Below are 57,243 nucleotides of genomic sequence, written 5' to 3'. Positions count from 1 at the left end.
GGCGCCGTCACTAGGCCCGACCGCGCCCTCGAGCGCGATCTCGGCGTCGGTTTCGACGCGACTCCGGCTGAAGGGCAGGATCGCCTCGAGCTGCTGCCGGTAGGTGCCGACATTGGCGCCGGCGAGACCGAGAATAGCCGGCGTTTGGGGAATCAGCTCCGGATCCGCGCCAGCGGCCAAGAAAGCCTGCCTCGCCGCTTCGACGATGTTGGCACGGGCGCCGGTGAGATCGGTGCGGATGTTGGCGGCGCCGCTCTTGGCGCGGCCGACGACAGCGCCTTCGACGGTCGCAAGGGCCGCCCTGCAGCTGGTGCCGCCGCCATCGATGCCAAGCACGAATTTCACGCGATTTCTCCTCAGGCCGGAATAATACCAATAAAATACCAATAGCCAAGAGTTAATTTCTGTTCCAAAAAACATTAAGGCGCATTTTATTGAAAAGGCAGGTTAATTTGCCGGCAAGCTTGGTCCATCGCCTGAAATTCGTTAATCCGTGTGGACAAGTGGTATTTTTTTGGTATTGTTGCTTCAGTTGGAGGAAAATGGATGGCCGAGACGCGCACCGAAGCGCTCCACCAGAATGCCGCGGGGCTGGATGTCCAGGCCCCCGAAACCATTCTGGCGTTCCTGGCCAATGCCCAGATCGAGGCCGGCGAGGCCGTGCACGGAGCCATTCCGGCGATTGCCGTTGCCGCCGAACTCATCGCGAAGCAATTGAAGAGCGGCGGCAAGCTCGCCTATGCGGCGGCCGGCAGCTCCGGCTTGATGGCGGTGGCCGACGCGCTGGAGTTGCCGGGCACCTTCGGCATTGCGCGCGACCGCATCGCCATCCTGATCGCCGGCGGCGAGGAAGCCTTCCGCACGCTGGCCGGAGGACCGGAGGACGATACCGAGGAAGCGTCGGCGGCGGTTGCCGCGGCTGCCATCGGCAAGGGCGACTGCCTGATCGCCATTTCGGCCAGCGGTTCCACGCCCTATGCCGTGCGGGCGCTCGAAGACGCGCGCAGCCGGGGCGCCGCCACCATCGCCATCGCCAACAACCGGGGCGCCGTCCTGTTCGAGCAGGCCGACGTCGCCGTCCTGCTTGAAACGCCGCCTGAGCTGATCGCCGGCTCGACGCGTATGGGCGCTGGCACCGCGCAGAAGATCGCGCTTAACATGCTGTCGACGCTCACCGCCGTCCATCTCGGCCATGTCCATGACGGCTACATGGTCAACCTGACCGCCGACAACATCAAGCTGCGCGACCGCGCCGTGCGCATGGTCGCCGCCATCAGCGGCAAGAGCCGCGACGACGCCGCCCGCCTGCTCGAAGAGAGCCGCGGCGGCGTGAAAACTGCCATTCTGCTCGCCGCGGGCGCCGCCAGCGCCGACGCGGCCGAGAAGATACTGGAAGGAACCGGCCAGAAGCTCAGGCCGGCGCTTTCCGCGCTGGGGCATGATCCCGAAAAGTAGAACCCGCTTTTCGGAAAAGATCATGCCCTAACAAAGAAGTAGGGCCTGTTTCTCCCGATTTCCATCGGGTGAAACGGGCTTGCGAGGGGAGCAAGGGGCGCTGAGCCTCTGTTCTCAAAACCGAACCTGAAAAAGGTCAACAGGGAGACTGAAGATGAAGACCAAACTACTGACGGCCCTTCTGCTCGGCACAAGCATCCTCGGCACGACCGGGATGGCTCTGGCCGAGGACGTGACGCTCAACATCGAAAGCTGGCGCGGCGACGACCTGACCATCTGGAAGGACAAGCTGATCCCGGCCTTCGAAGCCAAGAACCCCGGCATCAAGGTGGTGTTCGCGCCTTCGGCGCCGACCGAATACGACGCGGCCCTCGGCGCCAAGCTCGCCGCCGGCTCGGCAGGCGACCTGATCACCTGCCGCCCCTTCGACAAGTCGCTGGAACTGTTCAAGAAGGGCAACCTCGCCGACCTGAGCTCGCTGCCTGGCATGGAGAACTTCTCGCCCGTCGCCAAGGCCGCCTGGCAGACCGACGACGGCAAGTCGAGCTTCTGCGTGCCGATGGCCTCGGTCATCCACGGCTTCATCTACAACAAGGATGCCTTCGACAAGCTCGGCATCAAGGTGCCGCAGACCCGCGACGAGTTCTTCGCCGCGCTCGACAAGATCAAGGCGGACGGCACCTATATACCGATGGCGATGGGCACCAAGGACCTCTGGGAAGCCGCGACCATGGGCTACCAGAATATCGGCCCGAACTATTGGAAGGGCGAGGAAGGCCGCCAGGCGCTGATCAAGGGCGAGCAGAAGCTGACCGATAAGGACTGGGTCGCGCCGTATGAGGAATTGGCCAAGTGGAAGCCCTATCTCGGCGACGGCTTCGAGGCGCAGACCTATCCGGACAGCCAGAACCTGTTCACGCTCGGCCGCGCCGCCATCTACCCGGCCGGCTCGTGGGAAATCGGCCTGTTCAACACCCAGGCGCAGTTCAAGATGGGCGCCTTCCCGCCGCCAGTCGAGAAGGCCGGCGACACCTGCTACATCTCCGACCATACCGACATCGGCATGGGCCTGAATGCGGCATCGAAGCATGCGGAAGAGGCCAAGAAGTTCCTGTCCTGGGTCGCCTCGCCGGATTTCGCCACCATCTACGCCAACGCGCTGCCGGGCTTCTTCAGCCTGAACTCCTCGCCGGTGAAGATGGAAGACCCGCTGGCGCAGGAATTCGTCTCCTGGCGCGGCAAGTGCAAGTCGACGATCCGCTCGACCTACCAGATCCTGTCGCGCGGCACGCCGAACCTCGAGAACGAGACCTGGGTCGAATCGGCCAATGTGATCAACGGCACCGACACGCCGGAAGCCGCGGCCAAGAAGCTGCAGGATGGTCTCGACAGCTGGTACAAGCCGGCGAAGTAAGAGCATCGATTGCGATGCCGGCCGGGCGCGGGCCCGGCCGGCATTCAAACAGTTCCCGATAGCGATTGTCGGCGCTGCCTCCCGGTCTTACCCTCAGCTTGCGGGGAAGACGGAGCCGATCTGTCGCTGGCTTGTCTTTCTCCTCGAAGGGGACAGCCAAGCCGTGCATCGAGGCATCAGCTAGCATCGACCGAACTGGAACCCAGAGACGGCGGGGAACCGAACTCATGGCTACCGAACTCATGGCTGCAGAAACGCGACCGAAAAGAGCGATCCGCTGGCATGTCGGCGTCTTCCTGGCGCCGGCGGTGCTGGTCTACACCGCATTCATGATCCTGCCGCTGTTCGGCACGCTGCAGCTTTCGCTGTTCCGCAACATCGAGCAGTCCCAGGTCTTTGTCGGATTGGGCAATTTCCGCACGCTGTTCGGCGATCCGAACTGGTCCGTGAATTTCTGGAACGCGCTGCGGAACAATGTCTGGTTCTTCATCATCCACATGCTGGTGCAGAACCCGATCGGTGTGCTTCTGGCGGCGCTTCTTTCCAGCCCCCGGCTGCGCTTCACCGCCTTCTACCGCACGGCGATCTTCGTGCCGACGATCCTGTCCTTCGTCATCGTCGGCTTCGCCTGGAAGCTGATCCTGTCGCCGATCTGGGGCGTGGCGCCGCATCTGATGGATTTCGTCGGATTGAAGAGCTTTTTCACGCCGTGGCTGGGCAAGGAGCATTATGCGCTCACCGCGCTCAGCCTGGTCTCGGTCTGGCAGTTCGTCGGCATCCCGATGATGCTGATCTATGCAGCGCTGCTGTCGATCCCCGACGAGGTGATCGAGGCGGCCGAATGCGACGGCGTCACCGGCATGGCGCAGTTCTGGAAGATCAAGCTGCCGCTGATCCTGCCTTCGATCGGCATCATCTCGATCCTGACTTTCGTCGGCAATTTCAACGCCTTCGACTTGATCTACACGGCGCAAGGGGCGCTCGCGGGGCCGAACTATTCGACCGACATCCTCGGCACCTTCCTCTACCGCGCCTTCTTCGGCTTCCAGCTGCAGGTCGGCGATCCCAATATGGGCGCGACCATCGCCACGATCATGTTCCTGATCATCCTCGCCGGCGTCTGCGTGTATCTGTTCCTCGTGCAGACGCGCCTGCGTCGCTACCAGTTCTGAGGCGCACCATGAGCACAGCCACACGTTCGCTTCCCCGCGCCATCGGCGCGCATGCGATCCTCCTGACCTACACGGCGATCGCGCTGTTTCCGGTGATCCTGGTCGTGATGAATTCGTTCAAGTCGCGCGTGGGCATCTTCGGCGCGCCGCTGACGCCGCCGACACCGAAGACCTTCGACCTGATCGGCTATACCACGGTGATCGGCCAGGGCGACTTCATCCACTATTTCCAGAACAGCCTCGTCGTCACCGTCGCCTCGCTGTTCTTCGTGCTCTTGTTCGGCGCGATGGCCGCCTTCGCGCTGTCGGAATACCGCTTCCGCGGCAACACGATGATGGGGCTCTACCTGGCGCTCGGCATCATGATCCCGATCAGGCTCGGCACCGTCGCCATCCTGCAATTGATGGTGGCGACCGGGTTGGTCAACACGCTGACGGCGCTGATCCTGGTCTATACCGCGCAAGGCCTGCCGCTGGCGATCTTCATCCTGTCGGAATTCATGAAGCAGGTGTCCAGCGATCTGAAGAACGCAGGCCGCATAGACGGGCTGTCGGAGTACACGATCTTCTTCCGGCTGGTGCTGCCGCTGGTACGTCCGTCCATGGCGACCGTCGCCGTATTCACCATGATCCCGATCTGGAATGATCTGTGGTTCCCGCTGATCCTGGCGCCTTCGGAGGAGACCAAGACCGTGACGCTCGGCGCGCAGCTCTTTCTCGGCCAGTTCGTCACCAACTGGAACGCGATCCTGGCGGCGCTGTCGCTGGCGATCCTGCCGGTGCTGATCCTCTATGTCATCTTCTCGCGGCAGCTGATCCGCGGCATCACGTCAGGAGCGGTCAAGTGAGCTCGGAAAAACCCCTTCGCGTTGTCGTCGCCGGCCTCGGCAATATGGGTCGCAGCCATGCGCTCGCCTATCACACAAATCCCGGTTTTCAGATCGCGGCGCTGATCAACCGTTCCGACGTGCCGCTGCCGGACGGGCTCGCCGGCTACGGCATCAGACGCTCCTTCGACGACGCGCTGCGCGACGAGAAGCCGGACGTCGCGGCGGTCGCCACCTATTCCGACAGCCATGCCGACTACGCGGTCAGGGCCTTCGAGGCCGGCTGCCATGTCTTTGTCGAGAAGCCGCTGGCGACGACGGTGGCCGACGCGCAACGCGTCGTCGATGCCGCCAAAGCCAACGGCAAGAAACTGGTGATCGGCTATATCCTGCGTCACCATCCGTCCTGGGTGCGGCTGATCGCCGAGGCGCGCAAGCTCGGCGGGCCATATGTCTTCCGCATGAACCTCAACCAGCAATCCTCCGGCCATACCTGGGAGACGCACAAGCAGCTGATGCGGACGACGTCGCCGATCGTCGATTGCGGCGTGCACTATCTCGACGTGATGCTGCAGATCACCGATTCGAGACCCGTCGAAGTACGCGGCATGGGGGTGCGGCTGAGCGACGAGGTGGCGCCGTCGATGTATAATTACGGACACCTGCAGGTGCTGTTCGAGGACGGCTCGGTCGGCTGGTACGAGGCCGGCTGGGGGCCGATGATCTCGGAAACGGCCTTCTTCGTGAAGGACGTCATGTCGCCCAAGGGCTGCGTCTCGATCGTGATGAAGGAGGGCGTCAGGTCCGACGACATCGACACCCACACCAAGACCTCGACGATTAGGCTGCATAGCGCGGCGACCGGGCCGGACGGCAAATTCGCTACGGAAGACCAGCTGCTGTCGATGGAAGGCGAACCGGGTCACCAAGAGCTTTGCGACCTCGAACAGGCCTTCTTGCTCAAGGCCATACGCGAAAATATCGACCTCACCCGCCACATGGACGATGCCGTGAAGTCGCTCGCCGTCTGCCTTGCCGCCGACGAGAGCGTGCGCAGCGGCAACGCCGTAAAACTCTAGAACAGGAACGACGCCGTGGGCTCGCTGAAGATCGAGAATGTGAAGAAGGCTTTCGGGCCGGTCGAGGTGCTGAAGGGCATCGACCTCGAGGTGACGGACGGCGAGTTCGTCGTCTTCGTCGGCCCGTCCGGCTGCGGAAAATCGACGCTGCTGCGCGTCATCGCCGGCCTGGAAGATTCGACCTCCGGCCGCGTGCTGATCGACGGCACGGACGTTTCCGTCACGCCGCCGGCCAAACGCGGCATCGCCATGGTGTTCCAGACCTACGCGCTCTACCCGCATCTGACGGTGAAGAACAATATGGCGCTGGGCCTCAAGCAGGCGGGCACGCCGGCCGCCGAGATCGAGCGGCGCATCAAGATCGCCTCCGCGATGCTGTCGCTCGAGCCCTATATCGAGCGGCGCCCGGCGGAACTGTCGGGCGGCCAGCGCCAGCGCGTCGCTATCGGCCGCGCCGTGGTGCGCGAGCCGAAGCTTTTTCTCTTCGACGAACCGCTGTCGAATCTGGACGCCGCCTTACGCGTCAACACCAGGCTTGAGATCGCGCAGCTGCACCGGCGGCTGAAGGCGACGATGATCTACGTCACCCACGACCAGGTCGAGGCGATGACGCTGGCCGACAAGATCGTGGTGCTCAATGCCGGCCGCATCGAGCAGATCGGCAGCCCGATGGAGCTCTACAATTCGCCGGCCAACGAATTCGTCGCCGGCTTCATCGGCTCGCCGAAGATGAATTTCGTCGACGGCGCCAGGCTGGGCGAGACGGCCAAGACCATCGGCGTGCGGCCGGAGCACGTCACCGTCGACGCGAATTCGGGCGCCTGGAAAGGCACGGTCGTGCATGCCGAGCATCTCGGTGCCGACACCAATCTTTATCTCGACTGCGAGAAGGCCGGGCTGATCACCGTGCGCATCTTCGGCGTCTACAACGCCGAAACGGGCGCGACCCTCTACGCAACGCCCGATGCGGCGAAGACGTATCGGTTTGGGCCGGATGGGAAGGTGCTGAAGTAGGCGGCGGCCTTTCCTTCTCCCCTTGTGGGAGAAGGTGGCCGCGAAGCGGCCGGATGAGGGGTGTTGGAAGGATCTCGCCGCAGCAGAATGAAGCGTGGGATATCTTCAATCTTCAAGGCGGCACTCCGCTGGAGCACCCCTCATCCGTCTCGGCGCTGCGCGCCGATCCACCTTCTCCCACAAGGTGAGAAGGGGTAGTCGCAGCTTACTCGTCCGCCTTGAATGTCTGCTTCTGCTGGCCCAATCCCTCGATGCCCAGCTCCACGACGTCGCCGGGCTTCAGGAACACCGGCGGCTTCATGCCGAGGCCGACGCCGGGCGGGGTGCCGGTGGAGATGATGTCGCCGGGATGCAGCGACATGAACTGGCTGAGATAGGAGACCAGATACTTCACGCCATAGACCATGGTCCTGGTCGAGCCGTTCTGCATCGTCTTGCCGTTGACGGTCAGCCACATCTTAAGGTTCTGCGGATCGGCGACCTCGTCCTTGGTGACCAGCCACGGGCCGGTCGGACCGAACGTGTCGCAGGACTTGCCCTTGGTCCACTGGCCCTGGCGCTCGGCCTGGAAGGCGCGCTCGGAGACGTCATGCGCGACGCAATAGCCGGCAACATAATCCAGCGCGTCGTCCTCCAAGACATACTTCGCCGTCTTGCCGATGATCACGCCGAGCTCGACTTCCCAGTCGGTCTTGGCCGAGCCGCGCGGGATCAGCACGTCGTCATCCGGCCCGACGATCGCCGAGCTTGCCTTCATGAAGATGATCGGCTCCGGCGGCACGGTGGCGCCGGTCTCGGCGGCGTGATCGGAATAGTTCAGGCCGATGCAGATGAATTTTCCGGTGCCGGCGACGCAGGCGCCCAGGCGCGGCTTGCCGGGAACCACCGGCAGCGACTTCGCATCGAGCTTCGAGAGCATCTCCAGCGAAGCCGGATGAAGCGCCGTGCCGGCGATATCGGCGACATGAGCCGAAAGGTCGCGGATCGTCCCGTCCGCATCGAGCAGGCCGGGCTTTTCGCTGCCAGCTTCGCCATAGCGCAACAACTTCATCATTCTTCTCCTAAGGTGCGGCCTGAAGCCATTTGCAAAATTCGTTTCGATTGCGGTCGTTGCGAAAGCCGGGCGGACCGTAGCCATCGATCTGACCCCCGGCAAGCGCGAACGCCGCATCGGGCGATCTGGCGAAAGGGATTTTCAGACTGATCGATGCAGTACCCGATCTTCCTGCCAAGCCCTTTACGATCCCTCAGATCGACCAGCCGCCGTCGATGTTGTAGGCCTGCCCCGATGTGTAGGTTGCGCCGGCAAGGTAGACGGCGAGATCGGCGATTTCCTCCGGCGTGCCAAGCCTGCCCATGGGCTGGCGGGCGATGAAGGCCGCGCGCGCCACCTCATAGTCGCCCTGCGCATGCATGCGGTCCTGCAGCGACGGGCTTTCTACCGTTCCGGGGCAGATGGCGTTGCAGCGAATGCCCTTGGCCACATAATCGGCGGCGACCGCCTTGGTCAGGCCGACGACCGCCGCTTTGGTCAGCCCGTAGACGAAGCGGTTCGGCACGCCCTTCTGCGAGCTTGCCAGCGAGGCCATGTTGATGATCGAGCCGTCGCCGCGCTCCAGCATGCCGGGCAGCACGGCGCGGATGGTGCGGATCATCGAACGGACATTGAGGTTGAGCGCGAAGTCGAGATCCTCGTCCTTCATCTCGAGGATGGAGCCACCATGGACGAAACCGGCGCAGTTGAACAGCACATCGACCCGGCCGATCTCGGCGAAGGCGGAAGCGACGGCCGCGTCGTTCAGCACATCGAGCTTGCGGGTCTTGACGCCGGCAGTCTTGCCCAACTCGGCCAACAGCGGCTCGTTGATATCGGTGGCATGAACGGTCGCGCCCGCCTTGGCGAAGGCCAGCGCGCTCGCCCGGCCGATGCCTTGCGCCGCCGCGGTGACCACAGCCACCTTACCCGCCAGATCCGCCATGTTTTTCTCCTCGCCTGCCTGGAGCGTCCGCCTCTATCGATGGCCGGCCCAGGCGTCGTGTGCCAGACAACCGGCATCGTGCGGTCAGATTTCCGCTTCACAGATAAAGATGTTTTTTCTCGTTAAAGAACACGCGCCCGAGCGTCAAGCCCGAGGTCAATCACCTTCGCGACAGCGGGTGAAATGGCTCCGTCGCGCGGCGCGCCTCAGGCGGGCCTTCTCAGTCGCCGTAAGGCACCCAAACATTCTTGACCTCGATGGCGCGGCGCAGGAAGGCCTCGCCTGCCGCCTCGCCCGAGGCCCAGTCGAGGCTGCGGCCATTGCCGGTCCAGACGCGTTTGAGATTGCCGATGGAGTCAGCCTCCGCCTTGGCGCAAATGTCGGCATCGGCGAACACCCAGAGCCCGTCGACGTCGTCATGCTTGGCCAGCACGCCAGCGAGCTCGGCGCTGCGACCGGTGACGATGTTGATGGCGCCAGGGGGCAAGTCGGAATATTCGATCACCTGGTAGAGGTCGGTCGCAAGCAGCGGATGCCGCTCGGACGGGGCGGCGACGACGGTGTTGCCCATGGCAAGCGCCGGCGCGACCAGCGAAATGAAGTTGAGCAGCGGCTGGTTGTCCGGCGCGACGATGCCGACCACGCCCACCGGCTCATGCAGCGCAAGCGTGACGACACGAGCCGGCGGCTGGTGGACGCGGCCCTCGAACTTGTCGGTAAGGCCGGCGTAAAGGAACAGCCGCTCGATCGACTGCTCGACCTCTTCGCGCGCGGCCTTGGCGGTGACGCCGGTCAACTGGACAAGGCGCGCGGCGAACTCATCGCCGCGGCCCGAAAGGTTCTCGGCGAAATAATAGAGCACCTGGCTGCGGTTATAGGCGGTCGCCTCCGGCCAGGTCTTGCACGCGCGGGCAGCGGCGACCGCGTCGCGAATGTCCTTGCGGTTGCCGAGGCCGACTTCGCCGGCCAGCTTGCCCTTGGCGGTCGCAACGGCGAGCGAATAGTTGCCATCCGGCCTGACCTGCTTGCCGCCGATGAACAGCTTTGCCGTGCGATCGATCGCCGTGCCGTCGGCCTGTTCGACCGGCTGGGCCGTTCCGGCCACGGCTGGCTTGATGACGGACCCGACCGGCAGCTTGGCCGCGAGATATTCGAACATGCCCTCGCGGCCGCCCTCGCGGCCAAAACCGCTTTCGCGATAGCCGCCGAAGCCGCAGGCGGCGTCGAACATGTTCGTGCCGTTGACCCACACCACGCCCGCCTTCAATTGCGGCGCGACATGCAGGGCCAGATTGACGTTCTCGCTCCACACCGAAGCGGCAAGGCCGTAGCGCGTGTTGTTGGCAAGCTCGATCGCCTCCTCGGTATTGCGGAAGCTCATCGTCGCCAGCACCGGCCCGAACACCTCTTCCTGCGCTAGAATGTTAGCCGGCGAAACACCCGTCGCCAGCGTCGGCAGATGATAATAGCCTGTCGTCGGCAAGGCAGCGTCCGGCTGCCAGCAGACGGCGCCCTGTTTCGCCCCCTCGGCGATCATGCCCTTGACGCGATCGAGCTGGGTGCGGTCGACAAGCGGGCCGATATCGGTGTTCTTGTCGAGCGGGCTGCCGACCCGCAGCCGGCTCATCCTGACCTTGATCTTGGCGATCAAGGCTTCGGCGACGCCTTCCTGGACCAGCAAGCGCGAGCCGGCGCAGCAGACCTGGCCCTGGTTGAACCAGATGCCGTCGACCAGGCCTTCGACGGCGCTGTCGAGATCGGCATCCTCAAAGACGATGAAGGCGGACTTGCCGCCGAGCTCCAGTGAAAGCTTCTTGCCGGAACCGGCGGTGGCCTTGCGGATGATCTTGCCGACTTCCGAAGAGCCGGTGAAGGCGATCTTCTGGACGCCGGGATGGTTGACGATGGCAGCGCCCGCTTCAGGGCCGCCCTGGACGATGTTGACGACGCCTTTCGGCACGCCCGCCCGCTCGCAGATCTCGGCAAACAGGATGGCGGTGAGCGGCGTGAATTCGGCAGGCTTCAGCACCACCGTGCAGCCGGCGGCAAGAGCCGGCGCGATCTTCCAGGCCAGCATCAGCAGCGGGAAGTTCCACGGGATGACCTGGCCGACGACGCCGACCGGCTTGTGGTCGGGAAAATCCTGGTCCAGCGTCTGCGCCCAGCCGGCATGATGGATGAAATGACGGATCGCCAGCGGCACGTCGATGTCGCGGCTCTCGCGGATCGGCTTGCCGTTGTCGATCGATTCCAGCACCGCGAACAGGCGCTGGTGGCGCTGCATGGCCCGGCCGATGGCATAGAGCACTTTTGCGCGGGCGTAGCCCGATGACGCCGACCATTTCGGCAGCGCTTTTGCCGCAGCAGCGACCGCCGCGTCGATGTCGGCGGCGCCCGCATCCGAGACCTTGCCAAGCAGCTTGCCGGAAGACGGCTCGCTGGTGTCGAAAGTCTTGCCGCTTGCCGCCGCCTTCCAGGCGCCGTCGATGAACAGCGCCTTGGAGAAGTCGCGGCCGGCAAGCCAGGCATCCGCCTCGTTGCGGGCTTCCGGCGCCGGGCCGTATTCCATGGCGTGATAGCGTTCGAGGATGTTCATGGGACGGCGCTCCAGATAATTGTCTTGGAAGGCATTCCTTCGCGCCCCCCTCTGTCCTGCCGGACATCTCCCCCACAAGGGGGGAGATTGGCCTTCGCGGCCGTCGGCGCCCGGTCTGCAAAGTAGGTGATTGGCGAAATCCTCGATGACGGCCAATCTCCCCACCCGTGGGGGAGATGTCCGGCAGGACAGAGGGGGGCGCGAAGGAACTCGGCGTTCAAGGCCTTCACTCGCCTACGCCATCGCGTGGCGGTGGTTGGCCGAATAGTGGCCGGTCAAATGATGCTCGAGCTGGCGCTCGATGTCGGTGAGCAGGCTGGAGGCGCCGAAGCGGAACAGGTCCGGCTCGAGCCAGGGCCGGCCGAGCTCTTCCTTCATCAGCACCAGCCAGTCGAGCGAGACTTTTGCAGTGGAAATGCCGCCGGCCGGCTTGAAGCCGATGAGATAGCCGGTCTCCTCGAAATAGGCGCGGATGGCACGCACCATGGCAAGCCCTACGGGCAGCGTGGCGTTGACGCTTTCCTTGCCGGTCGAGGTCTTGATGAAATCGGCGCCCGCCATCATCGCCACCATCGAGGCGAGCATCACGTTGCGCAAAGTGGCGAGGTCGCCGGTGCCGAGAATGACCTTGAGATGCGCGTCGCCGCAGGCGGCGCGCATGGCGACGATCTCGTTGAACAGCTCGCGCCACTTGGCGCCGTAGACCAGGCCGCGCGGAATGACGACGTCGATCTCGTCGGCGCCGTCCTTCACCGATGCTTCGATCTCCTGCAGGCGAGTCGAAAGCGGCGCAAGGCCGTGCGGGAAAGCAGTCGAGACCGCGGCGACATGGATGCCGGTGCCGCGCACGGCGTCGACCGCCGTAGCCACGAAGGGATGATAGACGCAGACCGCCGCCGGACGGATCGCCTCGCCTGATATGCCGAGGCCCTCGACGATATCGCGGCGCAGCGGGTTGATCGCCTTGGCGCAAAGCCGGCGCACGCGCTCGTCGGTATCGTTGGAGTTCAGCGTGGTGAGGTCCATGCAGGCGATGGCGCGCAGGAGCCAGGCGGCCTGGTTGTCGGCCTTGATCGAGCGCCGCTTGGTGAGCGTCGCGACCCGACGCTCCAGCGCCGAGCGGTTGACGCTGCGCACCGATTCCAGAAAACCGAGATCGAGCTTCATGCCGGGGTTGCGGGCAATGCCGTGGTCCAGCGGCAGCGGCGTGTTGGCGGCGGCGCGCGCCGGCAGCGGCATCACCTTGGGCGCGCCTGCGCCGGCCTCGCGGATCGTGCTCATCTCCTGCCCTTTCATTCAGCGACCTAAGCCGAAGATAGCCCGTGAAGTTGTCCTTCACGAGTCTTTCAAAGGGTCATAATGGAAAAAGCCCGCTCAGGCAGCAGATTTTTGACCGCATGGTCAAAACATCATGCTGGGTAGGCGTTCCCGGCGTGGAGATTGGCCGCAACGCCCATCCCTTCGTCATACTCGGGCTTGACCCGAGTATCCATGCCGTGACCTCTGCCGCAGATGCAACGGTGCAGAATTCTGTAACCGCCGCAACGCCTTAGCGTAACGGCATGGATTCGAGAGTCTGCGCGTCGCTCCGCTCCTTGCTCCGCCCTAGAATGACGAAGCACGAATGCCGTCGCTAATCTCAGACGCCTCTAACAGAGCTGGCGGACCGCGATATGCCTCAGCCGACGAAGGCGCGCTCGACGACGAAGCTGGCCGGATGGCTCAAGGAACCTTCCTGGAAGCCGAGGCTCTCGGCAAGTTCCTTGACGTCCTTCAGCATATGCATCGAGCCGCAGATCATGATGCGGTCCGTCTCGGGATTGAGTTTCTCGATGCCGAGGTCGGAATAGAACTTGCCCGAGCCGATCAGCGCGGTGATGCGGCCCATGCGCGCCGATTCCTCGCGGGTGGTCGAGTTGTAGAGTGTGACGTGGCCGCCTGTCAGCTCGCCGATCAGCGGGTCGCTCTCCAGCGCCGCCACCAGCTCCTGGCCGTAGGTGAGCTCGGCATTGTCGCGGCAGGTGTGGGTGAGGATGACCTCGTCGAACTTCTCATAGGTGTCGGGGTCGCGCAGCAGGCTGGCGAAGGGCGCGATGCCGGTGCCGGTCGAGATCATGACCACGCGCTTGGCGGGCGTCAGCGCGTCGAGCACCAGCGTGCCGGTCGACTTCTGGCGCATGATGACGGTGTCGCCGACCTCGATCTTCTGCAGCTCGGAGGTCAGCGGACCGTCGGGCACCTTGATCGAGAAGAATTCGAGCTCGTCGTCCCAGGCGGGGCTCGCGACCGAATAGGCGCGGAAGATCGGCTTCTCGGCATTGGGCAGGCCGATCATGACGAACTCGCCGGAGCGGAAGCGCAGCGACTGCGGCCGGGTGATGCGGAAGGAGAACAGCCGATCGGTATAATGCTTCACCGACACCACGGTCTCGGCATAGACATTGGCCGGGATCGGGAACTGCAGCGGCTTTGCGCCGGCCACTTTCAACGCGGATGTCGTGTTCATTCCAACCCAACTTTCCGGCCCAGACGGAACCTTCTGGCGCCAAGCCTTCTCGTGCGCGCCCGAACGGCCAGGTTCCGGCGTGCTCCCTGCACACTGTCAAGCGGTAAGCTCTTGTGTCCGGAATTTATTAGTATACAAATGATCTCCAGGTCAAGATGGCGGCGTAAAACGCCTTTCCAAACCGAGGCATATCCGTAGTCCTGGCATTTCGGGTTTCGGCAATGAATGAGAAATTTTCGGCGTCGGCGGGAAGCGTCGTGGCCGGCATCGATGTCGGCGGAACCTTCACCGATCTGCTTTTGATCGACGGCAAGGCGGGCGGCAAAGTGCATATCGCCAAGACTCCGACCACAGTGGAAAACCAGGCCTTCGGCGTCGTCGCGGCCCTTGGCGCCACCGGCTTTCCGATCGACGGCATCGATCTCATCGTGCACGGCACGACGACGACCACCAACGCCGTGCTGGAACGTCGCCTCGCGCGGACCGGCATGATCACCACGCGCGGCTTCCGCGACGTGATCGAGCTTGGCCGCCGCACAAGGCCGCAGGCCTATGGCATGACGGGCACTTTCGTCCCGGTCATTCCCCGCGACCTTCGGCTCGAAGTGTCGGAGCGGGTCGAGGCGTCGGGCGCCGTGCGCATTCAACTCGACGAAGCCGAGATGCGCGATGCGGTGAAGACGCTGCTCGACGCCGGCTGCGAGTCGCTAGTCATCCATTTCCTGCATTCCTACGCCAATCCGTCGCATGAGCGGCGTGCGGCAGAGATCGCGGCGGAGCTCTGGCCGAACGGCCACATCACCACCGGCCATGCGCTGCTTTCGGAAGCGCGCGAGTTCGAACGCGGCGTCACGGCGGCGGTCAACGCCTCGGTGCAGCCGATCCTGGAACGCTATGTCGAGCGGCTGCGCAAGGAGCTGGCGGCAAAGGGCTACGCCCGCGACTTCCTGATCATGAACGGCAATGGCGGCATGATCTCGGCCCGCTTCGTCACGCAGGAATCGGCAAAGACCGTGATGTCCGGCCCGGCGTCGGGGGCGATCGCCGCCGCCTATACCGGAAAACGCGCCGGCTTCGGCAATCTTGTCACCTACGACATGGGCGGCACCTCGACCGACGTGGCGCTGATCCGCAACGCCGAACCCGCCGTCTCCAACGAGATCGAGATCGAATATGCGATGCCGATCCACGTGCCGATGGTGGCGGTGCACACGGTGGGCGCCGGCGGCGGCTCGATCGCGCGCGTCGACGCGGCCGGGCTGATCCAGATCGGCCCGGAAAGCGCCGGCGCAAACCCCGGCCCGATCTGCTACGGGCGCGGCGGCATCGAGCCGACCATCACCGACGCCAATCTGGTGCTCGGCCGCCTTGCGCCGAAGAAATTGCTCGCCGTCGACAATCCAGTCACCGTCGAGCGCGTCACCGATATTTTCGAGGAGAAGATCGGCAAGCGCACAGGGCTCTCCGGCGTCGAAGCGGCGGGTGCCGTCTTGAGGCTCGGCAACATGAAGATGGCGGGCGCCATCCGCATGGTATCTGTGTCGCGCGGCCACGATCCGCGCGATTTCGCGCTGTTCGCCTTCGGCGGCGCCGGGCCTTTGCACGCGACGGCGCTCGCTCGCGAGCTCGGCCTGCCGAGAGTGCTCGTGCCGGCGCGCCCGGGCATCACCAATGCGCTCGGCTGCGTGGTTGCCGATCTCAGGCATGACTTCGTCAACACAATCAACCAGCCGGTCGGCGGCCTCGACGAAACCGCGCTTCGCGAGGTGTTGGAACGGCACCGTAACGAAGGCGAGGCGTTGATCGCCAAGGAAGCGGTGAAGCCGGACGCGATCCGTGTCACGCATTCGGCCGACATGCAGTTCGTCGGCCAGACGCACATCATCAACGTGCCGCTGCCCTCCTCGTCGGTTTCACGAGAAACACTGCAGCTTCTGTTCGAAAAAGCCTATTTCGCCCGCTTCAAGGTCGAACTGCCGGAAATCCGCGCCAATCTCGTCAACCTCAACACCTCGGTCACCGGCGTGCGGCCGCAGATCGACCTGTCGCGGCTGATCGACCCCGCAGGACGCGCGGCCACGCTCGACGAGGCGCGGCGCGAAATCCGGCCGGTCTGGTATAACGGGCGCTGGCACGAGACGCCGGTCTATGCGCGCGAAAAGCTGCCGCTCGACGCAACAATCGAAGGGCCGGCGATCCTGGAGCAGATGGATGCCACCACCGTGCTCGAACCAGGCGACCGGGCGCGCTCGGATGCCGACGGCAACATCATCATCGACATCGGCGAGGCCTGAGATGGCAAAGCTCGACACGATCACGCTTTCGGTGCTGCAGGCGGCCCTGCAGCAGGTCTGCGACGAGATGGACCTGACCTTCTCGCGCGCGGCCTTCTCGCCGGTCATCGCGGAGGCCAATGACCGTTCGGACGGCATCTATTCGGCCGTCGATGGGTCGCTGATCGCGCAGGGCAGCCAGGGCCTGCCGGTCTTCGTCGGCGTCATGCAATACTCGACCAGGACTGTCATCGAGATGATCGCCGACGGACGATGCCTGCCCCCGGAACCCGGCGACATCTACATCGTCAACGACCCCTATCTCGGCGGCACGCATCTGATGGATGTGCGCTTTGTCATGCCGGTCTATCGCGGCGGCAAGATCTTCTGCTGGCTTTCCAACACCGGCCATTGGCCGGATATCGGCGGTTCGGTGCCGGGCGGCTTTTCCGCCTCGGCCACCGCGGTCGAACAGGAAGGCCTGCGGCTGCCGCCGGTAAAACTGTTCAAGAAGGGCGCGCTCGATTCCGAGATCTACGCCATCATCTGTTCCAACATCCGGGTCGCCGACCAGCGCATCGGCGACATCCGCGCGCAGGCCGCCGCGCTGCTGATCGGCCAGGACAGGCTCAATGAAATCCTTGATCGTTACGGAGACGAAACCGTCGTCGAGGCGATCGCGGAACTGCGCCGCCGCGCCGCCGAGCAGATGCGCGCCTCGATCGCCGTCATCCCCGACGGAATCTACCGCTCGCAGGCCTTCGTCGATTCCGACGGCGTGGTGAACGAGCCGCTGACCATCAATCTCGCCGTCGAGAAGCAAGGCGACACGCTGACCTTCGACTTTGCCGGCTCATCGAAACCCTGCGCCGGGCCAATGAACAGCGTGCTGGCAACGACGCTGTCGTCGGTCTATCTGGCCATGCGGCATATCTTTCCGGAGGTGCCGATCAGCGCGGGCGCCTTCGAGCCGCTGAACGTCAAGCGGCCGGAGGGCACCTTTCTCGACGCCAAATATCCGCGCCCGGTCTCGGGCTGCGCGGCGGAGGTCTCGCAGCGCATCGCCGAGGCCGTTTTCGCTGCGATGGTGCAGGCGCTGCCGGAGAAGGTGACGGCGGCGCCCGCCGGCTCCAGCGGCAATTTCGCGCTCGGCGGCAACGATCCGGCGCGCGGCCGCGACTATGTCATGTACCAGATCTCGGGCGGTGGTTATGGCGGCAATGCCGGCCATGACGGCTTGAGCAATGGCTGCTCGACCATCGGCATTTCGAAATCGCCGCCGGTCGAGATCATGGAGCAGGCCTTTCCGGTGCTCTACCGGCATTACGCGCTGCGCGAAGGCTCCGGCGGCGCGGGAAGACATCGCGGCGGCTTCGGGCTTGCCTATGAAGTCGAGATATTGCGCGGTGAAGCGCGCGCGTCCTTCGTCATGGATCATGGACGGTTCGGGCCGCAAGGCGCGCTCGGCGGCAAGGACGGCGCGCCGAACAGCGTGACCGTGTTCCGGGGCGGCGAAGCGCATGTGCCGCCGCATCTTTCCAAGGAACAGGACATCGCGCTCAAGGCCGGCGACCGCGTGCGTGTCGGCACACCCGGCGGCGGCGGTTACGGCGATCCGCGCGAGCGCGACCCGAAGCAGATCGCCGAGGATGTCAGGCTTGGCTACTATACGCCGGAGCAGGCCAGGGAGATGTTCGGAGTGGACGTGTAGGCGGACGGGCGTGGCGACTCATGCTTGCGCCATCGGGTCCGGCGGTTTGGAGATGGGCCGCAACGCGTATCGCTTTGTCATTCTATGGCGTAGCAAGGAGCGAAGCGACGCGCGCAGGCCATGGAACCCCGTTAGGCAGGAGCGCCGCTCACGGTGCAGAATTCTGCTCCGCTGCTTTCTTCGGCTGAGGTCACGGCATGGATTCCAGGGTCTTCGCGACGGAGCTTCGCTCCTGCTCCGCCCTGGAATGACGAAGTTGGGAGGGCTCGGTCAATCGAGCCCTTGGAGCTCACGCCAGCTTCGCCAGCAGCCGCAGGAACGTCGCGGTTTCCTTGGCCGTCAGCGGCGCCAGCGTTTCCTCGGTGATGGCGCGGGCCAGCGGGATCAGCCGCTCGATCGCCTCGCGGCCTTTCGGCGTCAGATTGACCAGCAGCCGCCTTTTGTCGACCTCGTGCTTGGAGACTTCGACAAGGTCTCGCGCCTTCAGCCGGTCGATAACGCCCTTCACGGTTGCGGCGTCCATGGCGATCAGCGTTCCCAACTGGTTCTGCGAGGTTTCGCCGATATCGTGAAGCTTGGCCAAAGCCGCGAATTGCGGCGGCGTCAGGTCGCCGATATGCGAGGCGAAGATCGAGACATGGCGCTGATGCGCCTTGCGCAGGATGAAGCCGACCTGGTCCTGCAGGTGATAGTTGTTCTCGTCGCCGTCCTCGGCCTCGACCAGCCGCAGCAGATTGTCCTCGCCGCTCATCTCAAGCCGTCCCATGCCTTGATATCCTCGGCAGCCAGGCCGCCCATGCGGTTGTGAACGCGCGGACCGCAGGTCATGGCGAGGCAGAACAGGATCTCGTCCGGACGCGGGCCGTCGCTGATGCCGACCTCCATGGCGTCGAAATGGCTGCGCACGTAGGCGGCGTTGATGTGGCCGAGCGGCACATCGAGCCGCGCGCCGAAGGCGCCGACCTTCTTGGCCGACGGCACGATGGCCTTGGCGTCGCCGAGGCGCTCGCGCATGGCATAGCCGCCAGGCACATGCCACAGCGCGCCATGTTCCAGCTCGCCGGCGGAGCCCACGATGGCGCCCTTGCCGTAACCGTCGATCTTCTTCACGTCGCCGCCGAGCGCCGCGATCAGCCTGTCCGAGAGCAGAAGCCCGAGCGGCTTCAGGTCTTCCATCGCGCCCTGCAGGTCCTCGACATAGCGGCCGGCGAAGGGATTCTTGACCACGGCAAGAGCCGCCGCGCGCAGGCGGGGTGCTTTCGCCACGGGTCCGCCGTCGTGAAAAATCTCCTCGGTCAAGACCGCGACCTTGCGGATCGGAAAGTCAGGCATGGGCAGTTTCCTTCGCTTTATGTTTGTTGGGCGCGGCGAGCGTCACCGATCCGCTGATGCGGGCCTCGCCCGCCAGAAACAACGCCGATGCGGCGATCAGGCCGCGCCGGCGAAAATCTTCGGCGACGGCAAGGCCGTTGTCCAGCGCGCGCGCAATTTCGGCGGCGTCAAGCGCGCCGACCCTTTGCGTCACCAGCATCTCGCCGAGGTCGCTGTCCGGCGCCAGCTCGCGCGCCGCGACGCGTGCGATGGCAGGATGTCCAGGAAGATCGACGGCGTTGGCAATCAGCGTTGCTGCCGCGTCGGCCTCCGCGCCGGTCGGCGCCAGCACCGTGACGGCATCGGCTATGCCCAGTGAAAACGACCGGCCGCGCCAGCCGCTGGTGGCGACGCCGCGCACGCCGTCCTCGGCGCGGATGGCGACGCGGTCGGCCATGCCATTCCCGGTGCCGGCGATCGCCACCGTCATTGACTGCCCCATGCCAAGATGAAGAGCGCAGTCGCCGCCATTGTTGACGTAAGCGCGATCGAGCCGGCGACCGGCGAGCATTGCGCTGAGAACTTCGTCGGCTACCGAACCGGCAACGGCGGCCATCGGCGTGATGAAGCATTCCGCCAACGGCATCACGGCAGCCTCCATGCGGCGCGCGGTCGGGCCGGCGAAATCGCGCGGCGCCAGGAAGAAGGCCGGCAAGCGCAATTCGGGCAGTTCCTCGACCACCTCGATCAGGATCGTCTGAAAGCGGGCGACCGCCTGTTCGTAAGCGGCGCGGCATTCATCCGCTTCCCCAAAGGCCTCGACGATCAGATCGATCGGCCCATGGTTGAGATGGAGCCGCCTGCCGTCGGCAAGCCAATGCGCCTGCGGGCCGTTCATCAGCCGGCCCCGTTCGCCGCTGATCGCCGCAACTGCGCCAACGGCGGCCAGGGGTTATCGGCCGGCGCGCCCGTGCCGCGGCGTGGGTTGAGATATTCGCCGCCCTTGGCGAGGATGTCCTCGATGCTGCGGATCTCGTTCTCATAGCCGCCCAACCGGACATAGTCGTCGCGGCGCATGGTGAACTCGATCGGCGCCACCAGTGCCGGCGTCGGCACATAGCCGAAGGCGCCTTCCGGCACGCGGGTGACGTCGACCATCAGCGTGATGCCGCCGCCCGGCCAGACATAGACCGGCGCGCCGCCGACGGTCACATAGGTCTTCAGCCCTTGCACCGAGCGGGTGAGGTTTACCGGGTTTTCGGTGACGCCGGCGCGCAGCGAGCCGCCGGCGCCGCCGATGAACAGCACCGTGCACAAAGCCGGCTCGCAATTGTCCTCGATCAGGCCGACGGACTTTTGCAGCCGCTCGGGAAATGGCTTCTGGACCGGCTTCAGCTGGTCGTCCAGCTCGTAATAGGCGAACTGCTCGCCGGTGGTCGACACCATCAGCAGCGACAGGCCGGGACGCGCGCCCTTCTTGGCGTTCCAGTCGCCGAGGATCGATAGCGGATCGGAGATCGTCGTGCCGCCCCAGCCGAGACCGCGCTCCGACACCTTGAAATAGCGGCCGGGCGTCGAACGGCGGCCGATGATCTTTATCCCGGTATCCTCCCAGCCCAGCACCTTGCCGGCCTGATGCTCGGAGACGACACCGGTGATGTGGTCGTCGACCACCACCACCTCGTCGACCAGACCGCGCCATTGCGTGGCGAACATGCCGATGGTGGCCGAGCCGCAGCCGACGCGCATGCGATGCTCGACCTTGCCGTCGATGACCGGCGCCTTGCCGGCCTCGACGATGACCGTAGCGCCGCCGTCGATGGTGAGCTCGACCGGCTTGCGGTTGCAGAGGTTGAGCAGCGCGTCGCAAGTGGCGCGACCTTCGACCTTGGAGCCGCCGGTCAAATGATGGACACCGCCGAGCGACAGCATCTGCGAGCCGTATTCACCCGTCGTGACATGGCCGATCGCCTCGCCTTGCGCGCGCACCGTCGCCGTCTCGTCGCCGATGTGGCGGTCGGTGTCGATCTTCACCTTGACGCCGCAATAGGAGAAGATGCCCTCGGTGACGACGGTGACGAGATCGACGCCTTCCACCTCCTGGCTGACGATGAAGGGCGCGGGCTTGTAGTCGGGATAGGTGGTGCCGGCGCCGATCGCGGTGACGAAGCGGCGTCCGGTGTTGACCAGCTCGCCGCGCCACGCCTCGCCCTCGGCGACGAAGGGCACGACCGCGCCGCCGGTTTCGGCCGCGTGGTCGAGGATGGTCAGCGGATCCATGCGCACGATGCGGCCGCCGACATTGCCGTAGCGGTCGCAGGCGCCGGTGCGGCCGTCGGCGATGTAGCACATGACCGGACAGGCATCGCAGCGGATCTTTTCCGCCACCTGCTGCTCGCCGGGATCATGGGTTTCGAAACGTTCGGCAAGCTCGCTCATCGGCGCGCCTCCTTCTCGCGGATCGCCGCCAGGATGCGGCTCGGCGTCGCCGGCACCTTGGCGACCAGGACGCCTGTGGCATGGCAAATGGCATTGAGGATCGCCGGCGCGGTCGGGATCAGCACATGCTCGCCCAACCCTTTGGCGCCGAAGGGTCCTTCCGGATCCGGAACCTCGACCAATATATGTTCGATTGGCGGCACGTCGCCGATGGTCGGGATGAGGTAGTCGTGCAGGTTCTCGGTGCGGCCGGGGATATATTCCTCCATCAGCGCCATGCCGATGCCTTGCGCGATGCCGCCCTCGATCTGGCCTTCGACCAGCACCGGGTTGATCGCCTTGCCGACATCATGCGCCGCGGTGATCTTGATCAATTTGACGGTGCCGAGCTTGAGATCGACCTCGAGCTCGGCGATCTGCGCGCCATAGCCATAGACCGCATAGGGCTTGCCCTGGCCCTTGGCGTCGAGCGGCAGCGTCGGCGGGTCGTAGGTCTTTTCCGCGACGAAGACGAAGCCGTCGGCATCGGCCTTCAGCGCCGCAAGATCGATGCGCCGCGCGGCATCGCCTTCGCGGATGGAGATGCTGGCGCCGTCGAGCGCGATCGACGCCTGTTCCGAGACATTGGCAAAGCGCAGGATTTTCTCGCGCAGGGCGCGGCCGGCCTTCTCCGCCGCCTTGCCCGTTACAAAAGTCTGGCGCGAGGCGGATGTCTTGCCAGCGTCGGGCGTGATGGCGGTATCGGCGCTCTTCAGCTTGAAACAGGCCAGCGGCAGGCCGAGCGCGTCGGCACATATCTGGCTGATCACGGTGTTGGAGCCTTGGCCGATGTCAACCGCACCCTGGTGTAGGACGACGTCACCCGCGGCCGAGATGCCAACCTTGATGGTGGACGGATTGGGCAACGAGGTGTTGCCGCAACCATACCAGCAGGAGGCGACGCCGACGCCGCGCTTGCTTGCGGCATGGGTCGCATTGAACGCCTCCGCGTCCGCCAGCGCACGCGCCCAGTGCGGCTTGAGCTGTTCCAGGCATTCGCCGATACCGACACCGGATTCCAGACGCTGGCCGGTGACCGTTTCGTACCCGTTACGAAGGCAGTTCTTCAGCCGGAAATCGAGACGATCCATGCCGAGCTTTGCGGCGAGCTCGTCATAGAGCGTCTCCTGCATGGTGGTGGCTTGCGGCACGCCGAAGCCGCGGAATGCGCCGGCGATCGGGCCATTGGTGTGGATGGCGTAGCCCGTCGCCCGGTAGTTCGGCGTGAAGTAAGGACCGGAGGCATGCACCGGCACGCGATTGGCCACCGTCGGCCCCCAGCTGGCATAGGCGCCGGTGTTGAAATCGCCCTCGAAGACCATGCCGGTGACCCGGCCCTCGGCATCGGCGCCGATGGTCGCCTTCATCTCGGCCGGATGGCGCTTGGTGGTCGACATCATCGATTCGTTGCGCGTGTAGGCAAGTGCTGCCGGCCGGCCGGTGTTCATCGCCACGAGGCCGATGAGAGGCTGCAGCGAGACATCGAGCTTCGAGCCGAAGCCGCCGCCTGTCGCAGTCGGCACGATGCGCACCTTGTCTACGGCAAGGCCCAGCACCTTGGCCGTGTCATCGCGGTCCATATAGGGCGCCTGGGTGCAGGCCACGACGACCAGGGTATCGCCATCCATATAAGCATAGCCGGCTTCCGGCTCGATATAGGCGTGCTCGACGAAGGAGGTCTCGATGGTGCCGGAGACAGTGACCGCTGCGCCGGCGAGCGCGCCATCGGGATCGCCGCGCTCGACATAACCGGAGGTCAGGAGATTCGCCGGGCGGTGCGGGTGGATCAGTGCCGCGCCGTCAGCCTTCGCCTCGCGGGGCTGCAGCATATGCGGCAGCTCGGTCCAGCTGATTGGAAAATCCGTCAGGTCGAGATCGAGGATCGCTTCGCGCTCGCCGGCCACAAGCGCCACGGCCTCGCCGCGCATGCGCGCAAAACCGTCGGCAAGCGCCGGCTGGTCGGCGAAGGGGCCGATGACGCCGAAACAGTTGTGGCCAGGGATATCCGCCGCCGTGAAGACGCCGGCAATGCCGGGGTGCGCTTTTGACCAGGCATCGAGATCGCCGAAGCTGAAGCGGGCATGATAATGCGGCGAGCGCACCACAAGCACCGCCAGTGCGTCGGACGGGAAGGAATCGCCGCCGAATTTTTCGTCGCCGGTAACTTTCGGCACGCCGTCGAGCCGGACCGGCGAGGCACCGACGGCATGGCCGGCTTCCGGCAGGCGAAGATCCACGCTGTTCATGTGCTGCGAGGCCTGCATCACCGCGGCGACGATCTTCCTGTAGCCGGTGCAGCGGCAGAGGACGCCGCCCAGCGCGTCCTGTGTCTCGGCCTCGCTCGGCGTAGGGTTGCGGTCCAGCAGCGCGGTGGCCGCGATCAGCAGGCCGGGCGTGCAGATGCCGCATTGCGCGGCGCCATGTTCCAGGAACGACGCCTGCAGGGCCGAAAGCCGGCCATTGGCGAGGCCTTCGACAGTGGTGACGGAAGCGCCGGATACCGAGGCTGCCGGTATCAGGCAGGCACAGACCGGATTGCCGTCGACCAGCACCGTGCAGGCGCCGCAGTCGCCGGCATCGCAGCCGACCTTGGTGCCGGTCAGCCGCAACTCGTCGCGCAACACCTGCGAGAGACGCCTGACCGGCGGCACCGACACGCTGACGGCGGCGCCGTTGACCTCGAAGGCGATCTCGAAGCGGTCCATACTGGACCGGGCCATGCCAGATTGAGCCATGCCGGATTTGGCAGCGCCGGACTGGGTCATGCTCATGCGGCCACCTTGCCTTCGCCGTGACCGATCGCAGCGCGCACCGCGCGGGCTACGATCTCGCGCGCGGCATCCTGTCGGTATTCCGCGCTGCCGCGCACATCGGCGATCGGCGACAGTTCGTCGATCGGCGCCGACAGCACCGCATCGGCAAGGGCGGAAGTAACTGGCTGCCCGCGCAACGCCGTCTCGACGCCGGCGAGACGGCGGGCGACCGCCGAGCAAGCGCCGACGGCGATCGCCGCATCGGCGACGACGCCATTCTCGACCACGAGCCGCGCCGCGGCCATGGCGATCGAGATGACGAGATAGCGCCGGGCGCCGAGCTTGACGAAGGCGGAGCTGCCGGCAGCGGAACGCTTCGGCACGCGGATGGCGGTGACCATCTCGCCCGGCTGCAGCGCGGTGCGGCGATTGCCGAGGATGAATTCACCGAGGGCCAGATGGCGGACGGCTTTCGCCGAGCGCAATTCGACATCGGCATCGAGGGCCAAAAGCGCCGGCACGCCGTCGGCGGCCGGCGAGGCATGGCAGAGATTGCCGGCCACCGAGGCGACATTCTGGATCTGCACCGAACCGACCTCGCGCGCGGCCGATTTCAACGCATCGAACGCCGCCGGCAGCGGCTGGCGTACGATGTCGGTCCAGGTGGTGCGCGCGCCGATCCGCCAATGCTCGTCCGTTTCGGCGAGGCCGCGTAGTTCGGCGAGAGCGTTGATGTCGAGGACGTTGTCGCGGAAGGGTTTCGCGCCCTGCGCCGGATAGAAATCCGTGCCGCCGGCGAGAATGCGCCAGCGGTCCTCGCCAAGCAAAGCGAGCGCTTCGTCGACCGTGGTGGGTTTTGCGTAACGGATCACGCTCTGCCTTCCAGACAATTGGGCCTTCCCAGAGCTTAGGCCTTCCCCGGGCCTCCCGAAGTGCCGCTTCAGGTCTTGTTGCCGATCTCCGGACCGGTCAAATTCATTCGTATGCAAATGATATCAGGCCGGCCGGAATTGTCAAAGCCGGAGTTGACGCTGCGAAGAGCAGAACGCGATTGTTATGGCGCCGGAGGTTGACGCCGCCGGCCATCTGGTCAAGGTTCCGTGTCCGGTCGCGTCAGCGGCTTTTGGACAGGTGCCCCAAGCCAGACGAGAGGGCCGAAACGAAAGGGACCGCATGGCCGAAGAAGCGCTCATCGTCATCGACCTGCAGAATGATTTTTGCCCCGGCGGCGCGCTGGCGGTTGCCGGCGGCGACGAGATCGTGCCCTTGGTCAACGACCTGATCCGGCGGACCGAGCATGTGATCCTGACACAGGACTGGCACCCCGCCGGACATTCGAGCTTTGCCTCCAGCCATCCCGGCAAGCAGCCTTTTGAAAGCATCGAGATGCCATATGGGCCGCAGACGCTGTGGCCCGATCACTGCATCCAGGGAAGCCTCGGCTCCGATTTCCATTCCGGGCTGGCCTGGACCAAGGCGGAACTGGTGATCCGCAAGGGATTCCGCACGGCGATCGATTCTTATTCCGCCTTCTTCGAGAACGACCATAAGACGCCGACCGGCCTCGGAGGCTATCTGAAGGAACGCGGCATCGACACGATCACCCTCGTCGGCCTCGCCACCGATTTCTGCGTCGCCTTCTCGGCGCTCGACGCGGTCAAGCAGGGTTTCAGGACGACCGTGCGGCTCGACGCCTGCCGCGGCATCGACCTCAACGGCTCGGTCGAGGCGATGCTGAAGCGGATGCACGACGCCGGCGTGGCGCTTGAAGACCATTCGGCGGATTGATCCGCCTGTGGAGAAGAGCCCCTTCGCCCAGATTGCGGGCTCCCCCTTCTCCCCTTGTGGGGTGAGAAGAGGTCCGCGTAGCGGACGAAAAGCCAATTGCTTGGCTTTTCGAACTTCGAACGCCCTGAGCCAGCGAAGGGCCGGGTGGTGTCGCCGAAGGCGACGGATGAGGGGCGCTCCAGGGAAAGCCGACGTCTCACTCCGCTGGAACACCCCTCATCCGTCTCGGCGCTACGCGCCGATCCACCTTCTCCCACAAGGGGAGAAGGGAGAGCGCGGAGCGGCCGGATGAGGGGGCTTTTATCATTCGCCGCGCTCGCCATCGCAACGCTGTTTCCAGCACAAGCTCTCGCCGCCGAAATCCACGGGCTGCCCGGGGCCGCGATGCCGCTGTGGTGGGGATTGCCTTTTGCCGGCCTGCTCTTGTCGATCGCGACCGGACCGCTGCTTTTCCCTCATGCGTGGGAGCATCATTACGGCAAGATCGCCGGTGCATGGGCCATGCTGGCGGTGGTGCCGCTGACGATTGCCTTCGGGCTTCCGTCGGCAGGCGAAGCGGTGCTGCACACGCTGCTTACCGAATATCTGTCCTTCATCATACTCCTGTTCGCGCTCTACACCATCTCGGGCGGCATCCTGCTTGCCGGCAACATCCATGGCACGCCGCTCACCAATGCCGGCCTGCTGCTCATCGGCGCCCTGCTTGCCTCGGTGATCGGCACGACCGGCGCCTCGATGATCCTGATCCGGCCGATGCTGCGCGCCAACGACAACCGGCCGTTCAACGCCCATGTGGTGATCTTCTTTATCTTCCTGGTCTCCAATATCGGCGGCTCGTTGACGCCGCTCGGCGACCCGCCTTTGTTCGTCGGCTTCCTGCGCGGCGTCGATTTCTTCTGGACGACCGCGAATCTGTGGCGAGAGACGCTGGTCACCGGCGGGCTGGTGCTCGTCGTCTTCCTGGCGCTCGATATCGTGCTGCATCGCCGCGAGGGCGGCATGCCGAAGATCAAGGATCCGACGCCGGACACGAGGGTGCGCCTGCGCGGCCTTGCCAACCTGCCGCTGCTTGCCGGCGTGATCGGCGCGATCCTGCTTTCGGCGAGCTGGAAGCCGGGCGTCAGCATCCCGATCCTCGGCGTCGGCCTCGAGCTGCAGAACCTGGTGCGCGACGCCATCATCCTGGCGCTTGCTCTGCTGTCCCTCAAGGTGTCGTACAAGAGCCACCGCGAGGCGAACGGCTTCACCTGGGAGCCAATCGCCGAGGTGGCGAAACTCTTTGCCGGCATCTTCACCTGCATCGTGCCGGTGATCGCAATCCTGCGGGCCGGCCATGACGGCGCGCTGGCGCCGCTGGTGGCCCTGGTCACATCCGCCGACGGCCAGCCGAACAACCTCGCCTATTTCTGGCTGACCGGGGCGTTGTCGTCGTTCCTCGACAATGCGCCGACCTATCTCGTGTTCTTCGAGCTCGCCGGCGGCGATGCGAACCACTTGATGACCGAGGCCGCCTCGACATTGGCCGCGATCTCGGCGGGCGCCGTATTCATGGGCGCCAACACCTATATCGGCAATGCGCCGAACTTCATGGTCTTCGCCATCGCCCGGCATCGCGGCTTCAAGATGCCCGGCTTCTTCGGCTATATGGCGTGGTCGGGTGCGGTGCTGATCCCGACGTTCTTGGTTGCGGGGCTTTTGTTTTTTCGATGAGACGGTGCAGAGCCTTACCTCACCCTTGTGGGCAGGGCAATCGCATATGGGCTTTATCGGCGAAGGCCAGCACAAGGCCGTCATCCTCGGGCTTGTCCCGAGGATCCGCCGTCGCACGCGGGTATAGCGCGTCCAGTTCAGGGACGCCGGTAGATCCTCGGGACAAGCCCGAGGATGACGCCAAGACATGCCGGGTTGTCCGAACTCCCAAAGCCAAATGCGATTGCCCTGCCCACGAGGAGGAGGGTAACGCCTTACCCGACGCCCACATACCTGCGCACCGCTGACGGATCGGCGCGCAACGCCTCGACATCCACCGTCTCGCGGTTGCGGCCGTTCTCGATGAATGCGACGCGGTCGGCCACCGACAGCACCGCATCGACGCGCTGCTCGACCAGGATGGTCGAGACGCCGAGCTCGCGCAGCTTCGCCACCGTCTCGCGGATTTTGGCGATCATCGACGGCATCAGCCCTTCGGTCGGCTCGTCGAGCAGCAGCACCTGCGGCTCGAGGCAGAGCGCGCGGGCCATCGCCAGCATCTGCTGCTCGCCGCCCGAGAGCGTGCCGGAACGCTGCCTCAACCGTTCCCTGAGCAACGGGAAGAGATCGAGCACGCTCTCGCGGGTTTGCTTGCCCTTGCCGCGCGCCATCAGGCCGATCTCGATGTTTTCCGCCACCGTCATCTCGGCGAACAGCCGCCTGCCCTGCGGCACATAAGCGACGCCGGCCTTCGGCACGTCATGCGCGGCGAGCCCGGTCAGCTCCTTGCCGTCCAGCCTGATCGAGCCGGCGGCCGCCGGAACCAGACCCATGATCGCCTTCAGCGTCGTCGTCTTGCCGGCGCCGTTGCGGCCGAACAGGCAAAGCACCTCGCCCTTGTTCAGCGTGAGGTCGAGGCCGTAGAGCACCTGCACCTCGCCGTAGAAGCAATCGAGGCTCGAAATGGTGAGCAATCCGCCATTGATTCTAACGGAGTCAGCCATGGGTCGCTCCAAGATAGGCATCCTGAACTTGCGTGTTGGCGCGGATCTGCTCCGGCGTTCCCTCGGCGAGGATCTTTCCCGAATTGAAGACGGTGATGCGGTCGGCAAGCTGCATGACCACCGGCATGTTGTGCTCGATCAAAAGCACCGTTGCGTCCCTGGCGATCTCGCGCACCAAAGAGATGAAATTGTCGATCTCGCTGTCGGCCAGGCCCTGTGTCGGCTCGTCGAGGATCAGCAGACGCGGCTTCAGCGCCAGGCCCATAGCGACTTCGAGCAGGCGCTGGTGACCATAGGAAAGCTGTCCGGCAAGCGTGCCGGCGCGGTCAGCGAGACCGGTCCGTTCGAGTGCCGCCATCACGCCGCTTCTCACCTGGCCCCTCGTGCGGCCGTCGGTCAACGTGCGCTGCACCGGCAGCGCGACATTGTCGAAGGCCGTGAGATTGGCGAAGACGCTGGTGATCTGGAACGTATAGGCGACGCCGAGGCGAACCCTCTTGTAGGCCGGCATGGCGGTGATGTCGGCGCCGTCGAAGACGACCATGCCCGAGGATGGCCGGATGCGGCCTGAGAGCAGGCTGACGAAGGTGGTCTTGCCGGCGCCGTTGGGGCCGATGATGGCGCGGATCTCGCCCGGCATCAGCGCGAAGTCGACGCCGTCGACCGCGCGCAGGCCGCCGAAATGACGCGACAGGCCCTTGGTGGTAAGCAGCGGCATCATGGCAGCCACCGCAGCCAGCGCTCGCGGATGCTGCCCAATATGCCTTTCGGGAAGAACAGCACCAACAGGATCAGCGCCACGCCGACGATCAGAAGATAGGCGGAGGTGAAGCCGCTGGTGATATCGGTGACATAGTACATGAACAGCGTGCCGATGAGCGGCCCAAGCGTGGTCGCGGCACCCCCGAGCAGCACCCAGAGCAGCGGCAGGATCGAATATTGCACGGAAGCGAAGCTCGAGCCGACATAGCCGAACAGCAGCGCATAGGCCGCGCCCGAGGCTGCGCAGATGGCCCCGGAGGCGACGACCGCGGCGAGCTTGTTGGCGAGCGTGTCGTAGCCGAGCATCTTGGTGCGCTCCTCATTCTCGCGGATAGCCACCAGCACGCGGCCGAAGCGGGAGCGGACGACGGCTAAGGTGACGAGCAGAATGATCGAGAAAAGCGCCAGCGCGCTCATGTAGCGCACGGTCGGATCGGTCAGGTCGAAGGGGGCGCCGCCGATCGCGATCACCCGCGACGCCTGCTGGATGACCAAGCCCTGGTCGCCGCCGGTCCAGGCGGCGAAATAGAGGATGAGCAGATAGAAGACCTGGGCGAACATCATGGTAACGATCATGAAGGCAACGCCGGAGGTGCGCAGCGCCAGCAGGCCGATGACCAGGGCGAGCAGCGCGCCACAGGCAACACCGGCGACAAAAGCGGCCGGCACGCCCCAGCCGAGATGATAGACGGCCAAGCCGGCGCCGTAGAGGCCGGCCGAGAAGAACATCGCGTGGCCGAGGCTGAGCAGGCCGACATAGCCGAAGAGCAGATTGTAGCCCATGGCGAAGACGGCCAGCGCCATGATGCGGGCGAACAGGCCCTGGTGATAGTCCGGCAAGACGAAGTTCAGCGCGAACAGCAGCGCGATGACGCCGACATGCAGCGCATAGGTCTTTGCCGGCGAAGCATCCCTCATCGCGGCGTGGTCCCGAACAGACCTTGCGGCCGGAACACCAGCACCATGGCGACGACCAGCGTGGCGATGATCTTGGCCAGGGTCGGCGAGAAGAACATCGAAATGATGCCGTCGGAAAGGCCGATCAGGATGGCGGCCACCACCGTGCCGCGCAGCGACCCCAGGCCGCCGATGATGACGACGATGAAGGAGAGCAGCAACGGGTCCTGCCCCATCAGGTAGTGCGCCTGGCTGATCGGCACGATCAGCACCGCGGCGATAGCCGCCAGCATGGCGCCGACGGCGAAGACGCCGGCATAGACGCGCTCGACCGGGATGCCGAAGGCCTGCGCCGTCTCGCGGTCATATTGGGTTGCCCGCATGATCAGGCCGATCTTCGTTCGCGTCAGCACCAGCCAGGTGATCACCAGCAGAATGGCGGAGGCGGCGACCACCGAGAGCTTGTAGCCGGAATAGCCGAACCAAGGCAGGAGAATGCGGTAGCTGAAAGGCGGCTCCACAGGGCGCGCCTCGGGACCGTAGAAGGTCAGCGCCAGTTGCTGGATGATGTAGAGCATGCCGATGGTGGCGACGATGGTGGCTTCGGGATTGTAGTGGAGCCGGCGCAGCACCAGGCGTTCGGCAACCAGCGCGACCAGCCCGACCAGCAAGGGCGCGATCACCAGCGCGGCGAGGAAACCGATCGCGGGGTGGCCGGAAATCGCCGTCGAGACCGCCCAGGCGAGCACCGCGCCCAGCATGAAGAACTCGCCATGCGCGACATTGACGACGCGCATGACGCCGAACACCAACGACAGGCCAAGCGCCGTCAGCGCCAGCACGGCGGAGGTGACGAGGCCTTCGAGCGCGGCGAGGAGGAGATGGGGTCCGAAGTGCATGGATTATTTGCCAACGGATGCGCGAGGCACCCCCCTCTGCCCTGCCCGTCCTCCGCCGCAGCTGCGCTGCCGCTTCGGAGGGTAAACCGGGCATCTCCCCCTCAGGGCAGGGCAATCTCCTGTGGCTTTGGGAGTTTGGACAACCCGGCATGTCTTGGCGTCATCCTCGGGCTTGTCCCGAGGATCTACCGGCCCCTGAACTGGTCGCGCTATATCCGCGTGCGACGGCGGATCCTCGGGACAAGCCCGAGGATGACGGCCTTGTGCTGGCCTTCGCCGATAAACCCCATATGCGATTGCCCTACCCCTCAGAGGGGGAGATTGGATGTCGCGAATGCCTTCGCCAATCACCAGCGTCGGCGAGTATGTGCCTTCGCACGAACTGCTGATCTCCCCCCTTGAGGGGAAGATGGCCGGTCCACCCTCCGCAGCTGCAGCGCAGCTGCTGCGGAGGACGGGCAGGACAGAGAGGGGGGCCTGGGCGCTCACGCTGGTTGGAACGAACCTAAAGCGCCTGCGTCGTGTAATCCCCTTCCGGCTCGTAGAGGCCGTCCTCGATCTTGGTCTTGTGCACGACCTTGAGCTTGCCGCCTTCGACCTTGGAGATGTTCTGGATGCCGAAGCACTGGTGGATCTTGCCGTTGAAGGTCTTTGGCCCTTGCGGATGCTCCGGTCCTTCGGCGAATTCCTTCAGCGCCTCGGTCGCCTCGACCAGCTTGGCGCGGTCCTCCGGTCCCTTGTAGCCGGCGTCCTCCATCGCCTTCTTGACGACATAGAGCGTTTCCCAGCAGCCGAACATATGGGCGGCGGTGGAGACGTCCTTGGGGTCGCCGACGGCGGCGCCGTTGTCGTCGATGCCGACCGCGGCGCGATAGGCTTTCTGCGCCGCCGAGTCATCGGGCTGCGCGTAGCGCGGCGAGCCTTCCCAGAAATGGCTGCCGTCGAGGAATTCGAGGCCGGGGCTGTTGATGTCGACGGCCTCGAGCGAATCGATGAAGCCGAAGAGCTGCGGCCGTTGCGAACCATAGAACTCGCCGAGCTCCTTGACGAAGGTAAGCACAGCCGGGCCGACCATGACGTGGTAGATCACATCGGTCTCGGCCGGGATCTGCGGGAAGTACTTTGTGAAGGAGCTCTCCGTCGGCGGGATGGCGATCTGAGCGATCACGTCGGCGCCCTGCGCCTTCAGCGCCGGCGGCAGGTAGTCGCGATGGTCGTAGCCGAAGGCGAAGTCGGGGAAGATCTGCGTCACCTTCTTGCCGGCGTTCGCCGCGATCCACGGCGCCATCGACTGGATCTGGCTCTTCACGTCGGTGATGCCGGGCTGGAAGACGTAGCGGTTGAGCTTGGTGGAGGCGACGTGATGACCTTCGCTGACCACGAAATAGGGGATCTTGTTCTCGCCGGCGGCCGGCGCCGAGCCGATCACGACATGCGAGAACAGCGTGCCGAAGACGATGTCGGTCTTGTGCTGCTTGGCGAATTTGTTGACCACCTCGGCGCCGCGCGCTGGATCGGTGCCGTCGTCCTCGATGACCAGCTCGACCTTGCGGCCGCCGATGCCGCCGGCGTCGTTGATCGCCTTGACGGCGGCGCCGCTCGTCTTCTCGTACCAGCGACCATAGGCGGCGCCGATCCCGGTGCGGTGCAACTGAAAGCCTATTCTGATCGGCGCCGAGCTCTGCGCCTGGCTGTAACGGACGAAGCCCGGCGCCAGCGCCAGGCCGGCCCCGGCGGCGATACCCTTCAGCGCGGTGCGGCGCGACAGCGTCGTCTTGGAGAGGTCGAAATATCCGTTCTTGTCAGCCATGTCGGTTCCCCTGTTTTTCAGTCTTGACCAGCGATAAGGCGGCTAAGCCATCCCCTTCCTAGAGCATGATGCCGAAAAGTGTGAAGCGGTTTTCGGACGACATCATGCTCTATCTCTTTGATTTGGAGCCGGATTCAGATTTCAGGTCGAACAGACCTGAAATCATCCGGCTCCAGGGATGGGAAAATTGCATGTATACAAACTAAATCACCAAAGCCGCGACGTGGCAAGCTAGCTTCCCTCGCGTCATGACGGCGGCCCTTGTCTCATCCCGCCGTCGGCGTGGCAAGCAGCCAGAGGCCGAAGATCGTGTAGGCGATCATCAGCAGCGTGAGCGGAAGCTGGCTGAGCGCCGCGCGCGAAGGCTGAGGGTGGAGACGCCAGGCAAGGCCATGCGCGACGAGGACCGCCAGCACATGGCCGGCGATGATGCCGCCGGCCTGCAGGTTCCACAGCCACCAGGCGGACTCGGCGCCGGCGACAACGCCGGCCTCGACCATTCTATTGGCCGTGCCGAACAGGTTCCAGCCGAGCGCGAAGGGATCGGAGAGCGCGACCAGCGCATACTGACCGTCGACCAGGAGCACGGTGAGGTAATGCGCAATGTGATAGGCGAGCGCGATCGGCACGATGGACCAGACCAGGAGGCCGGCGGCTTTTGCGAACGACCGCGCATCGCCGGCGAGGCGCTGTCCGAGAAAGACGGCCAACGCGAACACCGCTGCCAGCAGGACGAAAGTCAGGACGAGGCCGAAGCTGCCGATGCCGACCAGGGCGGTGCGGCCTGGATATTCCAGCGGGTTGACGCCGAACAGACCGAGCCAGAGGAAGGTCTTCGACAGCCCATCGAACGACACCGAGGACAAGGCCAAGAGGAGAAAGGCTGTGCCGCTTGGCGGCAGCGGCGCGGCCGCCAGCAGCTTGGCGCCGGGCCAGCAGAGCGAGAGTCGGCCATCGAGGCGCTCGACGGGCGCGAAGCCGGCAACCATGGTGAAGAAGACAGTGAGGAATTCGCCGCGCTTGCTCCAGGCGTCGTAGCCGACGATGAGCATCGCGACGAGGCTGGCCAGCCAATAGGTGCCGGCGGCAAAAGCCAGGCGGGCCGGATCGTCGGGCGCCGGATCGATCAGCTCGAACCAGGCGAAGGCGAAGAACAGCGCGAAGGCCGGCCAGTAGCCGAGCCACGACGGCAGGCGCGATGGCTGGGCTTCGCCGGCCTGAAAGCCGAAGACGCGCGAGGCGACGCGCCAAGGGCCGTACCATGGGTTGAGCCACGACCACAGGTCGCCGAGCACGCCTTGCAGCAGGGTGAAGCCGGCCCAGAGCAGCGTCCAGATCACGAGTGGGAGAGGGTTGGAAAGCGGGTCGCGGCTGCCGACGAGGCCAGCGGCGATGAGAAGCGCAAAGCCGGCAAATGAAATCAGGCTGACGACAATGCGGGGGGTGTCGCTGAAGGTGAACAGAGGCAGGCGCCGGCGCCAGAAGCGGTCGAGGGCGGCAGGTGGAAGCAGCGCCAGGACGAGGAAGCTGACGGCCACGGCAAAAGCGCCACCTGCGATGTAGTAGCCGGTCGGGAGAAGCAGGACGTGGCCGCGGTCGGAGGCATGGGCGAAGGCGGGCGTGGGGAGAGCAGCTAGGGCAGCGGCTAGGAAAGCCAACCTGGAAAGCTGGCACTCTACGGCGCCCCCCTCTGCCCTGCCGGGCATCTCCCCCTCTTGGGGGGAGATTGGCGGTTCAAGCGCCGGCTCTCCTCCTGCAACGTCGAAGATTGGCGCAAGCGGGGATGACAGCACAATCTCCCCCCTAGAGGGGGAGATGTCCGGCAGGACAGAGGGGGGCGCGAAGGAACTCAGCCTATCCAATTTTGCTGTGTTGCGTGGCAGCCCCACCGCCAGCCCCTCTACACCTTCACCAGCTGCTCCACCCGGCCCTTCTCGCCAAAAATCCTCAGATACCGTTTGATTTCCTTCTCGTCTCCGGTCGCCTTGGCGGGGTTGTCCGACAGCTTCACCGCCGGCCGGCCATTGGCTTCGCTGACCTTGCAGACGAGCGAGATGGCGTCGAGGCTTTTGGTTTCGGTCGGCGCGCAACCCTCGAAATCGTTGGTGAGGTTGGTGCCCCAGCCGAAGGACATCCGCACCTTGCCGCGGAAATGCCTGTAGGTCTCCTCAATGGTCTCGACCTCCAGGCCGTCGGAGAAGATGAGCAGCTTCTGCTTGGGATCCTTGCCCTTCTCGCGCCACCAGGAGAGGATCTTCTCGCCGCCTTCGATCGGCGGCGCGCTGTCCGGCCGGAAGCCGGTCCAGTCGGCGATCCAGTCCGGCGCATCGCGCAGGAACGCGGTGGTGCCGAAAGTGTCGGGCAGCACGATCAGGAGATTGCCGCCATAATAGCGCTGCCAGTCCTGCAGCACTTTGTAGGGCGCTTCACGCATTTCCTCCTCGGAATTGGCAAGCGCCGCGAAGACCATGGGCAGTTCGTGCGCATTGGTGCCCAAAGCCTCGAGGTCGTTGTCCATGGCCAAAAGCACGTTGGACGTGCCGGTGAAGGCATCGCCGATGCCTTCCTTCAGCGCCTCGACGCACCAGCGCTGCCACAGGAAGGAATGGCGGCGTCTTGTGCCGAAGTCGGAAATGCGGATGCCGGGCAGCGCCTTCAGCCGCTCGGTCTTGGCCCACATCTTGGCTTTGGCGCGGGCATAAAGCACGTCAAGCGCGAACGGACCGAAGGAGCGCATCGCCGCCCGCGAGCGCAGCTCGTTGATGATCGCTAAAGCCGGGATCTCCCAGAGCGTGGTGTACATCCACGGGCCCGGGAAGGAGAGCTCATATTGGCCGTCGCGCCTGGTGAGCTCGTAATCGGGCAGCCTGAAACCTTCCAGCCAGGCCAAAAATTCAGGTTCGAAGATCTGTTTGCGGCCATAGAAATTGTTGCCGCCCAGCCAGATCATCTCCTTCTTGGAAAAACGCAAAGTGCGAGCGTGGTCGAGCTGGTCGCGCAGTTCCCGCTCATCGATCTCGTCGGCGAGGCGCACCGAGGTGGTGCGGTTGATCAGCTTGAAGGTGGCATCGACCTTGGGATACATGCCCCAGATCATCTGCAGCATCAAAAGCTTGTAGAAATCGGTGTCCAGCAGGCTGCGGACGATCGGGTCTAGCTTCCAGGTGTGGTTGTAGACGCGCCGCGCTATATCGGTCTTTGCCATGCTCGCTCATCCATAAAGCACAACGCACGGAAACGCGGGCGTCACGCTTCAAATCCTTGTTCGATCAATTCCGGACGGAACCCCGTTGCACGGAATTGCTTTAGCAACTGCCTCTTAGCACCGTATTTCCGAACGCGCTTGCTGCTTTGCAAGCTGGCCCGACAAAAAGCAGCTTTGCAAGTCCAGCCGTCAGGACGCTGTCCTGGCGGCTATGACCTTGAGGGACGGGCGTTTTCTGCGGCTCGGCACGCGGCCGGCCACCGGCGCGCCGGCGCGGCCCTCGTCCTGCTCCTTCTCGGCGAACAGCCAGTCGATGAAGAGCTGCACGATCGGCGCCGAGCGCATCTCGTTGCGGCAGACGACGTAGAAATCGTCGACCGCCGGCACCGACAAACTGAAGGGCGCGACGAGCATGCCCCTGGCGAGCAAGGCGCGCGCGGTGACGGAATCGCCCAGCGCCACGCCATGACCGTGCACGGCGGCCTCCGTCGCCATGCGCGCATCGCCCAGACGGTGGCGGCGGCCGCGTTCCAGATCGAGCGCGTCGGCGGCGGCCAGCCAGGTGTGCCATTCACGGCCATCGTCGCCATGCAGGAAGACGTGGTCGGCGAGATCGCGGACGCTGCGGATCGGGCGATTGTTGATCAGCGTCGGACTGACCACCGGAAACAACTCTAGGCCGGACCACTTGCGTATCCAGCAGTCGCTCCAGCTGCCGTCGCCATAATGCACGCAGACGTCGATGTCCGCGGCGCGGATGTCTTTGGGATCGTTGGACGGGATCAGCGTCAGCTGGATGTCGGGATATTGCGCCGTGAAGGAGCCGAGCCGCGGCGTCATCCAGAGCAGCAACAGCGCCGGCACGCAGGACACCGACAGCGCGCCGGCGCTTGCCGGCCGCGTCATGCGCTGCGTGGCGGCGGCGATGCCGTCGAAGGCGGCCGATACCGCCGGCAGGAACTCCGCGCCATGCGGCGTCAGCTTCACGCGCTGGCCGGTACGTTCGAAGAGCTTCACACCCAGCGACTGCTCCAGCGCCTTGATCTGGTGGCTGACGGCGCCATGGGTGACGTTCAGCTCACCCGCCGCCTTGGTCAGCGAGGCGTGCCGCGCCGCGGCTTCGAAGGCGCGCAACGGGTTCAGCGGCGGCAGGCGCTTGGCCATGGAGAGGCTCCCGGTTTGTGAGATTTTCTCACAGCCGAGACCCTAACAATATCAATTGATTTTTCAATGCGGCTGCCCGACACTTTTGTCCGGAACAGCTTCAAGAGACGTAAAATCCGCAGCGCAGCGGCGGGCAACGATCCAGCCGGACAACAGGCTGGCTTGGCAAATCGTCCATGCGGGCAGCGCTGCAGGCAGGCATAGAGGAGGACCGGACATGGGTTACGATCGCGGCAAGCTCGAAGCGTTGCGCCGCAAATATGGCGAGAGCCATGGCGGCGAGATGTTCGACCCGAAGTTCCGCAAGGTCGCCGACAAGATCTTCAACAAGTCGGGCACAAGGCTGGCGCCCTATTCCGGTATCCCGACCTTCCTTGCCGCGCCCTATCGCGAGATCGCGGCCGACAATCCGGATTTCGGCGACTTGCAGGTGGCGATGATGGGCGTGCCGATGGATCTCGGCGTCACCAACCGTCCCGGCTCGCGCTTCGGGCCGCGCGCGCTGCGCGCCATCGAGCGCATCGGCCCCTACAACCATGTGCTGGAATGCGCGCCGACGCATGAGCTTCGCGTCGCCGATATCGGCGACACGCCGTTCCGCAGCCGCTATCGGCTGGAGATCAGCCATGAGGACATCGAAAAGCGCACCAACCAAATCGTCGATGCCGGCGTGCTGCCGCTCTCGGTCGGCGGCGACCATTCGATCAGCCATCCGATCCTGAAGGCGGTCGGCAAAAAGGCACCGGTCGGCATGATCCATATCGACGCCCATTGCGACACCAGCGGGCTGTTCGACATGACCAAGTTCCACCATGGCGGACCGTTCCGCAACGCGGTGCTGGACGGCGTGCTCGATCCCTCGCGCACGATCCAGATCGGCATTCGCGGCTCGGCCGAATATCTGTGGGAATTCACCTACGAGTCCGGCATGACCGTCGTCCATGCCGAGGAGGTGACCGGCCTCGGCATCCCGGCCATCATCGAGAAGGCGCGCAAGATCGTCGGCGATGGCCCGACCTACATTTCCTTCGACGTCGACAGCATCGATCCGGCCTTCGCGCCCGGCACCGGCACGCCGGAAGTCGGCGGGCTGACGACGCGCGAGGTGCTCGAATTGCTGCGCGGCCTCAAGGGCCTCAACATCGTCGGCGGCGACGTGGTCGAGGTGGCGCCGCAATATGACGCGACCACCAACACCGCCCATGTCGGCGCCCAGGTCCTGTTCGAGATTCTCAGCCTGATGGTGTTCAGCCCGGCGATCAAGAAAGGCTGATGCCTCGCGCAATTTCGGACGGAAGCTATGGCGAAGGCGCCAAGCCTAAACCGCGTCTTCCGGAATTGCTCTCCAACACGGCCGTCGCGCTGGAGCCGGCGGCCGGTTTCAACAACAAGCTTCCAGCAGGGGAATAACAATGTTACTTCGCAACGCACTGAAATCCGTAATCACAGCGGCGATGATGCTCAGCGCCGCCAGCCTCGCCACGCACGCGAAAGCGGACGCCGTCGACGACATCACCAAGGCCGGCGCCATCAATGTCGGCATCTTCTCCGACTTCCCGCCCTTCTCCTCGGCCAGCGCCGACATGAGCATCAAGGGCTACGACATCGACGTCGCGCAGGCGATCGCCGATTCACTCAAGGTGAAGCTCAACCTGGTCAGCGTCACCGGCCAGAACCGCATCCCTTATCTCACCGACAAGCGCGTCGATATTTTGATGAGCGTCGGCTACTCCAAGGAGCGCGAGCAGGTGATCGATTTCGCCGCCCCCTATGCGCCCTATTACATCGCCGTTATCGGCCCGGCCGAGCTTGCCGTCAAAGGCAAGGAAGACCTCGCCGACAAGTCGATCGCCGTCAACCGCGGCACGCTGGAGGACACCTCGCTGACCCAGGCAGCGCCGGCTTCCGCCGACATCCGCCGCTTCGACAACTACAATTCCGTCATCCAGGCCTTCATCTCCGGCCAGACCCAGCTGATGGTCGTCGGCAACGATGTCGGGGCCCAGGTGCTGGCCAAGCAGGATGCGCTGAAGCCGGAGCAGAAATTCCAGCTGCTCACCTCGCCCTCGCATATCGGCCTCAACAAGAACGAGGACCGGCTGAAGAAGGCGGTGAACGACGCCGTCGCCAAGATGCTGGTCGACGGCAAGCTTGACGAGAGCTCGAAGGCGTGGCTGAAGACGCCGCTCAATCCGGACAACCTCAAGGATTGATCTCGAGGGCGGCCCAGCCACGACAAGCGCTGAGCCGCTCCGACTGTTCCAACAAGGTCAATCGCCATGGGCTACAGCCTGGACTTCGGCTGGCTTGCGGGTGCGGCGGGCGTTATCGCGCGCGGCGCGGCGATGACGCTGCTTTTGATCGCCGTCACCACGCTGGCGGGAACTTTTCTCAGTATCCTGGGCGCCGCCGGCAAGAGAAACGGCCCCAAGCCGCTTCAGCTGGCGATCGGCATCTATGTCGAGGTGATGCGCAACACGCCATTCCTGGTGCAGCTGTTCTTCATCTTCTTCGGGCTGCCCAGCCTAGGCGTCAGGCTCGACCCGATCCTGGCCGCGATACTGGCGATGACGCTCAACATGGCGGCCTATACGATCGAGATCGTCGGCGCCGGGCTCGACGCCGTGCCGCGCGGCCAGAGTGAAGCCGCGCTGGCGCTCGGCCTCAGGCCCCGCCAGGTGTTCATCAAGATCGTGCTGCCGCAGGCGCTGAAGGTGATCTACCCGGCGCTGACCAGCCAGATCGTCATCATGATGCTGGAATCGGCCGTGGTCTCGCAGATCGCGGTGCGCGAATTGACCTACGAGGCCGACATGCTGCAGGCGCGCACTTTTCGCGCCTTCGAGACCTATTTCGTGGTGACGATGGTCTATCTCGGCCTGTCGATGGGGCTGCGCCGGCTGCTGGTCGGCGGCGGCCGCCGTGTTCTGGGGGCGGGCGTGTCATGATCGAGTTCACCTTCTGGGACATCGTCCGCAACCTGCTGCTCGCCGCGCGCTGGACGGTGCTGTTGTCGCTCGCCGCCTTCGTCGGCGGCGCGCTGGTCGGGCTGGCGGTGCTGTTCTTTCGCATTGCCAAGAATAAATGGGTCAAGCGGATCGCCTCGGCCTATATCGCGCTCTTCCAGGGCACGCCGCTTTTGATGCAGCTCTTTTTGATGTTCTTCGGGCTGCCGATGCTGGGGCTGCGCATAGAGCCATGGACGGCGGCAGCGCTCGGTCTGACCTTCTTCGCCAGCGCCTATCTGGCCGAGATCTGGCGCGGCGGCGTCGACGCGCTGCCGCGCGGCCAATGGGACGCCGGCGCCAGCCTTGGGCTGCACCATCTGCAGGAGCTGAGGCTCGTCGTCCTGCCGCAGGCCTTCGCCATCACTCGCGCGCCGACCGTCGGCTTCCTGGTGCAGCTCATCAAATCGACGGCGCTGACCTCGATCATCGGCTTCGAGGAACTGGTCAGGACCTCCAACGCCATCAACAACGCGACCTTCGAGCCGTTCAAGGTCTACGGGCTGGTGGCGCTGATCTTCTTCGTCATGTGCTTCCCGCTGACGCAATATGCGCGGCGGCTGGAGCAGCGCGCAGGGGCGCGCTGAGCCGCGAAAAGGCCGCCGGCTTGACCGACAGCCTTTGTCGATCAATGCCCGAAGGCGAGCTGCGGCGCGATGCGGTCGCGCCGGAGCCAGCGTGCCAGGAGCAGCGCTGCCACCACGGCCAGTCCCGAGGCCAGGCCGATCCAGATGCCGACGCCGTTCAAGCCGAAATGAAAGGCGAGCAGCACGCCGAGCGGCAGGCCGACGCCCCAATAGCCGATCGCGGCGTAGATCATCGGCACCTTGGTGTCGTGCAGGCCGCGCAGCATGCCGGCAGCGACCGCCTGGGCGCCGTCGAAAATCTGGAACAGCGCTGCAAACACCAGGAACGACACGGCAAGCGTGATCACCCTGGCGTTCTTGGGATCGGTGAGATCGATGAAGGCGCTGATCAGCGCATGCGGCCAGAGGATCATCACCAGCCCCATCAGCGCCATGAACGACACGCCGATGACGAAGGCCGTCCAGCCGGCGCGCGAAACGCCTTCCGGATTGCGGGCGCCGTGCGCCAGGCCGACCCGGACCGTGACCGCCTGGTTGAGGCCGAGCGGCACCATGAAGGAGATCGAGGCGATCTGGATGGCGATGGCATGGGCGGCCAGCGAATCCGCATCGATCAGGCCCATGAGCAGGGCCGCCGCATTGAAGATCGTCACCTCGAAGGCGAGGATGCCGGCGATCGGCAAGCCGAGCCTCAGCAGGCCGCGGAAACGCGGCCAGTCGGAGCGCCAGAAGCGGCCGAACAGACGGTAGCGGCGGAACTTTTTTTCCAGCATCACCACCGCCGCCAGGCCGGCGAACATCAGCATGCTGGACAGAGTGGTGGCGAGGCCGGAGCCGGCAATGCCCATCGACTTGACGCCGAGATTGCCGAACATGAACACCCAGTTGAAGAAAGCGTTGCAGGCGACCGCGACGAAAACGATGATCAGCGCCCAGCCCGGCCGCTCCAGCGCCGAGATGAAGGAGCGCAGCACGATATAGAAATAGAAGGGCAGCACCGCCCATTGCAGCCAGCGCAGGTAGACGCCCGCCTGGTGCGCGAGCTCCGGCTTCTGGCCCATGGCCAGAAGCACCGCTTCGCCATGCCAGAGAAAAATCCAGATCGGGATCGAGATGAGGATCGCCAGCCACAGGCCCTGGCGCAGGGTGCGGCGCAGGTCGCGCACCGAATGGCGGCGACGGCCAAGCTCGGTCGCCATCATCGGCGAGGTGGCCAGCATCAGGCCGAGGCCGAAGATCAGCGGCATGAAATAGAGGTTGGAGCCGAGCGCGCCGGCGGCGAGCGTGTCGGACCCGAGGCGGCCCATCATCATGACGTCGGTCGCGGTCATGGCGGTCTGGCCGAGATTGGTCAGCACCATCGGCCAGGCGAGCCCGATCGTCGCCATGATTTCCTGACGCCAAAGGTTTTCCGGCGCGCGAGCGCCGGCTTCGATCGCAGACATTGTTCCGCTCTTTCAGAACACGGCGCGTCGGCCAAAGGCCGGAAGCCGAACAACAATGGCGCAAAATGGCGCCAGTTGCGTCGCCTTGTGAACGAAATGCGACATGTTGGCAAGGGACGAGGCGCAGCTAGCGATTGATCCAGGCGGAACCGGGATTCCGCGACGCCTCTTTCATTTGCCGGCCGGGGGCTGCTAGGGATGCCCAGGCATATGCAGCCGGCCGCCACGCCGGGAGGAACGAATGCCGTTCAGGCGCAGAAAGAATACGGCCGCGATTCCGCGCACGGTGCCTGCCTTCGAGCACATCGTGACCGAGGCCAGCGACAGTTTCCTGTGGCGGCTGGACGATTATCCATGGGAGCGCAATGTCTGGAATTTCCATCCCGAATACGAAATCCATCTCTTGCGGAAATCGTCCGGCGTCGTGCTGGTCGGCGACCATATCGGCGAGTTCGGGCCGGGCTATCTGACCATCGTCGGCGGCGGGCTGCCGCATGACTGGGTGACGGCGGTGCAGCCCGGCGAGCTGATCGAAGGCCGCGATATCGTGCTGCAATTCGATGCCGAGCGGCTGCGCGGCTCGTCGGGGCTGCTGCCGGAGCTGCGCGAGCTGGAGCCGTTCCTGGAACGCTCGCTGCGCGGCATGGTCTTTCATGGCCAGACGGCGCTCGACGGCGCCGAGCTGATGGAACGCATGGGGGAGGTGCATGGACTGGCGAGATTGCGCATGTTCCTCGAATTGCTGGACCTTCTGGCCACCACCCAGGAATACGAGCTTTTGTCGTCTCCGGATTTTTCCCCGCTTCTCGACGCGGAATCGCTGGATATTATCCAGCGCTCGCTGACCTATCTTTTCCAGCACTTTGCCGAGGATCTGAAGCTGCCGGAGGTGGCGGCGTTGGCCGGGATGAGCGAAAGCACTTTCTCGCGCTTTTTCCAGAAGAACACCGGCAACTCGTTCAGCGACCATGTCGCCAAGCTGAGACTGTGGCAGGCCTGCAAGCTTCTCGCCGACACCGATATCCCGATCACCGACATCTGCTTCCAGGTCGGCTATATGAACATCTCGAACTTCAACCGCGCCTTCCTGCGCAAGCACAAGATGACGCCGTCATCCTACCGCAAGCTGTCGCGGCAGCGGCTGACGCTGCGGGCCTGATCGAGCCGGAAGCGGCTGCGCTTGATGGAGCTGATACTCGTGTGACGGGCAGACTCTGACGGCGCCGTTTTTTGCGCCGCACAATGCATAAAACTACAGGTCTGCTGCAACGGGGCTTCTAGTCTCTACCTTTCCAACTGCTCATTTTGGCGGCGGGTGGAAGGTCGACCGGGCGACGGTGAGGGTCGCTTGGTCCGAGGACCTGCCGCTTTCGCGAGTGTTCCTGGAGGAGAAAACCAATGAAATCAAACCGGCTCGCTGCCAGCCTCGGTGCAGCTTTCGTGCTTACCGCTTCCGTTTCAACCGCAGCACTGGCGCAAGCGCCGGTCTGCTCGGCGCCGGTCAAGGTGCTGGCGCAGCCACGCGACGGGCTGACGCTTCTGGAGGACTCCAAGGACGAGTTCAAGAAGCTGTCCGGCGCCTCGTTCCAGATCGACTACCTCAACGAGAACGACCGCCGCGCCAAGTCGCGCGCGGACGCCTCGACCGTCGGCAACTACAATGTCTATTATGTCGACGAGGCCAACGTCGCGCTGTTCGCCTCCTCGGGCTGGATCGCGCCGCTGACCGATTATTATCCGGCTGAATACGATTTCGCCGATTTCGATCCGGGCCGCCAGAAGGTCGCCACCTATGACGGCAAGGTCTGGTTCGCGCCGTTGACCGGCGGCGGCGACCTGATGGTCTACCGCAAGGACGTGCTCGAGGCCGCCGGCATCCAGCCGCCCAAGACGCTGGACGAGCTGATCGCCGACGTGCCGAAGCTGACCAATGCCGACAAGGGCGTGTACGGCATCGCGCTGCGCGGCGCGCGCGGCTCGGGCGCCAATGTCTGGCGCTGGATGCCTTTCTTCAAGGCCTATGGCGGCAAGTGGTTCGACGGCGACAAGCCGGCTTTCAATTCGGACGCCGCAGTGAAGGCGACGGAAACCTATCTCAAGCTGTTCAAGGACTCGGCCCCCGGCACGCAGACCGGCAGCTGGGATGAATCGACCGGCGCCTTCCTCTCCGGCCAGGTCGCCATCCTCGTCGAATCGACGCCGCTGTCGGGCATGGCGGTGGACCCGAAGACCTCGCAGGTGGTCGGCGAGGTCGGCTTCCTGCCGCCGCCCTCGCCGCTGCCGGGCGGCGGCTACGGGCATGGCCTTGCCATCGGCACCAAGGCCAATGCGGATGACGCCGCGAAGAAATGCGCCGGCCTGTTCATCGCCTGGGCGACCTCGAAGGAGAATGAGAAGCGCCGGCTCGATGCGCATCAGTTCGGCGAGCTCAACCGCACCAGCGTCCTCTCCAGCAAGGAATTCGCCGACATCTACGGCGCCGACCTCGGCAAGGCGCTGGCCGACACCGGCAAGGTGACGGCGGTGAACTTCTGGCAGGATCCGCGCTGGCCGGATCTCGGCGACCGCTGGGGTATCATCCTCGAGGAACTGGTCACCGGCACCCGCACCGACATCAAGGGCGGCCTCAACGAGCTCGAGGCCTATGCCAACGAGCTGGTGAAGAAGAAGTAATCCTCCCGCTCGCGGCGCGCGGTTCTCGGCATTCGTCCGAATGCCGGAACCTGCGCGCCGCGGGACCTTCACCACACAGCAGTAAAAATCCGAGGACAGGCAATGCGCCGACGTTCTTCCCTGCCGGTCACATTTCTGGTTCCTACCCTCGCCATCCTTCTGGTGCTGTCGATGGTGCCGACGCTCTATGCCATCGTCATCGCCTTGCAGAACCGCGAGCTGAGCACGACCGGTTACTCCTGGGTGTGGTTCTCGAACTTCGCCGATCTCTTCCTCGACCGCCGCTTCCTCAACGCCGTCTGGGTTTCGGTGAAATGGGAGGTCGTCACCGTGGTGGCGACAATGGTGGTGGCGATTGGACTGGGCGTGCTGATGTTCGAGGTCGCCGGCCCGCGCCTGCGCAATTTCTATTGCCTTTTGTTCATCATCCCGGTGCTTTTGCCGCGCGTCTCGGCCGCCTTCGTATGGAAGTTCGCCTATCATCCGCTCTACGGTATCGCCACCTATCCCTACCGGCTGATCACCGGCGGGCTGATCTTCGATCCGCTGTCGAAGCCCGCCACCGCATTGTTCGCCGTCGCTTCGGTGGACGTCTGGCAATGGGGGCTGTTCTTCGCCGTCATCGTGCTGAAGCTGCTTGAAACCTTGCCGCCGCAGCCGATCGAGGCGGCCAGGCTCGACCACGCCAAGCGTTGGCAGATCCACGCCTATGTCACCTTGCCGATGCTGAAAGCGCCGCTGATCAGCCTGATGTTCGTCAAGATGATCGAGTCGCTGCGCTCCTTCGACCTGATCTATGTGATGACGCGCGGCGGGCCGGGCGTCGCGACCGAAACGCTCGACATGTACGCCTTCTCGCAAGGCTTCATCGAGTCCGGCAAGGTCTCCTACGCATCGGCCATGGCGGTGCTGATGATGATCGCGACGGTCATCACCTTCACCATGCTGTGGAAGCGGGTGCAGGCATGAAGCCATATCCGACAAGACCGGGCCGCCTGGTCGCCAAGGCCATCCTGGCGCTGGCCGGGTTCCTGGCCGTGTTCCCGCTTCTGTGGACGGCGCTCAACGCGCTGAAGAACAATGTCGACATCATCACGCGCGTGCCGAAGGTGATATTCACGCCGACGCTCGCCAACATAAGCTACATCCTCGGCCGCGACAGCGTGCTGACCGGGCTCTACAACTCGGTCGTCGCCTGCGGTTCGGCGGTGCTGATCGGCGTCGTGCTCGGCTTGCCGGCGGCCTATGCGGTGGCGCGCTATCCCAACCGCTTCGCCGGCGACATCCAGTTCTTCGTCCTGTCGCTGCGTTTCCTGCCGCCGGTGGCGGTGGCGATCCCGCTGATGGTGATCTGGCTGCAGGTTGGCCTCTACGACACTTTGCCGGCGCTGATCGTCACCTATTCGCTGCTCACCATATCGGTGATCATATGGCTCGCGATTCCTGCCTTCCAGGGCGTGCCTAAGGAGATCGAGGAAGCCGCCTTCGTCGACGGTTACGGCGCTTATGCCGTGTTCTGGCGGATCGCGCTTCCCGTCGCGGCGCGCTCGCTGATCGGCGCCATCGCCTTCAGCTTCGTGCTGGTCTGGAACGAGTTCCTGATCGCGCTGATGCTGTCGAGCTCCAACGCCAAGACGCTGCCGATCGTGGCTTCCGAGCTCTCCCAGCAAGGCATGAACGTGCCGTGGGGGATTCTCAATGCCTCGGTCGTGCTTCTGTCGCTGCCGCCGCTTTTGTTCCTCGGCGTTTTGAGCGGCTTCCTGAATTCCGTTTTCCGGCAAAAGAAAAGTTGATGCGAGGATACCCGATGCGGGCACTGGTGCTTGAGAAAAAAGGCGAACTGTCGCTGCGCGAGATCGCGCTGCCGCAAGACGTCGGACCGGACGACGTCAGGATCGCCATCCACACGGTCGGCGTCTGCGGCAGCGACGTGCATTACTACACGCACGGCGCCATCGGCAGCTACATAGTTCGCGAGCCCATGGTGCTCGGCCATGAAGCGTCAGGCACGATCGTTGAGGTCGGCGCCAATGTCACGAACCTGAAGGTCGGCGACCGCGTCTGCATGGAGCCAGGCGTGCCGAACCTTTCGTCGCGCGCGACGAAGCTCGGCATCTACAATGTCGACCCGGACGTCCGCTTCTGGGCAACGCCGCCGGTGCATGGCGTGCTCGCGCCCTACGCCGTCCATCCGGCGGCCTTCACCTACAAGCTGCCGGATAATGTCTCCTTCGCCGAGGGCGCGATGGTCGAGCCCTTTGCCATCGGCATGCAGGCGGCGGCGCGCGCCCGCATCGTGCCCGGCGATGTCGCCGTCGTCGTCGGCTGCGGCCCGATCGGCATCATGATCGCGCTCGCCGCGCTGGCGGGCGGCTGCGCAAAAGTGCTGATCTCGGACTTCTCGGCGCCGAAGCTGGAGATCGCCGCCCAGTATCCCGGCATCGTGTCGGTCAATATCGGCGAGCAGTCGCTGGTCGATGCGGTGCGGGCGGCGACCGACAATTGGGGCGCCGACATCGTGTTCGAGGCGAGCGGCAGCCCGAAGGCCTTCGCCAACCTGTTCGACGTGGTGCGGCCGGGCGGCGCGGTGGTGTTGGTCGGGCTGCCGGTGGAGACTGTCGAGCTCAACGTGCCGGCGGCGATTTCCAAGGAAGTGCGCATCGAGACCGTGTTCCGCTATGCCAACATCTTCGACCGCGCTTTGCAGCTCATCGCCTCCGGCAAGGTCGACCTCAAGCCGCTGATCACCGGCACCTATGATTTCTCCGAGAGCATCAAGGCGTTCGAGCGCGCAGCGCAAGGCAGGCCGCAGGACGTCAAGCTGCAGATCCTGCTGACCGGCGAGAAGGGATAAGGATGTCCGCGATCGTTTGCTCCCATGTCGACAAGGCCTATGGCGCCACGACCGTCATCCGCGACCTCAACCTCGCGATCGAAGAGCATGAGTTCGTCGTGTTCCTCGGTCCGTCCGGCTGCGGCAAGTCCACGCTTCTTCGGATGCTGGCCGGGCTGGAGGACATCAGCGGCGGCGAGGTGTCGATCGGCGGCAAGGTGGTGAACGATCTCGAGCCCGGCGACCGCGGCATCGCCATGGTGTTCCAGAACTATGCGCTCTATCCGCATATGACCATCTTCGACAACGTCGCATTCGGACTGAAGCGGCAGAAGGTACCGGCGGCCGAGATCAAGAAGCGGGTCGAGGCAGTTTCCAGGACACTTGGGCTGGAACCCTATCTCGGCCGCAAGCCGACCGAGCTTTCCGGCGGCCAGCAGCAGCGCGTGGCGATCGCGCGCGCCATGATCAAGACGCCGAAAGTGTTCCTGTTCGACGAGCCGCTCTCCAATCTCGATGCCAAGCTGCGCAACCATATGCGCGTCGAGATCGCCAGGCTGCACCAATCGCTGAAGACCACCACCGTCTATGTCACGCACGACCAGCTCGAGGCGATGACGCTGGCCGACCGCATCGTGCTTCTGAAGGACGGCGTGATCGAGCAGATCGGCTCGCCGGCGGAGATCTATCGCCGCCCGGGCAATCTGTTCGTGGCCGGCTTCATCGGAACGCCGAACATGAATTTCATCGAGGTGACGGTCGGCAAGGGCAAGGATGGCTGGACGCTGACCGGCGCGGGGACAGTGCTGTCGCTGCAGGGCGGCGACTTCAACCTACGGCATGGCGATCGCGTGATGCTCGGCATCCGGCCTCCAGATCTGAAGACGGCGCAAGCCGGCGCAGCAAACCTGCTGCAAGGCACCGCCGATCTCATCGAATTCCACGGCAATGACGCGCTGGTGACCTTCGGCTCCGGCGGCAAGGAGATCAGCGCGCTGGTGCCGGCGCGCGAATGCCCGGAGTTGCGCGCGCCGGTGCGCTACAGCTTCGACGAGGAAAGCATTCACCTGTTCGACGCGACGTCGGGCGCGTCGTTGCGCAAGCAGTAGGGCGATGTTCCAGCGTCAGCGGATCGCGTCGAGCGCCTGCCGCTGGCGATGCATTTCGAGGAAGATCCGGTAGTCGCGGTCGAAGCGGGCGCCGGCTTGCTTGTTGGGCGCGCGGATCTTGCCGCCTTGCTGCATGGCTACGCAGGCCGCGTTGAGGTCGCGATAGAGTCCGGCGGCGGTCGCCGCCACCATGCCGGTACCGAGCAGCACCGCCTCGTCGGCCAGCGGCTCGACCACGGTGCAGCCGGTGGCATCGGCGTAGAGCTCCATCAAAAGCGGGTTCTTGGTGTGGCCGCCGGTGACATGCAGCGTGTCGATCAGGTAGCCGTTCTCGTTCAGCGCCTCGAGCACATGGCGCACGCCGAGCGCAATGCCGACGGCGGTGCGCCAGTAGAGCTTGCACAGGCTGTCGAAGGAGGAGTCGAGCGTCAGGCCGCTGATGACGCCGACGGCGTGCGGGTCGGCGAGCGGCGAACGGTTGCCGTGGAAATCCGGCAGCACGTGCAGTCTTGCCGCCAGCGCATCGCCATCTTCGGCGCGCAGCTCGGCGACGCGCCGAGCGATCTTCGTATGCATGGCCGCGTCCGGCTCGCCGCCGGCGCCATGCCAGCGGATGATGTGGTCGAGCAACGCGCCGGTGGCCGACTGGCCGCCTTCAGACAGCCACAGCGTCGGCAATGCGGCGCCGAAATAGGGGCCCCAGACGCCGGCAAAGGGCTGCGGGTCGGGCGACATGGCCATGACGCAGGACGATGTGCCGGCAATCAGCGCCAGATGCCGGCTGATGTTCCTCTCGTCGCCGGCAAAACCGCCCAAAACGCCGAGCGCGCCGGCATAGGCATCGATGACGCCGGCCCCCACCCGGCATTTTTCGGTCAGGCCGAGCTCGGCGGCGGCCTTCGTCGTCAGCGGACCGATATCGGCGCCGACCGGGCTTGCTTTTTCCGGCAGATTGCCATGCTCGAAAAGATCGTCGAGGCCGACCAACTCGAAGAAATCACGCCGCCAGCTTTTTTCCTCATGCGCGAGATAGGTCCATTTCGCCGTCAGCGTGCATTGCGAGCGGGCGAGCGAGCCGGATGCCTTCCAGGTCAGGAAATCGGCAAGGTCGAATAGATAGCCGGCTTCATTCCATGTCCTCGGCAGGTGACGCTTCAGCCACATCAGCTTCGGCGTTTCCATCTCCGGCGACATCACGCCGCCGATATAATCGAGCACGGCGTGACCGCTTGCGGTGCATTCATCGGCCTCGGCGATGGCGCGGTGATCGAGCCAGACCATCGTGTCCCAGCGCTTCTCGCCGGTGACCGAGACGCTGAGCTGGCCGCCTTGCCTGTCGCGCGCGACCAGCGAGCAGGTCGCGTCGAAAGAGATTCCGGCGATATCGCCGGCGGCGACGCCGGATTTTTGGAGCGCGGACCGCACGGATTTGCACACCGCCGACCAGATATCTTCCGAATCATGCTCGGCGTGATCGGGCTTGGGCTGATGCATGGCGATCGGATGATCGGCGCGGCCGAGCAGGTTGCCGCGCGCGTCGAGAATGCCCGCGCGGGCGCTCCCGGTGCCGACATCGACCGCGCAAACGAAACTCTTGATCAAGATGCTTTTTCTCTCGCTCCCAGGCCTGCAATCAAATCGGGCAATTGCAGCATGTCAGCGAATATAAAGTCCGGTTCCGTCGACGCAAGCCGCGCCTTGAGGGCGGGGTTGGAAGCATGCGAGCCGCCGGTGAAGGCAAACACGCGCATCCCCGCCGCGCGGGCGGCGGCGACGCCGGCGGGGCTGTCCTCGATGACCAGGCACTCGCGCGGATGCGCCCGCATGCTGGAGGCGGCGTGGAGGAAGAGGTCGGGCGCCGGCTTGCCGCGTTCGACCATGCTGGCGCTGAACAGATGCGGCTCCAGTAGCGGAAGCAGGCCGGTGACGTCGAGCGCATAGCGGATGCGCTCCAGCGTGCCGGACGAGGCGACGCAGAAGGGCCGGCCGAGCTTCGGCAGCAGTTCCTTGACGCCGGGAATCGGCTTCAACTCCTCGCGGAATTTGCGCATCAGGTCGACGCGCATGGCGGTCAGATGCCGGTCGCTGATCTCGAGCCCGAAATCGCGGCCGAGGATCTCGCGTACGCTCTTCATGCTCTTGCCCAGGAAATGCTCGTAGGCGGCGTCCTCGCTGACCGTGCCGCCGGCCAGCTCGATCATGCCGAGCAGCGCCGAGACGGAAAGCGCCTCGCTGTCGACCAGCACGCCGTCACAGTCGAAGATGACCAGTTCCGGCGTCATGGCTGCTGCGTCCGGCGCTTTCAGAGCTTGCCGGCGAGGTAACGCGTCAGGGTTTCGCGCGCGCCGTGCGCCCACAGGACCCTCAAGGCGTGGGCGAAGGCCTCGGCGAAGACGGACGAGCGGCCGACATCGCCATAGATGTCCTCCATCGCCAGCCAGGCCTTCGGATCGTCCTTGGCCGCCTTCGCGGTCGCCTGCATGCGGTCCCAGCTCGGGTCGTTCGGCTCGATAACGGCGCCGCTGTCGGTGGTGCCGAAGCAATAGCGGCACCACAGGGCCGATTCCAGCGCGAGGCCGGCGGCGCCGTCGCCCGTCTTCAGCCGGTCGGCGATCGTCGGGATAATGAATTTCGGCTGACGGTTGGAGCCGTCGAGGCAAAGCCGGCGGATGGTGTCGCCGATCTTGGGATTGGAGAAGCGCCGCTCGATGAGCTGATAGTAGTCCTCCAGATCCGTATCCGGCACCGGCGGCACGGTCGGGATGATCTCGTCATGCTCGAGCTTCGACAGGAAGGCGCGCACCAGCGGCTCCTGCATGGCTTCATGCACGAAATGGATGTCCATCAGCCCGGCCGGATAAGCGATCGTGGCGTGACCGCCATTGAGGATGCGTATCTTCATCAGCTCGTAAGGCGAGACGTCCTTGACGAATTGCACGCCGACCTTTTCCAACGCTGGGCGGCCGGCGGTGAAACGGTCCTCCAGCACCCATTGCTTGAACGGCTCGCAGAACACCGGCCAATTGTCCTCCAGCCCGAAATCGTCGGCGAGGATCTTGCGCTCGCGGTCGGTGGTGGCCGGGGTGATGCGATCGACCATGCCATTCGGGAAGGCGACCTTGTCCTCCACCCATTTGGCGAGGTCCTCGTCGATCAGCCGCGCAAGGCCGATGACGCCGTCGGAGGTGACATGGCCGTTATGGGGGATGTTGTCGCAGGACATGACGGTGAACGGCACCACGCCGTCGGCCCGCCGGCGCAACAGCCCGGCAAGGATGATGCCGAAAACGGTCTTAGGCACAGCGCCCGGCTGTGCGTCGGCGACGATATCGGGATGGGCCGGGTTGAACTTGCCGGAAGCCGGGTCGATGAAATAGCCGCCCTCGGTGATGGTCAGCGACACGATCTTGATCGCCGGATCGGTAAGCCGCTCGATGGTCGCAGCCGCGTCGCCGGGCATCAGGAAATCGATCATGGCGCCGGTGACGCGGGCGCTCATGTGACCCTGATCCTGCTCGACCACCGTGGTCAGCCAATCCTGCTCTTCAAGCTTCGAGCGGCCGATCTTCTCGCCTTCGAACACGCCGGCGCCGATCAGCGCCCAGTCATGGCCCTCGCCGGTGCCGAACAGGTCGTCGAGATAGACCGCCTGATGCGAGCGGTGGAAGTTGCCGACGCCGAAATGGACGATGCCCGCCTTCAGGGTGGAGCGGTCATATTTCGGGCCGGCGACCTTAGCCGGCAGCATGGCGAGGTTCGAGGAAGAGAGTCTTACGGTCATCTCATTTACCCTTTGGCCGATCTGCAGCCCGACTGTTCCGCCTCCTTCGGAGGGCGAGGATGAGGGGCAACACCCGGTATTCCAGTATGCTGCCCCTCACCTGCCCCATGGCGTCTTCTCCGGAGGAAAGAAGAGAAGCGCCTCCCCCTCAGCTCATCCATTGGCCGCCGTCGACATTGTAGGTCTGGGCGACTATGTATTCGGCCTCGTCGCTGGCGAGGAACACGGCCATGCCGGCGAGATCCTCCGGCTTGCCCATGCGGCCGTAAGGCACGCCTTCGCCGACCAGCCGCTTCTTCTCGCCCCTGGGCCGGTTCTCATATTTTGCGAAGAGCGCATCGACCTGGTCCCACATGTCGCTGTCGACGACACCCGGCGCGATGCCGTTGACGTTGATGCGATGCTTGATCAGGTCGAGTCCGGCCGATTGGGTGAGCGAGATGACGGCGGCCTTGGTGGCGCAGTAGACCGCGACCAGCGGCTCGCCGCGCCGGCCGGCCTGGCTCGCCATGTTGATGATCCTGCCGCCTTTGCCACGTGCGATCATCGAACGGGCAGCCGCCTGCAGCATGAACAGCGTGCCGGCGACATTGACGGAAAACAGTTTTTCGTAGCTCGCCCTCGTGATCTCGACGATCGGCGCCAGGTCGAAGATCGCCGCGTTGTTGATCAGCACGTCGAGCCCGCCGGTCTTGGCCTCGACCGCCTTCACCGCAGCCTCGATCGAAGCCTGGTCGGTAACGTCGAGCCGGACTGCGGAAGCGGCGGAACCGATCGCTTTCGCCGTCGCTTGCGCGGCTTCCAGGTCGATGTCGGCAATCGCCACCGTCGCGCCTTCGCGGACATAGGCTTCGGCGAAGGCCCTGCCGATGCCGCGCGCCGATCCGGTGATCAGCGCCGATTTGCCTTTCAACCTCACTGCACCAGCGCCTTGCCGTCGGCACCGAAGCGGTGGAGCTTGGTCTTGTCGGGGGTCAGGTAGACGGTGTCGCCATGCCTCACCGCAACCTCGCCGTCGGCCCGCACATTGACGGTGCCGATGCCGTCCGCCTGGACGTGCAGGAAGGTGTCGGAGCCGAGATGCTCGGCAACGCCCACCGTCGCCTTCCAGTCGCCGGCCGTGGTCGAGATGTTGAGATGCTCGGGCCGGATGCCGATGGTCTTGGCGCCATATTTGTCGGCCGGCGCGCCTTCGATGAGGTTCATCTTGGGCGAGCCGATGAAACCGGCGACGAAGAGGTTCTTCGGCGTCTTGTAAAGCTCCATCGGCGAGCCGACCTGCTCTATATTGCCGGCATTGAGCACGACGATCTTGTCGGCCATGGTCATGGCTTCGACCTGGTCATGGGTGACGTAGATCATCGTCGTCTTCAGCTGATGGTGCAGCTCGCTGATCTCCAGGCGCATGGTGCCGCGAAGCGCGGCATCGAGGTTGGACAACGGCTCGTCGAACAGGAAAGCCGAAGGCTGGCGCACGATGGCGCGGCCGATGGCGACGCGCTGGCGCTGGCCGCCGGACAGCTGGCCTGGGCGGCGCTCGAGATAATTGGTGAGGTTGAGGACACGCGCGGCGTCCTTCACCTTCTTGTCGATGGTCGCCTGGTCCTCGCCGGCCATCTTCAACGGGAAGGCGATGTTCTTGGCGACCGTCATATGCGGGTAGAGCGCATAGGACTGGAACACCATGGCAAGCTTGCGCTTGGCCGGCGCCTCGCGGGTGACGTCGCGGCCGTCGATGCTGATGGTGCCGCCGCTGGTGTCCTCGAGCCCGGCGATCAGCCTGAGCAGCGTGGACTTGCCGCAACCCGATGGGCCGACGAACACGACGAACTCGCCGTCCTCGATGTTGAGGTCGATGTCCGGAATGATCACCGTCGACCCGAAGGACTTGGAGACGTTCTTGAGCGTGATGTTTCCCATGGCTTCCTCCCGGGGATGGTCTTCGTCGTCCGCCGCTTGGGCGTTGTTACTTCACGGCGCCGAAGGTGAGGCCGCGCACCAGCTGCTTCTGGCTGAACCAGCCCATGATCAGGATCGGCGCGATCGCCAGCGTCGAGGCCGCCGACAGCTTTGCCCAGAACAGGCCTTGCGGACTGGAGAAGGAGCTGATGAAGGCCGTCAGCGGGGCGGCATTGGTGGTGGTTAGCCGGATGGTCCAGAACGCCTCATTCCAGGCCAGGATGATGTTGAGCAGCATGGTCGAGGCGATGCCGGGCACCGCCATCGGCGTCAGCACATAGATGATCTCGTTCCACAGCGAGGCGCCGTCCATGCGCGCCGCCTCGAGGATCTCGCCCGGGATCTCGCGGAAGTAGGTGTAAAGCATCCAGACCACGATCGGCAGGTTGATCAGCATCAGCATCACGGTGAGGCCGATGCGGCTGTCGAGCAGGCCGGTGTCGCGGAAGATCAGGTAGATCGGGAACAGCACCGCGACGGCCGGCATCATCTTGGTGGACAGCATCCACATCAGGATGTCCTTGGTGCGCTTGGTCGGCGAGAAGGCCATAGACCATGCAGCCGGGACCGCGATCAGCAGCGCCAGGATGGTCGAGCCGACCGAGAGGATCACCGAGTTCAGGAAGAACTTGAAATAACCGCTCTGCGCCTGCACCTCGGCGTAGCTTTCCGTGGTGCCGGACGGGATCAGGGCAAAGCCCTGGATCGCCTCCTGCTCGGACTTGAACGAGGTGATGATCGTGTAAAGGATCGGAAAGAAGATTAGCAGGGCGACGATCCAGGCCGCGGCCGTGGCAATGGTCTTGTGCTGGGTGGTGACTGCGCGTGCCATCTTGTCCTCCCTATTTGTCGAGGTTCTTGCCGACGGCGCGCATGGCGAAGAAGGCAACGATGTTGGCGAGAATGACGGCGATCACGCCACCGGCGGAGGCCTGGCCGATTTTGAACTCCAGCAGCGCCTTCTGATAGACGAGGAAGGGCAGGTTGGTGGAGGCGTAGCCCGGGCCGCCATTGGTGGTGACCAGTATCTCGGCATAGATCGAGAGCAGGAAGATCGTCTGGATCAGGATCACGACGGTGATGGCGCGCGACATGTGCGGCAGCGTCAGATACCAGAAGCGGCTGAGGAAGCCGGCGCCGTCCATCTCGGCCGCCTCCTTCTGCTCGCCGTCGAGCGACTGCAGGGACGTCAACAGGATCAGCGTTGCGAAGGGCAACCATTGCCAGGCGACGATGATGATCACCGCCGTCAGCGGGTGCTGCCCGAACCAGTCGATCGGCTGGGCGCCGAAGAAGCGCGCAATGTCGGCGAAGACGCCATATTGCGGGTGCATGATCATGTTCTTCCAGACCAGCGCCGCGACCGGCGGCATGACGAAGAACGGCGAGATGACCAGGATGCGCACGATCCCCTGGCCCCAGATCGGCTGATCGAGCAGCAGCGCAAGAAGAATGCCGCCGATGATGGTGATCAGCAGGACCGCCACGACGATGGTCAGCGTGTTGAGAATGGCGGCGAAGAAGGCCGGATTGTCGTAGAACAGCTTGTAGTTGGAGAGACCGACGAAGCCATCGCGGATCGGGTTCAGCGGATTGTATTGCAGGAACGAGAACCACAGCGTGAACAGCAACGGCACGATCATCCAGACGAACAGCAGGATCACCGATGGCGCCATCATGAAACGGGCAAGCGAACGGGTTTGCTGAGTAGCCATGACGGTCACCCTCCCAATGTCAGCCGGATTTTCAGCGTTGTGCCAGAATTTTCCCGATTTTGAAGGGTGGCCGCCCGAACTGGGTTTCGGGCGGCCCCTTGCCGGTCATGATGGGCGACCGGCGTTCGGCACCGGGAGGAGCCTTACTTGATGTAGCCGCCTTCGGTCATCGTCGCGGTGGCGGCGTCCTGAGCCTGCTTGAGCGCGTCGTCGACGCTCGACTGGCCGGCAAGGGCGGCCGAGAAGAGCTGGCCGACAGTGGTGCCGAGGCCCTGGAATTCAGGAATGGCGACGAACTGCACGCCGACATAGGGCACCGGCTTGACCGTCGGATGCGTCGGGTCGGCGGC

The 57,243-nt window shown here is 64.6% G+C and carries 50 protein-coding genes (2 of these 50 only partly in view); 21 read left to right on the top strand and 29 right to left on the bottom strand.

What is annotated here, in order from left to right; translation table 11 throughout:
- Positions 1-345, bottom strand: the beginning of a protein-coding gene (locus FJ425_RS04170; RefSeq protein WP_140628431.1) for an N-acetylglucosamine kinase. The gene continues 537 nt to the left of window position 1, outside the view; only the first 345 of its 882 coding nucleotides appear in the window; it begins with the start codon at positions 343-345; its stop codon lies beyond the left edge, outside the window.
- 201 nt (positions 346-546) lie between these two features.
- Here FJ425_RS04170 and FJ425_RS04165 point away from each other — a divergent pair, with 201 nt between their 5' ends.
- The 6 genes from FJ425_RS04165 to FJ425_RS04140 all read left to right on the top strand — a co-directional run bounded on the left by FJ425_RS04165 (position 547) and on the right by FJ425_RS04140 (position 6,961).
- On the top strand, positions 547-1,455 hold the full coding sequence (locus FJ425_RS04165; protein ID WP_140628427.1) for an N-acetylmuramic acid 6-phosphate etherase: 909 nt from the start codon (positions 547-549) through the stop codon (positions 1,453-1,455).
- 154 nt (positions 1,456-1,609) lie between these two features.
- Entirely contained in the window at positions 1,610-2,869 is a 1,260-nt protein-coding gene (locus FJ425_RS04160; RefSeq protein ID WP_140547114.1) for an ABC transporter substrate-binding protein, read from the top strand.
- A 242-nt stretch (positions 2,870-3,111) separates the two neighbouring features.
- Positions 3,112-4,041, top strand: a complete 930-nt coding sequence (locus tag FJ425_RS04155) for a sugar ABC transporter permease (protein ID WP_140629709.1) — start codon at positions 3,112-3,114, stop codon at positions 4,039-4,041.
- A gap of 8 nt (positions 4,042-4,049) precedes the next feature.
- Positions 4,050-4,889 (top strand): carbohydrate ABC transporter permease, encoded by an 840-nt coding sequence (locus FJ425_RS04150; RefSeq protein WP_140628422.1) that lies wholly within the window; start codon positions 4,050-4,052, stop codon positions 4,887-4,889.
- The gene (locus FJ425_RS04145; RefSeq protein WP_140628420.1) at positions 4,886-5,947 is read left to right on the top strand and encodes a Gfo/Idh/MocA family oxidoreductase; all 1,062 of its coding nucleotides are present in this window, start codon (positions 4,886-4,888) and stop codon (positions 5,945-5,947) included. The genes FJ425_RS04150 and FJ425_RS04145 overlap by 4 nt, the downstream gene beginning before the upstream one ends.
- Before the next feature lie 15 nt (positions 5,948-5,962).
- Positions 5,963-6,961, top strand: coding sequence for an ABC transporter ATP-binding protein (locus FJ425_RS04140; protein ID WP_140721965.1), 999 nt, complete (start codon positions 5,963-5,965; stop codon positions 6,959-6,961).
- Between the two features lie 205 nt (positions 6,962-7,166).
- On the opposite strand, the gene FJ425_RS04135 is transcribed toward FJ425_RS04140, so the two are convergent.
- The 5 genes from FJ425_RS04135 to FJ425_RS04110 all read right to left on the bottom strand — a co-directional run bounded on the left by FJ425_RS04135 (position 7,167) and on the right by FJ425_RS04110 (position 14,042).
- Positions 7,167-8,012 carry a fumarylacetoacetate hydrolase family protein gene (locus FJ425_RS04135; protein WP_140628416.1) on the bottom strand — a complete coding sequence of 282 codons (846 nt, stop codon included), beginning with the start codon at positions 8,010-8,012 and terminating at the stop codon, positions 7,167-7,169.
- Between the two features lie 196 nt (positions 8,013-8,208).
- Complete coding sequence (locus FJ425_RS04130; protein ID WP_140546951.1) at positions 8,209-8,940, bottom strand: SDR family oxidoreductase; 732 nt, start codon at positions 8,938-8,940, stop codon at positions 8,209-8,211.
- Positions 8,941-9,160: 220 nt separating this feature from the next.
- Positions 9,161-11,536 carry an aldehyde dehydrogenase family protein gene (locus FJ425_RS04125; protein ID WP_140628412.1) on the bottom strand — a complete coding sequence of 792 codons (2,376 nt, stop codon included), beginning with the start codon at positions 11,534-11,536 and terminating at the stop codon, positions 9,161-9,163.
- A gap of 234 nt (positions 11,537-11,770) precedes the next feature.
- A complete protein-coding gene (deoC, locus tag FJ425_RS04115; protein WP_095768140.1) occupies positions 11,771-12,817 on the bottom strand; it encodes a deoxyribose-phosphate aldolase in 1,047 nt (348 codons plus the stop codon).
- A gap of 397 nt (positions 12,818-13,214) precedes the next feature.
- Positions 13,215-14,042: a ferredoxin--NADP reductase gene (locus tag FJ425_RS04110; protein WP_140721963.1), complete on the bottom strand. Its 828-nt coding sequence runs from the start codon at positions 14,040-14,042 to the stop codon at positions 13,215-13,217.
- Positions 14,043-14,263: 221 nt separating this feature from the next.
- Here FJ425_RS04110 and FJ425_RS04105 point away from each other — a divergent pair, with 221 nt between their 5' ends.
- Positions 14,264-16,336, top strand: a complete 2,073-nt coding sequence (locus FJ425_RS04105) for a hydantoinase/oxoprolinase family protein (RefSeq protein WP_140721961.1) — start codon at positions 14,264-14,266, stop codon at positions 16,334-16,336.
- 1 nt (position 16,337) lies between these two features.
- A complete protein-coding gene (locus tag FJ425_RS04100; RefSeq protein WP_140721958.1) occupies positions 16,338-18,026 on the top strand; it encodes a hydantoinase B/oxoprolinase family protein in 1,689 nt (562 codons plus the stop codon).
- 289 nt (positions 18,027-18,315) lie between these two features.
- Here the strand turns inward: FJ425_RS04100 and FJ425_RS04095 are convergent, their stop codons facing one another.
- From FJ425_RS04095 to FJ425_RS04070, 6 genes are read right to left on the bottom strand one after another with little or no spacing between them, the layout of a single operon-like run.
- Positions 18,316-18,777, bottom strand: a complete 462-nt coding sequence (locus tag FJ425_RS04095) for a MarR family transcriptional regulator (RefSeq protein WP_140688106.1) — start codon at positions 18,775-18,777, stop codon at positions 18,316-18,318.
- Complete coding sequence (locus FJ425_RS04090) at positions 18,774-19,358, bottom strand: amino acid synthesis family protein (protein ID WP_140721955.1); 585 nt, start codon at positions 19,356-19,358, stop codon at positions 18,774-18,776. Before FJ425_RS04090 ends, FJ425_RS04095 begins: the two co-directional genes overlap by 4 nt.
- Positions 19,351-20,235 (bottom strand): UPF0280 family protein, encoded by an 885-nt coding sequence (locus FJ425_RS04085; RefSeq protein ID WP_140721952.1) that lies wholly within the window; start codon positions 20,233-20,235, stop codon positions 19,351-19,353. The genes FJ425_RS04090 and FJ425_RS04085 overlap by 8 nt, the downstream gene beginning before the upstream one ends.
- Positions 20,235-21,776 carry a 6-hydroxynicotinate reductase gene (locus FJ425_RS04080; RefSeq protein WP_140721949.1) on the bottom strand — a complete coding sequence of 514 codons (1,542 nt, stop codon included), beginning with the start codon at positions 21,774-21,776 and terminating at the stop codon, positions 20,235-20,237. The genes FJ425_RS04085 and FJ425_RS04080 overlap by 1 nt, the downstream gene beginning before the upstream one ends.
- The gene (locus tag FJ425_RS04075) at positions 21,773-24,550 is read right to left on the bottom strand and encodes a molybdopterin-dependent oxidoreductase (RefSeq protein WP_181175800.1); all 2,778 of its coding nucleotides are present in this window, start codon (positions 24,548-24,550) and stop codon (positions 21,773-21,775) included. Before FJ425_RS04075 ends, FJ425_RS04080 begins: the two co-directional genes overlap by 4 nt.
- A 32-nt stretch (positions 24,551-24,582) precedes the next feature.
- A complete protein-coding gene (locus FJ425_RS04070; protein ID WP_140721943.1) occupies positions 24,583-25,440 on the bottom strand; it encodes a xanthine dehydrogenase family protein subunit M in 858 nt (285 codons plus the stop codon).
- Between the two features lie 301 nt (positions 25,441-25,741).
- On the opposite strand from FJ425_RS04070, the gene pncA reads away from it, so the two are divergent.
- Positions 25,742-26,356, top strand: coding sequence for a bifunctional nicotinamidase/pyrazinamidase (gene pncA, locus FJ425_RS04065; RefSeq protein WP_140721940.1), 615 nt, complete (start codon positions 25,742-25,744; stop codon positions 26,354-26,356).
- A gap of 288 nt (positions 26,357-26,644) precedes the next feature.
- The gene (locus tag FJ425_RS04060; protein WP_140721937.1) at positions 26,645-28,066 is read left to right on the top strand and encodes a sodium:proton antiporter; all 1,422 of its coding nucleotides are present in this window, start codon (positions 26,645-26,647) and stop codon (positions 28,064-28,066) included.
- Positions 28,067-28,320: 254 nt separating this feature from the next.
- On the opposite strand, the gene FJ425_RS04055 is transcribed toward FJ425_RS04060, so the two are convergent.
- From FJ425_RS04055 to gcvA, 8 genes are all read right to left on the bottom strand, one after another.
- Positions 28,321-29,049, bottom strand: a complete 729-nt coding sequence (locus FJ425_RS04055) for an ABC transporter ATP-binding protein (RefSeq protein ID WP_140721934.1) — start codon at positions 29,047-29,049, stop codon at positions 28,321-28,323.
- Complete coding sequence (locus FJ425_RS04050) at positions 29,042-29,770, bottom strand: ABC transporter ATP-binding protein (protein ID WP_140721931.1); 729 nt, start codon at positions 29,768-29,770, stop codon at positions 29,042-29,044. Before FJ425_RS04050 ends, FJ425_RS04055 begins: the two co-directional genes overlap by 8 nt.
- Positions 29,767-30,729 carry a branched-chain amino acid ABC transporter permease gene (locus FJ425_RS04045; protein WP_140721928.1) on the bottom strand — a complete coding sequence of 321 codons (963 nt, stop codon included), beginning with the start codon at positions 30,727-30,729 and terminating at the stop codon, positions 29,767-29,769. The genes FJ425_RS04050 and FJ425_RS04045 overlap by 4 nt, the downstream gene beginning before the upstream one ends.
- Positions 30,726-31,607: a branched-chain amino acid ABC transporter permease gene (locus FJ425_RS04040; protein ID WP_140628376.1), complete on the bottom strand. Its 882-nt coding sequence runs from the start codon at positions 31,605-31,607 to the stop codon at positions 30,726-30,728. Before FJ425_RS04040 ends, FJ425_RS04045 begins: the two co-directional genes overlap by 4 nt.
- A gap of 505 nt (positions 31,608-32,112) precedes the next feature.
- On the bottom strand, positions 32,113-33,417 hold the full coding sequence (locus FJ425_RS04035) for an ABC transporter substrate-binding protein (RefSeq protein ID WP_140721925.1): 1,305 nt from the start codon (positions 33,415-33,417) through the stop codon (positions 32,113-32,115).
- Between the two features lie 266 nt (positions 33,418-33,683).
- Positions 33,684-35,123 (bottom strand): hypothetical protein, encoded by a 1,440-nt coding sequence (locus FJ425_RS04030; RefSeq protein WP_140721921.1) that lies wholly within the window; start codon positions 35,121-35,123, stop codon positions 33,684-33,686.
- Positions 35,124-35,317: 194 nt separating this feature from the next.
- On the bottom strand, positions 35,318-36,622 hold the full coding sequence (gene pncB / locus FJ425_RS04020; RefSeq protein WP_140721918.1) for a nicotinate phosphoribosyltransferase: 1,305 nt from the start codon (positions 36,620-36,622) through the stop codon (positions 35,318-35,320).
- 189 nt (positions 36,623-36,811) lie between these two features.
- A complete protein-coding gene (gene gcvA, locus FJ425_RS04015; RefSeq protein ID WP_140721915.1) occupies positions 36,812-37,786 on the bottom strand; it encodes a transcriptional regulator GcvA in 975 nt (324 codons plus the stop codon).
- A 217-nt stretch (positions 37,787-38,003) separates the two neighbouring features.
- Between gcvA and speB the strand changes: the two genes are divergently transcribed.
- The 5 genes from speB to FJ425_RS03995 all read left to right on the top strand — a co-directional run bounded on the left by speB (position 38,004) and on the right by FJ425_RS03995 (position 41,378).
- Positions 38,004-39,059, top strand: coding sequence for an agmatinase (speB, locus tag FJ425_RS04010; RefSeq protein ID WP_140545439.1), 1,056 nt, complete (start codon positions 38,004-38,006; stop codon positions 39,057-39,059).
- Positions 39,059-39,196 carry a hypothetical protein gene (locus tag FJ425_RS31470; protein WP_181175788.1) on the top strand — a complete coding sequence of 46 codons (138 nt, stop codon included), beginning with the start codon at positions 39,059-39,061 and terminating at the stop codon, positions 39,194-39,196. The genes speB and FJ425_RS31470 overlap by 1 nt, the downstream gene beginning before the upstream one ends.
- Positions 39,197-39,198: 2 nt before the next feature.
- Positions 39,199-39,999 carry a transporter substrate-binding domain-containing protein gene (locus FJ425_RS04005; RefSeq protein ID WP_140721912.1) on the top strand — a complete coding sequence of 267 codons (801 nt, stop codon included), beginning with the start codon at positions 39,199-39,201 and terminating at the stop codon, positions 39,997-39,999.
- Between the two features lie 66 nt (positions 40,000-40,065).
- On the top strand, positions 40,066-40,734 hold the full coding sequence (locus tag FJ425_RS04000) for an amino acid ABC transporter permease (RefSeq protein ID WP_140721909.1): 669 nt from the start codon (positions 40,066-40,068) through the stop codon (positions 40,732-40,734).
- Positions 40,731-41,378 carry an amino acid ABC transporter permease gene (locus tag FJ425_RS03995; protein WP_140721906.1) on the top strand — a complete coding sequence of 216 codons (648 nt, stop codon included), beginning with the start codon at positions 40,731-40,733 and terminating at the stop codon, positions 41,376-41,378. Before FJ425_RS04000 ends, FJ425_RS03995 begins: the two co-directional genes overlap by 4 nt.
- A 41-nt stretch (positions 41,379-41,419) precedes the next feature.
- Here FJ425_RS03995 and FJ425_RS03990 read toward each other — a convergent pair whose 3' ends face one another.
- A complete protein-coding gene (locus FJ425_RS03990) occupies positions 41,420-42,823 on the bottom strand; it encodes an MATE family efflux transporter (protein WP_140721903.1) in 1,404 nt (467 codons plus the stop codon).
- Between the two features lie 241 nt (positions 42,824-43,064).
- Between FJ425_RS03990 and FJ425_RS03985 the strand changes: the two genes are divergently transcribed.
- The 6 genes from FJ425_RS03985 (at position 43,065) to ugpC (ending at position 49,438) form a co-directional block, all read left to right on the top strand.
- The gene (locus FJ425_RS03985) at positions 43,065-43,982 is read left to right on the top strand and encodes an AraC family transcriptional regulator (protein WP_140721900.1); all 918 of its coding nucleotides are present in this window, start codon (positions 43,065-43,067) and stop codon (positions 43,980-43,982) included.
- 239 nt (positions 43,983-44,221) lie between these two features.
- On the top strand, positions 44,222-45,496 hold the full coding sequence (locus tag FJ425_RS03980; protein ID WP_140628345.1) for an extracellular solute-binding protein: 1,275 nt from the start codon (positions 44,222-44,224) through the stop codon (positions 45,494-45,496).
- A 102-nt stretch (positions 45,497-45,598) separates the two neighbouring features.
- Positions 45,599-46,465: a sugar ABC transporter permease gene (locus FJ425_RS03975; protein WP_140721897.1), complete on the top strand. Its 867-nt coding sequence runs from the start codon at positions 45,599-45,601 to the stop codon at positions 46,463-46,465.
- Positions 46,462-47,289, top strand: coding sequence for a carbohydrate ABC transporter permease (locus FJ425_RS03970; protein ID WP_181175786.1), 828 nt, complete (start codon positions 46,462-46,464; stop codon positions 47,287-47,289). The genes FJ425_RS03975 and FJ425_RS03970 overlap by 4 nt, the downstream gene beginning before the upstream one ends.
- 14 nt (positions 47,290-47,303) lie before the next feature.
- On the top strand, positions 47,304-48,350 hold the full coding sequence (locus tag FJ425_RS03965; RefSeq protein ID WP_140628339.1) for an NAD(P)-dependent alcohol dehydrogenase: 1,047 nt from the start codon (positions 47,304-47,306) through the stop codon (positions 48,348-48,350).
- Positions 48,351-48,352: 2 nt separating this feature from the next.
- Positions 48,353-49,438, top strand: coding sequence for a sn-glycerol-3-phosphate ABC transporter ATP-binding protein UgpC (gene ugpC, locus FJ425_RS03960; RefSeq protein ID WP_140628336.1), 1,086 nt, complete (start codon positions 48,353-48,355; stop codon positions 49,436-49,438).
- Positions 49,439-49,453: 15 nt separating this feature from the next.
- On the opposite strand, the gene FJ425_RS03955 is transcribed toward ugpC, so the two are convergent.
- From FJ425_RS03955 to FJ425_RS03920, 8 genes are all read right to left on the bottom strand, one after another.
- Positions 49,454-51,040 carry an FGGY-family carbohydrate kinase gene (locus FJ425_RS03955; protein WP_140628333.1) on the bottom strand — a complete coding sequence of 529 codons (1,587 nt, stop codon included), beginning with the start codon at positions 51,038-51,040 and terminating at the stop codon, positions 49,454-49,456.
- Positions 51,037-51,720: an HAD family hydrolase gene (locus tag FJ425_RS03950; RefSeq protein WP_140628330.1), complete on the bottom strand. Its 684-nt coding sequence runs from the start codon at positions 51,718-51,720 to the stop codon at positions 51,037-51,039. Before FJ425_RS03950 ends, FJ425_RS03955 begins: the two co-directional genes overlap by 4 nt.
- Positions 51,721-51,740: 20 nt before the next feature.
- Complete coding sequence (locus FJ425_RS03945) at positions 51,741-53,219, bottom strand: mannitol dehydrogenase family protein (RefSeq protein ID WP_140628327.1); 1,479 nt, start codon at positions 53,217-53,219, stop codon at positions 51,741-51,743.
- A 148-nt stretch (positions 53,220-53,367) separates the two neighbouring features.
- A complete protein-coding gene (locus FJ425_RS03940) occupies positions 53,368-54,138 on the bottom strand; it encodes an L-iditol 2-dehydrogenase (protein ID WP_140628324.1) in 771 nt (256 codons plus the stop codon).
- The gene (locus FJ425_RS03935; protein WP_140628321.1) at positions 54,135-55,139 is read right to left on the bottom strand and encodes an ABC transporter ATP-binding protein; all 1,005 of its coding nucleotides are present in this window, start codon (positions 55,137-55,139) and stop codon (positions 54,135-54,137) included. The genes FJ425_RS03940 and FJ425_RS03935 overlap by 4 nt, the downstream gene beginning before the upstream one ends.
- Positions 55,140-55,185: 46 nt before the next feature.
- A complete protein-coding gene (locus FJ425_RS03930; RefSeq protein ID WP_140545423.1) occupies positions 55,186-56,010 on the bottom strand; it encodes a carbohydrate ABC transporter permease in 825 nt (274 codons plus the stop codon).
- Positions 56,011-56,020: 10 nt separating this feature from the next.
- Positions 56,021-56,893 carry a sugar ABC transporter permease gene (locus FJ425_RS03925; RefSeq protein ID WP_140545422.1) on the bottom strand — a complete coding sequence of 291 codons (873 nt, stop codon included), beginning with the start codon at positions 56,891-56,893 and terminating at the stop codon, positions 56,021-56,023.
- A gap of 143 nt (positions 56,894-57,036) precedes the next feature.
- Positions 57,037-57,243 carry the 3' end of a sugar ABC transporter substrate-binding protein gene (locus tag FJ425_RS03920; protein WP_140628318.1) on the bottom strand. 1,104 nt of this gene lie beyond the right edge of the window, so only the last 207 of its 1,311 coding nucleotides appear in the window; its start codon lies beyond the right edge, outside the window; the stop codon is at positions 57,037-57,039.

The sequence above is a fragment of the Mesorhizobium sp. B2-7-2 genome (assembly GCF_006440775.1).
GTDB lineage: Bacteria > Pseudomonadota > Alphaproteobacteria > Rhizobiales > Rhizobiaceae > Mesorhizobium.
This window is presented reverse-complemented; position numbering and strand designations above follow the sequence as displayed.

Excerpts from the sequence above, each read along its gene's own strand:
- FJ425_RS04165 (WP_140628427.1), top strand. The coding sequence starts at position 547 with ATGGCCGAGACGCGCACCGAAGCGCTCCACCAGAATGCCGCGGGGCTG.
- FJ425_RS04160 (WP_140547114.1), top strand. The coding sequence starts at position 1,610 with ATGAAGACCAAACTACTGACGGCCCTTCTGCTCGGCACAAGCATCCTC.
- FJ425_RS04155 (WP_140629709.1), top strand. The coding sequence starts at position 3,112 with ATGGCTGCAGAAACGCGACCGAAAAGAGCGATCCGCTGGCATGTCGGC.
- FJ425_RS04150 (WP_140628422.1), top strand. The coding sequence starts at position 4,050 with ATGAGCACAGCCACACGTTCGCTTCCCCGCGCCATCGGCGCGCATGCG.
- FJ425_RS04135 (WP_140628416.1), bottom strand. The coding sequence starts at position 8,012 with ATGAAGTTGTTGCGCTATGGCGAAGCTGGCAGCGAAAAGCCCGGCCTG.
- FJ425_RS04130 (WP_140546951.1), bottom strand. The coding sequence starts at position 8,940 with ATGGCGGATCTGGCGGGTAAGGTGGCTGTGGTCACCGCGGCGGCGCAA.
- FJ425_RS04125 (WP_140628412.1), bottom strand. The coding sequence starts at position 11,536 with ATGAACATCCTCGAACGCTATCACGCCATGGAATACGGCCCGGCGCCG.
- deoC (WP_095768140.1), bottom strand. The coding sequence starts at position 12,817 with ATGAGCACGATCCGCGAGGCCGGCGCAGGCGCGCCCAAGGTGATGCCG.
- FJ425_RS04110 (WP_140721963.1), bottom strand. The coding sequence starts at position 14,042 with ATGAACACGACATCCGCGTTGAAAGTGGCCGGCGCAAAGCCGCTGCAG.
- FJ425_RS04105 (WP_140721961.1), top strand. The coding sequence starts at position 14,264 with ATGAATGAGAAATTTTCGGCGTCGGCGGGAAGCGTCGTGGCCGGCATC.
- FJ425_RS04100 (WP_140721958.1), top strand. The coding sequence starts at position 16,338 with ATGGCAAAGCTCGACACGATCACGCTTTCGGTGCTGCAGGCGGCCCTG.
- FJ425_RS04095 (WP_140688106.1), bottom strand. The coding sequence starts at position 18,777 with ATGAGCGGCGAGGACAATCTGCTGCGGCTGGTCGAGGCCGAGGACGGC.
- FJ425_RS04090 (WP_140721955.1), bottom strand. The coding sequence starts at position 19,358 with ATGCCTGACTTTCCGATCCGCAAGGTCGCGGTCTTGACCGAGGAGATT.
- FJ425_RS04085 (WP_140721952.1), bottom strand. The coding sequence starts at position 20,235 with ATGAACGGCCCGCAGGCGCATTGGCTTGCCGACGGCAGGCGGCTCCAT.
- FJ425_RS04080 (WP_140721949.1), bottom strand. The coding sequence starts at position 21,776 with ATGAGCGAGCTTGCCGAACGTTTCGAAACCCATGATCCCGGCGAGCAG.
- FJ425_RS04075 (WP_181175800.1), bottom strand. The coding sequence starts at position 24,550 with ATGGCTCAATCTGGCATGGCCCGGTCCAGTATGGACCGCTTCGAGATC.
- pncA (WP_140721940.1), top strand. The coding sequence starts at position 25,742 with ATGGCCGAAGAAGCGCTCATCGTCATCGACCTGCAGAATGATTTTTGC.
- FJ425_RS04060 (WP_140721937.1), top strand. The coding sequence starts at position 26,645 with ATGAGGGGGCTTTTATCATTCGCCGCGCTCGCCATCGCAACGCTGTTT.
- FJ425_RS04055 (WP_140721934.1), bottom strand. The coding sequence starts at position 29,049 with ATGGCTGACTCCGTTAGAATCAATGGCGGATTGCTCACCATTTCGAGC.
- FJ425_RS04050 (WP_140721931.1), bottom strand. The coding sequence starts at position 29,770 with ATGATGCCGCTGCTTACCACCAAGGGCCTGTCGCGTCATTTCGGCGGC.
- FJ425_RS04045 (WP_140721928.1), bottom strand. The coding sequence starts at position 30,729 with ATGAGGGATGCTTCGCCGGCAAAGACCTATGCGCTGCATGTCGGCGTC.
- FJ425_RS04040 (WP_140628376.1), bottom strand. The coding sequence starts at position 31,607 with ATGCACTTCGGACCCCATCTCCTCCTCGCCGCGCTCGAAGGCCTCGTC.
- FJ425_RS04035 (WP_140721925.1), bottom strand. The coding sequence starts at position 33,417 with ATGGCTGACAAGAACGGATATTTCGACCTCTCCAAGACGACGCTGTCG.
- FJ425_RS04030 (WP_140721921.1), bottom strand. The coding sequence starts at position 35,123 with ATGCCCGGCAGGGCAGAGGGGGGCGCCGTAGAGTGCCAGCTTTCCAGG.
- pncB (WP_140721918.1), bottom strand. The coding sequence starts at position 36,622 with ATGGCAAAGACCGATATAGCGCGGCGCGTCTACAACCACACCTGGAAG.
- gcvA (WP_140721915.1), bottom strand. The coding sequence starts at position 37,786 with ATGGCCAAGCGCCTGCCGCCGCTGAACCCGTTGCGCGCCTTCGAAGCC.
- speB (WP_140545439.1), top strand. The coding sequence starts at position 38,004 with ATGGGTTACGATCGCGGCAAGCTCGAAGCGTTGCGCCGCAAATATGGC.
- FJ425_RS31470 (WP_181175788.1), top strand. The coding sequence starts at position 39,059 with ATGCCTCGCGCAATTTCGGACGGAAGCTATGGCGAAGGCGCCAAGCCT.
- FJ425_RS04005 (WP_140721912.1), top strand. The coding sequence starts at position 39,199 with ATGTTACTTCGCAACGCACTGAAATCCGTAATCACAGCGGCGATGATG.
- FJ425_RS04000 (WP_140721909.1), top strand. The coding sequence starts at position 40,066 with ATGGGCTACAGCCTGGACTTCGGCTGGCTTGCGGGTGCGGCGGGCGTT.
- FJ425_RS03995 (WP_140721906.1), top strand. The coding sequence starts at position 40,731 with ATGATCGAGTTCACCTTCTGGGACATCGTCCGCAACCTGCTGCTCGCC.
- FJ425_RS03990 (WP_140721903.1), bottom strand. The coding sequence starts at position 42,823 with ATGTCTGCGATCGAAGCCGGCGCTCGCGCGCCGGAAAACCTTTGGCGT.
- FJ425_RS03985 (WP_140721900.1), top strand. The coding sequence starts at position 43,065 with ATGCCGTTCAGGCGCAGAAAGAATACGGCCGCGATTCCGCGCACGGTG.
- FJ425_RS03980 (WP_140628345.1), top strand. The coding sequence starts at position 44,222 with ATGAAATCAAACCGGCTCGCTGCCAGCCTCGGTGCAGCTTTCGTGCTT.
- FJ425_RS03975 (WP_140721897.1), top strand. The coding sequence starts at position 45,599 with ATGCGCCGACGTTCTTCCCTGCCGGTCACATTTCTGGTTCCTACCCTC.
- FJ425_RS03970 (WP_181175786.1), top strand. The coding sequence starts at position 46,462 with ATGAAGCCATATCCGACAAGACCGGGCCGCCTGGTCGCCAAGGCCATC.
- FJ425_RS03965 (WP_140628339.1), top strand. The coding sequence starts at position 47,304 with ATGCGGGCACTGGTGCTTGAGAAAAAAGGCGAACTGTCGCTGCGCGAG.
- ugpC (WP_140628336.1), top strand. The coding sequence starts at position 48,353 with ATGTCCGCGATCGTTTGCTCCCATGTCGACAAGGCCTATGGCGCCACG.
- FJ425_RS03950 (WP_140628330.1), bottom strand. The coding sequence starts at position 51,720 with ATGACGCCGGAACTGGTCATCTTCGACTGTGACGGCGTGCTGGTCGAC.
- FJ425_RS03945 (WP_140628327.1), bottom strand. The coding sequence starts at position 53,219 with ATGACCGTAAGACTCTCTTCCTCGAACCTCGCCATGCTGCCGGCTAAG.
- FJ425_RS03935 (WP_140628321.1), bottom strand. The coding sequence starts at position 55,139 with ATGGGAAACATCACGCTCAAGAACGTCTCCAAGTCCTTCGGGTCGACG.
- FJ425_RS03930 (WP_140545423.1), bottom strand. The coding sequence starts at position 56,010 with ATGGCACGCGCAGTCACCACCCAGCACAAGACCATTGCCACGGCCGCG.
- FJ425_RS03925 (WP_140545422.1), bottom strand. The coding sequence starts at position 56,893 with ATGGCTACTCAGCAAACCCGTTCGCTTGCCCGTTTCATGATGGCGCCA.